The sequence below is a fragment of the Pseudomonas sp. 382 genome (assembly GCF_002759075.1).
Lineage (GTDB): Bacteria > Pseudomonadota > Gammaproteobacteria > Pseudomonadales > Pseudomonadaceae > Aquipseudomonas > Aquipseudomonas vlassakiae.
The window spans coordinates 57,462-104,504 of record NZ_PEMX01000018.1 but is presented as its reverse complement, the minus strand read 5'-3'; the positions used below and the strand labels follow the sequence as shown (position 1 = coordinate 104,504).

Below are 47,043 nucleotides of genomic sequence, written 5' to 3'. Positions count from 1 at the left end.
ATCGGCGCTTTGGTGGAAGGGGTGGGGCGATGTCTCCCACGGTCTGTACTGCTGCTAACAGTCAGAATCGGGCATTTAGTCCCACCACCCCTTCAAGTCTAACCATACAAGCGGGCGTGCCCGCGAACACGGGCGCAGCCCGTGCCATACATCGTGTTGTCTACTTCGCGGGCAAGCCCGCTCCCAAAGGGTTGTGTGCAGGCATAAAAAAACCGACTTATTCACATAAGTCGGCTTTCAATCGAAACAGCTGTGTATAACTCAGCTTTTCTTGATCTTCTCCGGGCGCTTCCAGCCCGCGATATTGCGCTGGCGCGCACGGGCCACCGCCAAGTCACCTGCTTCGACAGCCTGAGTGATGGTCGAACCGGCCGCCGTGGTGGCACCGGCCTTGATTTCCACAGGCGCCACTAGCGAGTTGTTGGAGCCGATGAACACGTCCTCCCCCATCACGGTCTTGAACTTGTTGGCGCCATCGTAGTTGCAGGTAATGGTACCGGCGCCGATGTTGGTACGCGCACCGATCTCGGCGTCTCCCAGGTAGGTCAGATGGCCAGCCTTGGCGCCTTCCCCCAAATGGGCGTTTTTCAGTTCGACGAAGTTACCCACATGGGCCTTGGCTTCCAGCACGCTGCCCGGGCGCAGGCGGGCGAACGGCCCGGCATCGCTGCCCTCGCCCATCACCGCGCCGTCGAGATGCGTGTTGGCCTTGATGACTGCCCCCTTGCGCAGGGTGCTGTCCTTGATCACACAGTTCGGGCCGATCTGCACGTCGTCCTCGATGACTACCTTGCCTTCCAGGATGACGTTGATGTCGATCAGCACGTCGCGACCCACAGTCACTTCGCCACGCACATCGAAACGGGCCGGGTCGCGCAAGGTGACACCCTGGGCCATCAGGCGGCGGCCTTCACGCAGCTGGTAATGGCGCTCGAGTTCCGAGAGCTGGCGACGGTCATTGGCGCCCTGTACTTCCATCGGGTCATGGGGCTGTTCGGTGGCGACCACCAGGCCATCAGCCACCGCCATGGCAATGACATCAGTGAGGTAGTACTCACCCTGGGCATTGTTGTTCGACAGGCGGCCCATCCAGTCGGCCAGGCGCGCGGCAGGCATGGCCAGAATACCGGTATTGCCTTCCTTGATCGCCTTTTGCGCTTCGCTGGCGTCCTTGTGCTCGACAATAGCGATCACTTGGCCTTCGCCATCACGCACGATGCGGCCATAACCGGTCGGGTCTTGCAAGGTGACGGTGAGCAGGCCGAGCTGCGTGTCGTTAACCTTCGCCAGCAACCGCTGCAGGGTTTCCACTTCGATTAGCGGCACATCGCCGTACAGCACCAGCACGGTATCGGCAGTGATCGCTGGCAAGGCCTGCGCAACGGCGTGACCCGTGCCCAGCTGCTTGTCTTGCATGACGAAATTCAGGTCGTCGGCTGCCAGGCGCTCACGCACCAGCTCGGCGCCGTGACCGATGACCACATGAATGCCCTGTGGCTGGAGCTGGCGCGCGCTGTGGATAACGTGACCGAGCATGGAGTTGCCGGCTACCGGGTGGAGTACCTTTGGCAGCGCCGAACGCATGCGTGTACCTTGGCCTGCGGCGAGAATGACGATATCGAGGGACATTGACTGGCTACCAATCCTGGGTGGTCAGGGATGACCGAAGAGGGAATTCAGAAAAAGAAAAAGGGTAGCCGAGGCTACCCTTTAACTCAATCGCAACGGAAGTATGCGGCAAAAGCCGGATTACTTGCCCTTGCGCATTTGCTGGACAGTACGCAGCTGAGCTGCTGCTTCGGCCAGACGTGCGGCAGCAGCACCGTAGTCGAAGTCCGAGCTTTTCGCGTTCAGGGCGTTCTCAGCAGCCTTGAGGGCTTCCTGAGCCTGAGCTTCGTCCAGGTCGGCAGCGCGCTGCACGGTGTCGGCAAGAACCTTCACCATGTTCGGCTGCACTTCGAGGAAGCCACCGGAGATGTAGAACACCTCACGATCGCCACCTTGCTTGGTCAGCGTGATCGGACCAGGCTTGAGATTGGTGATCAGCGGGGCGTGGCCTGGAGCGATACCAAGATCGCCCAGGTTGCCGTGCGCTACTACCATCTCGACCAGGCCGGAGAAGATTTCTCCTTCCGCGCTGACGATATCGCAATGGACTGTCATAGCCATCTGCTTGCCTCAACCTGATTAGCGCCCCTTGCGGGGCGCCGGGATTACAGTTTCTTGGCTTTCTCGATCGCTTCGTCGATGCTGCCGACCATGTAGAACGCTTGTTCTGGCAGGTGGTCGTAGTCACCTTTGAGGATGCCGCTGAAGCCAGCGATGGTGTCTTTCAGGGGAACGTACTTGCCTGGCGAACCGGTGAAGACTTCGGCCACGAAGAACGGCTGCGACAGGAAGCGCTGGATCTTACGAGCGCGGGCTACCAGTTGCTTGTCGCTTTCGGACAGTTCGTCCATACCCAGGATCGCGATGATGTCCTTCAGCTCTTTGTAGCGCTGCAGAACATACTGAACGCCACGAGCGGTCTCGTAGTGTTCGTTGCCGATCACGTTCGGATCCAGCTGGCGCGAAGTCGAGTCCAGTGGGTCAACCGCTGGGTAGATACCCAGGGAAGCGATGTCACGGGACAGAACGACGGTGGCGTCCAGGTGAGCGAAGGTGGTCGCTGGCGACGGGTCGGTCAGGTCGTCCGCAGGTACGTATACGGCCTGAACGGAGGTGATCGAACCTTCTTTGGTCGAAGTGATACGCTCTTGCAGAACGCCCATCTCTTCGGCCAGGGTCGGCTGGTAACCTACTGCCGAAGGCATACGGCCCAGCAGTGCAGATACTTCGGTACCGGCCAGGGTGTAACGATAGATGTTGTCGACGAACAGCAGAACGTCGTTACCTTCGTCACGGAACTTCTCAGCCATGGTCAGGCCGGTCAGCGCTACGCGCAGACGGTTTCCTGGTGGCTCGTTCATCTGACCGTAGACCAGCGCTACCTTGTCGAGAACGTTGGAGTCCTTCATCTCGTGGTAGAAGTCGTTACCCTCACGAGTACGCTCACCCACACCAGCGAACACGGAGTAACCGCTGTGTTCCATGGCGATGTTACGGATCAGTTCCATCATGTTTACGGTCTTGCCGACGCCGGCGCCACCGAACAGACCAACCTTACCACCCTTGGCGAACGGGCAGACCAGGTCGATAACCTTGATGCCGGTTTCCAGCAGGTCGTTGCCGCCTGCCTGGTCAGCGAACGAAGGCGCTGGCTGGTGGATACCGCGACGCTCTTCTTCGCCGATCGGGCCGGCTTCGTCGATCGGGTTGCCAAGTACGTCCATGATACGGCCCAGGGTGGCCTTACCAACTGGAACGGAGATGGCAGCGCCGGTGTCGACGACATCCAGACCGCGCTTCAGGCCTTCGGTCGAGCCCATCGCAATGGTACGAACCACGCCGTCGCCCAGCTGCTGCTGAACTTCGAGGGTGGTTTCCGCGCCTTGAACTTTCAGCGCGTTGTAAACACTCGGTACGACGTCACGTGGGAATTCCACGTCGATGACGGCGCCGATGATTTGAACGATACGTCCGCTACTCATAGCTGGATCCTCTGAATTTTTGAACCGTTAAACCGCGGCAGCGCCGCCGACGATTTCCGAGATCTCCTGGGTGATCGCAGCCTGACGCGCCTTGTTGTAGATCAACTGCAGCTCTTTGATCAAATCACCGGCGTTGTCTGTGGCGTTCTTCATGGCGATCATCCGGGCTGCCTGTTCAGCAGCGTTGTTCTCGACCACCGCCTGGTATACCTGCGACTCCACGTAACGCACCATCAAGCCGTCCAGCAGCTCTTTTGCGTCAGGTTCGTACAGATAATCCCAGTGATGCTTGAGATCCTGATCCGGGGTTGCCACCAACGGTACCAATTGCTCGACCGTCGGTTTTTGGGTCATGGTGTTGATGAACTTGTTCGAAACCACCGAAAGGCGATCGATACGGCCGTCCAGGTAGGCGTCCAGCATCACTTTGACGGAGCCGATCAGATCGTTGATCGATGGCTCTTCGCCCAGGTGGCTGATCGCGGCTACCACGTTGCCGCCAAAGATGCGGAAGAAAGTCGCACCCTTGCTGCCGATCACGCACAGGTCGATTTCAACGCCCTGTTCGCGGTTTTCGTTCATGTCCTTGACCAGGGCCTTGAACAGGTTGGTGTTCAAGCCGCCGCACAGACCACGGTCACTGCTCACCACGATATAACCGGCGCGCTTTACAGGGCGCTCGATCATGAACGGGTGGCGGTATTCCGGGTTGGCGTTGGCCAGATGACCGATCACCTGGCGGATACGCTCCGCGTAAGGACGGCTAGCAGCCATGCGCATTTGTGCCTTGCGCATCTTGCTGACCGCCACTTTCTCCATGGCGCTGGTAATTTTTTGCGTGCTTTTGATGCTCGCAATCTTACTGCGAATCTCTTTTGCGCCTGCCATGTATCACCTATCAGGTTAGCAAGCGGGGGCCGGAGCCCCCGCTGCGGCTTACCAGGTCTGGGTGGCCTTGAACTTCTCGATACCGGCTTTCATGCCAGCGTCGATTTCGTCGTTGAAGTCACCCTTCACGTTGATCTTCGCCATCAGTTCGGCGTGATCACGGTTGAAGTAGGCGATCAGCGCTTGCTCGAAGCTACCGACCTTGGAGACTTCCACGTCAGTCAGGAAACCACGCTCAGCGGCGTACAGCGACAGGGCCATGTCCGCGATGGACATTGGCGCGTACTGCTTCTGCTTCATCAGCTCGGTTACGCGCTGACCATGCTCCAGCTGCTTGCGGGTCGCTTCGTCCAGATCGGAAGCGAACTGGGCGAATGCAGCCAGTTCACGGTACTGAGCCAGAGCGGTACGAATACCACCGGACAGCTTCTTGATGATCTTGGTCTGAGCGGCACCACCTACGCGGGATACCGAAACACCGGCGTTCACTGCAGGGCGGATGCCCGAGTTGAACATGGCCGATTCCAGGAAGATCTGACCGTCGGTGATGGAAATCACGTTGGTCGGAACGAACGCGGAAACGTCGCCAGCCTGGGTTTCGATGATCGGCAGGGCGGTCAGGGAACCGGTCTTGCCAGTGACTGCGCCGTTGGTGAACTTCTCGACGTACTCTTCCGAAACGCGCGATGCACGCTCCAGCAGACGGGAGTGGAGATAGAACACGTCACCTGGGTACGCTTCACGTCCTGGTGGACGGCGCAGCAGCAGGGAAATCTGACGGTAGGCAACGGCCTGCTTGGACAGGTCATCGTAAACGATCAGGGCGTCTTCACCGCGGTCACGGAAGAACTCGCCCATGGTGCAGCCGGCGTAAGGAGCCAGGAACTGCAGTGCGGCGGATTCCGAAGCACTGGCAACGACCACGATGGTGTTGGCCAGGGCGCCGGTTTCTTCCAGCTTGCGAACGATGTTGGCAACGGTGGAACGCTTTTGGCCGACTGCAACATACACACAGAAAATACCGGAGTCTTTCTGGTTGATGATGGCGTCGATGGCCATGGCGGTCTTGCCGATCTGGCGGTCACCGATGATCAGCTCGCGCTGGCCACGGCCGACAGGAATCATGGCGTCGACGGACTTGTAGCCAGTCTGTACAGGCTGGTCTACCGACTTACGCCAGATCACGCCCGGAGCCACTTTCTCGACCGCGTCGGTCTGGGTGTTGCCCAGAGGACCCTTGCCGTCGATCGGGTTGCCCAGTGCGTCAACGACGCGACCCAGCAGTTCCTTACCAACCGGAACTTCCAGGATGCGGCCGGTGCACTTGGCGCTCATGCCTTCGGCGAGGGTGTCATAGGCACCCAGGATCACCGCACCTACGGAGTCTTGCTCCAGGTTCAGGGCCATGCCGAATACGCTGCCAGGGAACTCGATCATTTCGCCGTACATGACGTCGGCCAGACCGTGGATCCGCACGATACCGTCGGATACCGAAACAACGGTACCTTCGTTACGGGCTTGGGAGCTCACATCGAGGTTGTCGATGCGGCCCTTGATGATTTCACTAATTTCGGAAGGATTGAGTTGCTGCATTGCTCTGCTGCCCCTTCAAACTCAAGATTTCAATGCTTCGGCCAGTTTCGCGATCTTGCCGCGAACAGAGCCATCGATTACCAGGTCACCAGCGCGGATGACGACGCCGCCAATCAGGCTGGCATCCTCCGACGCGTGCAGGCGAACTTCCTGGCCTAGCCGTGCACTGAGAACCTTGGCGAGTTTGTCTTGCTGTTCTTGGTTCAACGCGAAGGCACTGGTGACTTCCACGTCCACGGATTTCTCTTGCTCGGCCTTGTACAGGTCGAACAGAGCGGCAATCTCCGGCAAAAGCAGGAGACGGTCATTTTCCGCGGCAACATGAATGAAATTCTGTGCCTGTGCATTGAACTTGTCACCGCACACGTCAATGAACGTGGCGGCCTTTTCTGCGCTCGTCAGTCGCGGGGCCTTGAGCAGGCGCTGCATGGTGTCGTCTTGAGACACCGCAGCAGCCAGGCCGAGCATGGCTGACCAATTGGCCAGTTGCTGATGGGCCTGGGCATGCTCAAAGGCAGCCTTAGCGTAAGGTCGGGCCAACGTGGTCAGTTCTGCCATGATCGCCCTCGCTTAAATTTCAGCGGCCAGTTTGTTAACCAGCTCCGCATGCGCGTTTTGATCGATTGTGGCGCCAAGGATCTTTTCAGCACCGCCAACAGCCAGGGCACCCACTTGGGCACGCAGGGCGTCTTTCGCGCTGTTCAGTTCCTGTTCGATCTCGGCCAGAGCCTGAGCCTTCACACGGTCAGCTTCGACGCGGGCCTGGTCACGGGCTTCCTCGACAAGCTGAGCAGCGCGCTTCTTGCTTTGCTCAATGATTTCGGCTGCCTGTGCTTTAGCTTCACGCAGTTGCTGACCCACTTTTTCTTGGGCCAGCTCCAGGTCGCGAGCTGCGCGGTTGGCAGCGTCCAAGCCGTCGGCAATCTTCTTTTGACGCTCCTGCAGAGCAGTGATGACCGGAGGCCATACGTACTTCATGCAGAAGAGTACAAAAATCAGGAAGGCAACGGATTGGCCAATCAGGGTTGCATTAATGTTCACGCCAACACCTCGCTCGGTCTTAATTCATCACAGCCATCAACTCGTGGTTACGAGTGATTAGCCGGCGATCTGACCAACGAACGGATTCGCGAAGGTGAAGAACAGAGCGATACCAACACCGATCATGGTTACGGCGTCGAGCAGACCGGCAACGATGAACATTTTCACCTGCAGCATCGGAACCATTTCTGGTTGACGAGCAGCGCCTTCCAGGAATTTGCCGCCCAGCAGGCCGAAACCAATGGCGGTACCCAGAGCACCCAGGCCGATCAGCAGAGCAACAGCGATAGCGGTCAGACCAACTACAGTTTCCATCTTTCCTCCCGACTTTTACGTCGTATTGGTTAGGTTTTTAAGTTGAAGCGGTAAAACAAATCGTTTGGTACAGCTGCCCTTGCGGACTTTTAAAGCCTTCCCCCCAAACGAGCGGGGAAGGCTACAAGACACGCCAGGCGGTCTTAATGGTTATCTTCATGAGCCATCGACAGGTAGACGATGGTCAGCATCATGAAGATGAAAGCTTGCAGCGTGATGATCAGGATGTGGAATACAGCCCATGCCCACTGCAGCACGACACCCAGGCCGCTCAGCCAGAGGATGCCGGCGCCGAACATCACGGCGATGAGGATGAACACCAGTTCGCCAGCGTACATGTTGCCGAAAAGACGCAGTGCCAGGGAGATCGGCTTGGCGATCAGGGTGACGAATTCGAGCAGGAAGTTCACCGGGATCAGCAGGATCTGAACGAAGATGTTCTTGCTGCCGAACGGGTGCAGGGTGAGCTCACCGATGAAGCCGCCCAGGCCCTTGACCTTGATGCTGTAGAAGATGATCAGGGCGAACACGCAGAAGGCCATGGCCAGGGTCGCGTTCGGGTCGGTGGTCGACACTGCACGGAACGGAATGTGCGGATCACCGGAGATCAGCATGGCCAGCTGAGGAATCCAGTCGACCGGTACCAGGTCGATGGCGTTCATCAGGAATACCCAGACGAAGATGGTCAGCGCCAGCGGGGCGATTACCGGGCTACGGCCGTGGAAGGAGTCCTTCACGCTGCCATGGACGAAGTCCACCATCACTTCCACGAAGTTCTGCAGGCCGCCTGGTTGACCAGAAGTCGCCTTCTTGGCCGCCATGCGGAAGATGAACAGGAAGATCAGACCCAGCGCGACGGACCAACCCAGGGTGTCCAGGTGGAACGCCCAGAAGCCCATTGCCTTGGCTTCTGCAGCCGAATGGGCAAAGCCCCAGCTGCCGTCTGGTAGTTGACCGTAGGTCAGGTTCTGCAAGTGGTGCTGGATATAGCCCGAAGCGGTTTCTGCTGCCATGGTTGCCTCAAACGCCCTAAGGTCTCGAAAGTCTTTTATTCATCAGCAGGGGCGCGAACCAGCTGACCAAAAGGGTCAACACGAAGACGCCGAAGACTGCTAACGGCGCCAGTGGCTTCACTCCTGCGAAGGTCAGTGCAAATAGCACTGCCGTCAAAATCATCTTGCCTGCCTCGCCAGCGTAAAACGACTTGACGATGGCTTGTGCCGCCCGAGCTCCGCTGAAGCGAAAAGCCTTCCAGGCGAAATACACATTGGGCAGCCAGGCAATCAAACCTCCGCAAAGGCCTGAATATCCACTGACCGCCCCTTTCCACTGCCACAACACGAAGGTTGCCAGCAGCAGTACGACGAATTGAGCCAGCAGTACCGGAAAAACCGCCCAGCGATGGAAAGGCAGGCGGTTTGGCGTGCGGATTTCCATCACAACTGCTCCTCGGAAGTCGACCAACAAGTCAGTTATGACTTGGCATAATTTGTGCCGACAAAATGCGCGCAGAGTATAGGGGTGGATTAACCCCTATTCAACTCTTCGGTAGTGATTTCCGACTGCTCGCTACAACGGGAATTGTTTCAGCGGATGTGAGCAAGCACGCCTTGCAACTCGTCAAGCGAGTTGTAGCGGATAACCAACTGGCCTTTGCCCTTGTTGCCGTGGCGTATCTGCACGGCGGAGCCAAGGCGCTCTGCGAGCCGCTGTTCAAGGCGTGCAATGTCCGGATCAGGTTTGCTCGGTTCGACCGGATCAGGCTTGCCGTTGAGCCATTGACGGACCAGTGCCTCAGTTTGGCGCACGGTCAGGCCACGTGCGACAACATGACGCGCCCCCTCTTCCTGACGTTCTTCCTCGAGGCCGAGCAATGCGCGGGCGTGGCCCATCTCCAGGTCGCCGTGGGCGAGCATGGTCTTGATTGCCTCGGGCAGCGAAATCAGGCGCAACAGGTTGGCCACGGTCACCCGCGACTTGCCCACGGCATCGGCCACCTGTTGCTGGGTCAGCTCGAACTCTTGCTGCAGGCGCTGCAGGGCCAGGGCTTCTTCCAGCGGGTTGAGGTCCTCGCGCTGAATGTTCTCGATCAGCGCCATGGCGATGGCGGCTTCATCCGGCACTTCGCGCACCATCGCCGGGATGGTGTCGAGACCGGCTTGCTGGGTGGCGCGCCAGCGGCGCTCACCGGCAATGATCTCATAGCGGCTACCGTCGATCGGGCGGACCACGATCGGTTGCATCACCCCATGGTTGCGAATCGAGTGTGCGAGTTCTTCCAGTGCCTCGGGGTCCATGTCGCGGCGCGGCTGGTATTTGCCGCGCTGGATCAGTTCGACGGGCAGGTGTTGCAGTTCTTTCTGGTCGATCTTCACAGCCTGCTCTTCGAGCGCGCTGACGGAAGGACCACTTAGCAGTGCATCCAACCCACGTCCGAGACCCCGTTTCTTAACGGCCATGCGGATTCCTTAAGTTGTCTGTGCAGTGCGTGATTGACGGCGTTGACGGCGTACCAGTTCACCGGCCAAGGCCAGATAAGCCAGAGCGCCACGCGATTGCTTGTCGTAGGCCAGCGCCGGCATGCCGAAGCTCGGAGCCTCGGCCAGGCGGATGTTGCGCGGAATGACCGTGTCGTACAGCTGCTCGCCGAAATGCTCCTTGAGCTGCGCCGAAACATCATTGTTCAGGCTCAGGCGCGGGTCATACATGGTCCGCAGCAGGCCTTCGATCTTGAGCTCCGGGTTCAACCGGGCAGCGATGCGCTTGATGTTATCCACAAGGTCGCTGAGCCCTTCCAGTGCGTAGTACTCACACTGCATCGGGATGATGACGCCATCGGAGGCGACCAGCGCATTGAGCGTCAGCATCGACAGCGACGGCGGGCAGTCGATGAGGATGAAATCGTAATTTTCGCGGATCGGCGCCAGCGCGTTGCGCAGGCGGCTTTCCTTGACCTGCATTTCCAGCAGCACCACTTCCGCGGCGGTCAGGTCGCGGTTAGCCGGCAGCAGCTGGAAGCCGCCGTGCTCGGAGTAGTGCATGGCCTGGGCAAGGTCGCATTCCCCGATCAGCAGGTCATAGACCGAATGCTCGAGTTCGTGTTTGTCCACACCGCTACCCATGGTCGCGTTGCCCTGGGGATCGAGGTCGATCAGCAGCACACGACGCTTGGTCGCGGCCAGCGATGCTGCGAGGTTGATACAGGTAGTGGTCTTGCCGACACCACCTTTCTGGTTCGCGATTGCGAATACCTTAGCCATTGTTGCGTGTGTTCCCAATCAAGCCTTGCGGCGCAGTATCAGCAGATGGCGCTGGCCCTGGCAACCCGGAACGGTCAGGGCCTGCTCGCTTTCCACTGTGAAGTCTGCGGGCAATGCTACCAGTTCATCGGCAGGATGCAGCCCCTTCATTGCAAGCCATTGCGTCCCGGTGTCGCCCAGATGGCGTGTCCAGTTGGTGAAGTTCTCCATGCTGCTGAAGGCGCGGGAGATGATGCCGCTGAACGGTTGCGACGGCTGGAAGGCTTCGACCCGGCTGTGGATAACCGTGAGGTTGTCCAGCTTCAGCTCCATCTTCACCTGGGTCAGGAAGCGCGTCTTCTTGCCATTGGCGTCCAGCACCGTCACCTGCTTGTGCGGATGCAGGATAGCCAAAGGAATGCCGGGCATGCCACCGCCGCTGCCAACATCCAGCCAGTTGTCACGCTCGCTGTGGATAAACGACATGACGCTGAGGCTGTCGAGCAGATGGCGGGAAACCATCTCGTCCGGGTTGCGCACGGCAGTGAGGTTGTAGGCTTTGTTCCATTTGATCAACAGGGCCAGGTAGCCCAGCAGCTTCTCGTGCTGCTCGGCGCTCAGCTCGACACCAAGCTGGCGCGCACCTGTGGACAACTCTTCGGCGTGTTGCGGGGTGACCAGGGAACTCAAGCGCTTTGCTCCAATTCGCGGCCTGCGCCGCGTTTTTTCAGATGAATCAACAACAGGGATATGGCTGCCGGGGTAACGCCTGGAATACGCGAAGCCTGGCCCAGTGTCTCTGGACGGGTCTGGCCGAGCTTGCCCTGGATCTCCTTCGACAGCCCGGAAATCGTGGTGTAGTCGATATCCACAGGCAGCCGGGTGTCTTCGCTGGCTCGCAGGCGGGCGATCTCGTCCTGTTGGCGATCGATGTATCCGGCGTACTTGGTCTTGATCTCGACCTGCTCGGCGACCTGTGGATCGATTTCTGCACCGCCGGTCGCTTCGATCAGCCCGGCATAGTCGATCTCTGGACGGGCCAGCAGGTTGAGCAGGCTGTACTCGTGGGCCAGCGGGGTACCGAACTTATCCACAATGGCTTGGCCTTGTTCGGTGTTCGGACGCACCCAGGTAGACTTCAGTCGCTGCTCTTCCCGCTCGATGCCGTCGCGCTTGGCGCAGAACGCGGCCCAGCGATCGTCGTCGATCAGGCCGAGCTCGCGGCCTTTCTCGGTCAGGCGCAGGTCGGCGTTGTCTTCACGCAGGATCAGCCGGTATTCAGCGCGCGAAGTGAACATGCGATACGGCTCCTGGGTACCCAGGGTAATCAGGTCGTCGACCAGTACGCCGATGTACGCCTCGTCGCGGCGCGGGCACCAGCTTTCGCGGCCTTGCGCACGCAACGCGGCGTTGGTCCCGGCCAGCAGCCCCTGGGCGCCGGCTTCTTCGTAGCCGGTGGTGCCGTTGATCTGGCCGGCGAAGAACAGGCCACCGATGACTTTGGTCTCGAGGCTGTACTTCAGGTCACGCGGGTCGAAGTAGTCGTACTCGATGGCGTAGCCCGGGCGAACGATATGGGCGTTTTCCATACCGCGGATCGAGCGCACCAGCTCCAGCTGCACATCGAACGGCAGCGAAGTGGAAATACCGTTGGGGTAAAGCTCGTGGGTGGTCAGGCCTTCCGGCTCGATGAACACCTGGTGGCTTTCCTTGTCGGCGAAGCGGTGGATCTTGTCTTCGATCGACGGGCAATAGCGCGGGCCAACACCCTCGATCACACCGGAGTACATCGGTGAACGGTCCAGGTTCGAAGCAATGATCTCGTGGGTGCGGGCGTTGGTGTGGGTAATCCAGCAGCTCACCTGGCGTGGGTGCATGTTGGCGTTGCCCATGAACGACATCACCGGGATCGGCGTGTCGCCAGGTTGCTCGGTCATGACCGAGAAATCCACGGAACGGCCATCGATACGCGGCGGAGTACCGGTTTTCAGGCGGCCAACGCGCAGCGGCAGTTCGCGCATGCGGTGAGCCAGGGCGATTGACGGCGGATCACCGGCACGACCGCCGGAATGATTCTGCAGGCCGATGTGGATAAGCCCGCCGAGGAAAGTACCGGTGGTCAGTACCACCGATTCAGCGAAGAACCGCAGCCCCATCTGGGTTACCACGCCTTTGACCTGGTCCTGTTCGACGATCAGGTCGTCACACGACTGCTGGAATATCCACAGGTTCGGCTGGTTTTCCAGGATTTCGCGTACCACAGCCTTGTAGATGGCGCGGTCGGCCTGGGCGCGGGTGGCGCGTACGGCCGGGCCCTTGCGGTTGTTCAGGATGCGGAACTGAATGCCGCTCTTGTCGGTGGCCAGCGCCATGGCGCCGCCGAGTGCATCGATCTCTTTGACCAGATGGCTCTTGCCGATGCCACCAATCGCCGGGTTGCAGCTCATGTGACCGAGGGTTTCCACGTTATGGGTCAACAGCAGGGTTTTCACACCCATGCGTGCTGACGCAAGCGCAGCCTCGGTACCGGCATGGCCGCCGCCGATGACGATCACTTCAAAACGGGAAGGGAAATCCACCACGCACCTCGTGCCTGTTTTTGCGAATAGAGAAGGTAAGCGGACAAGTATAGGGACTTCACCCCCTGCAAAGGAACCGTCTGAGCAAATTTTGACCAGTCTGTGGATGAATGGCAGACAACAGAAATCAAAGAAGAAAACTTTATAAAAGCTTTGTTTTTATGTTTATTCTTATGCACAGCCTCTCCTGTGGATAAGCTGCTGTAGCCCTTTCACCGTCTAATTTTCAGGGAAACTGAACCCTGTGGCTTACCGACCATGAGGGGTATGGATAACGTCTTTAAGCCTGTGGATTAAATGAACGTTTACCCACAGGCGGATTTTTCCTCAGCAAAATGGCCTGCTTATCAAGAGGGCTAAGGGCCAGTTTTCCACAGGGCTCCTGAACAGAAAAACGAGACTGTGGATGATTTTGTTAGGCCTGATCTGGCGTTTCACGGCTCAAGCCGCTCCCACAGGGGCCGGTATGGGCTTCGAAAGATCCGACGAATGGAAATCGCAGGCAAAAAAAAGCCGCTCCCAACGGAGCGGCCTTGGATTTGCCTGGTTGTGGACTACTTGCCGATGCAGAAACTGGAGAAAATCCGCCCCAGCAGGTCATCGGAACTGAACGCGCCGGTGATTTCACCCAGGGCCTGCTGTGCCTGCCGCAAGTCTTCGGCCAACAATTCACCCGCACCAGCCAGGGTCAGTTGGGCGCGGCCATGCTCCAGGTGCGAACTGGCCTGGCGCAAGGCATCCAGGTGGCGCCGGCGGGCGCTGAAACCGCTCTCGGCGGTCTGTTCGTAACCCATGCAGGCCTTCAGGTGATCGCGCAGCAACTGCAGCCCCTGGATGTCACCTTTGGCACTGAGGGTGATGGTTACATGGCCGTCTTCGCACAACTCCAGCCCTACCCGCTCACCGCTGAGGTCCGCTTTGTTGCGAATCAGCGTGACCTTCGCCGGATCTGGACGCTGGTCAAGAAACTCGGGCCACAAGGCGAACGGGTCACTGGCCTCGGGTGCGGTGGAATCGACTACGAGAAGTACCCGGTCGGCCTCGCCGATAGCCTTGAGCGCGCGTTCCACGCCGATCTTTTCCACATGGTCGTCGGTATCTCGCAGGCCGGCCGTATCGACGACGTGCAGGGGCATGCCGTCGATGTGGATATGTTCACGCAGAATATCCCGGGTGGTGCCGGCGATGTCGGTGACGATGGCCGCCTCACGCCCCGCCAACTGGTTCAGCAAGCTCGACTTGCCGGCGTTTGGCCGGCCGGCAATGACCACCGTCATTCCGTCACGCAGCAAGGCGCCCTGCCCGGCCTCGCGCTGTACAGTGGATAACGCGGCGCGGACGGCATCAAGCATCGACAACACATGGCCATCGGCGAGGAAGTCGATCTCCTCTTCCGGGAAGTCGATCGCGGCCTCGACATAAATGCGCAGGGCAATCAGCGCCTCTGTCAGGCTATGCACACGCTTGGAGAATTCGCCCTGCAGCGAGCGCAAGGCATTACGTGCAGCCTGGCTGGAGCTCGCCTCGATCAGGTCAGCGATGGCTTCGGCCTGGGCCAGATCAAGCTTGTCGTTGAGGAACGCCCGCTCGCTGAACTCGCCCGGGCGCGCCAGACGGCAACCGACTTGCACACAGCGCTGCAGCAGCATATCCAGGACAACCGGGCCGCCATGTCCCTGCAACTCAAGTACATCCTCGCCGGTGAACGAGTTCGGCCCAGGGAAGTACAACGCAATGCCTTCATCCAGCACCAGGCCATCCTCATCGCGGAATGGCCCGTAGTGGGCATGGCGTGGCTTCAGCGTCCGGCCGGTGATCAACTGGCCAGCCTTGCTTGCCAATGGCCCGGACAGCCTGACGATACCGACGCCACCGCGGCCTTGGGCGGTGGCGATGGCAGCGATGGTTTCACGCACAGTGTTCATGCTCGAAAGCCTCTACGACAAAACGACAGATAGCAAAAACGCCCCCGAAGGGGCGTTTTTATTCACAGGCTAGCGCAGTAGCCCGTCAAGCAGCAGCTTTTTTGGTGGCTGCTTCGATACGGCGGGTGATGTACCACTGCTGAGTGATCGACAGGCAGTTGTTCACAACCCAGTACAGCACCAGACCAGCCGGGAACCACAGGAAGAAGAAGGTGAAGATGATCGGCATCATTTTCATCACCTTGGCCTGCATCGGATCCGGTGGCGTTGGGTTAAGACGCTGCTGGATGAACATGGTGGCGCCCATGATGATCGGCAGGATGAAGAACGGATCCTTGATCGACAGGTCGGTAATCCACAGCATCCATGGGGCTTGGCGCATCTCGACGCTTTCCAGCAGTACCCAGTACAGCGACAGGAACACCGGCATCTGTACCAGGATCGGCAGGCAGCCGCCCAGCGGGTTGATCTTCTCTTTCTTGTACAGCTCCATCATCGCCTGGGACATCTTCTGGCGATCGTCACCGAAGCGTTCCTTCAGCGCGGCAAGCTTCGGCGCCACGGCCCGCATGCGCGCCATCGAGCGATAGCTGGCAGCCGAGAGCGGGAAGAACAGGCCCTTGATGAGCATGGTCAACACGATGATCGACCAACCCCAGTTACCCAGCAGGCTGTGGATATGTTGCAGCAACCAGAAGATTGGCTGGGCAATGAACCACAGGAAGCCGTAGTCGACAGTCAGCTCCAGACCTGGGGACAGTTCTTTCAGCTTCGACTGAATCTTCGGGCCGGCATACAGCATGGCGCTGGTTTCAGCCTTGCCGCCAGCCGGAACGCTGAGCACAGGGCCGGTGTAGCCGATGATGTAGTTGCCTTGGCTGTCCTTGCGGGTCTGGACGACATTGTTGTCCGACTTGGCCGGAATCCAGGCGGTCACGAAGTAGTGCTGCAGCCAGGCAACCCAGCCGCCCGACACATTTTCTTTCAAACTACCTTTGTCGATGTCCTTCATCGAGACCTTTTTGTAAGGCTCGGAAGCAGTCCACATGGCGGCGCCCAAGTAGGTGGCGGTGCCGGTGGCGGTGCTCGACGATGGGTCGGAACTGGCGTCACGCTTGAGCTGGGCAAACATGTTGCCGTTCCAGGTCTGGCCGCTCTGGTTGTCGATCAGGTAGCTGACATTCAGGTCGTACTCGCCGCGCTTGAAGCTGAAGCGCTTGATGTAGTTGACGCCGTTATCGCTGAACTTGAGGTCGATGACCAATTGGTCCTGGCCATCAGCCAGCTGGTAGCTCTTCTGTTCGGCAGCGTACAGCGGACGACCCGACGAACGGGCATCCGGACCGTTGGCGCCGGTCAGGCCGCTTTGCGCGAGGTAGACGCGCTCGCCACCGTTGTCGAACAGCTGGAACGGAATGTCCGGATGGTCCTGACGGCGTGGGTATTTCGGCAGGTTCAGCTGGACGATGTCACCACCAACCGGATCGATAGCCAGGTCCAGGACATCGGTCTTGATCCGGATCAGGTCCTTGCTGACTGCAGCGGGAGCCAGTTCGGCAGGGCTGGATTCGGCATTGGCGCTCGGCACATCGGCGCTGGCGGTACCGGCCGGCACACCGTCGGGCAAGGCCGGGGCAGCAGTGCTGGCAGCAGTATTCTGAGTCGGCAGGGCAGCCTGGCCGTAGTCCTCGTTCCACTTGAGGACCATGACGTAGGACACGATTGCCAGGGCGACGATCAGGATCGTGCGTTTAATATCCATGATTACTCGGCTATCGAAGAAGTTCGGGAGGAAGGAGCGGGGGGAACGGGATCGAAACCGCCGTCGTTCCACGGATGACAACGCCCCAGGCGACGAACGGCTAGCCACCCGCCACGCAAGAGGCCATGGTTTTCAATGGCTTCAAGAGCGTAACAGGAGCAACTGGGGTAGAAACGACAGTGATTGGCCATCAGGGGACTGATGGCGTAACGGTAAAACTGGATCGGAACGAGGGCCAGTTTACGCATTTTGACTGTCTACCCCTGCGGAATCGGCGTTTGCCGCTGGAGTTGGCCGGCTGCGCGCCAGGCGTTTCCAGAGCTTGCCAAAGTGTTGGTGCAATTCCGGGTTTTCTATCTCACCCAATCCCTTGCGCGCGACGATCACTATATCCAGGCCACCCAGCAATTGCTGATTGAGCCTGAAGGAATCGCGCATCAAGCGCTTGAGGCGGTTGCGTTGAACGGCGAGCTTGACGCTCTTCTTGCCGATCACCAGGCCAAGCCTTGGATGATCCAGGCCGTTCTCGCGAGCAAGGATCAGCAGGTTTTTCCCTGGAACCTTGCCGGTTGGGGAGTCGAAGACCGCTTTGAAGTGCCGGGGTGTAAGCAGACGCTTTTCCCGACTGAAGTCCTGACTCACCACCTGTGCCGAAAAATCAAATGGCCAGACGCTTACGGCCTTTGGCACGACGACGCGACAGAACAGCGCGGCCGTTCTTGGTAGCCATACGGGCACGGAAGCCGTGGGTGCGAGCGCGCTTGATGGTGCTTGGTTGGAAAGTACGTTTCATGGCGTTGTTACCTGGTTTGTCGACTACGGGCCGGAATGGCCCCCTTTTTAAGAGATCGGCGATTCTAGAGAAAGCAAGCCCATAGGTCAATTTCCAACCAGTCTTTCCTTATAGAAGGCGTCCTGATAGCTGCTGGGCCAGGAAGGGTTGATCAGTCACGCAGACGGACGACAAAATGAAAAAAAGAAGAGACATATAAAAAGCTTTTCTGAAGAACTTATAGATCTTAAGTGGATAACCTTCTGTGGATAACCCACTGAAGCCCTTTAATCACAAGGCCTACAGAAATCCGAAACCTTGTCGGTAACAAGTGCTGCGCTTGTGATGGAGCTGCTGAAAGGCTGTGGATAGAAAAGGTCGTTATCCACAGCAGAGTTATCAACAGGCTGCAACCCTGGGTTGTGCATAGCCTTCATAGGCGGTTATCCACAGGGCTTATTCACAGTCGCTGAGAGACGTTTTGGCCGCTAAATGGCTGTTTTGTCATGGCTCAGAATGTTTCCACATGTGGATAACTGATCGCTCGACCGGTACAATGGCGGTTTGTTTTTGCCTCATCCGGCTTTCAACTCAGGGGATATCCGTGTCAGTGGAACTTTGGCAGCAGTGCGTGGAGCTTCTGCGCGATGAACTGCCTGCCCAGCAATTCAACACCTGGATCCGTCCGCTACAGGTCGAAGCCGAAGGCGACGAGTTGCGCGTCTATGCGCCGAACCGTTTCGTGCTCGACTGGGTGAATGAAAAGTACCTCGGCCGTCTGCTCGAACTGTTGGGTGAAAACGGCGATGGCATTGCGCCCGCCCTTTCCTTGTTAATAGGTAGTCGTCGCAGCTCTGCCCCTCGTGCTGCACCTAATGCACCCGTCAGTGCCGCGGTGGCTGCCACACTTGCGCAAAGCCAGACGCAACAGGCCGCTGCGCCTGCGATTACCACTGTTGCCGAACCGGCGCAGGCTCCAGCAACAGAGGCGACGCAAGCGAACGAGGTCGTTGAACAGGCTTCGAGTGACAGCTTCGACAGCATGGGGGACAGCCCTTCGGCAACGGCTGCTGGCAGCCGTACCGAACAGCGCACTGTTCAGGTGGAAGGCGCGCTCAAGCACACCAGTTATCTGAACCGAACGTTCACCTTCGAGACCTTTGTAGAAGGTAAGTCGAACCAGTTGGCCCGCGCTGCTGCCTGGCAGGTCGCCGACAATCCCAAGCATGGCTACAATCCGCTGTTCCTCTATGGCGGCGTCGGCCTGGGTAAGACCCACCTGATGCATGCCGTGGGTAACCACCTGCTGAAGAAAAATCCGAATGCGAAGGTGGTGTACCTGCATTCCGAGCGCTTCGTCGCGGATATGGTCAAGGCGCTGCAGCTGAACGCGATCAACGAATTCAAGCGTTTTTACCGTTCGGTCGATGCGCTGCTGATCGACGATATCCAGTTCTTCGCCCGTAAAGAGCGTTCCCAGGAAGAGTTTTTCCACACCTTTAATGCGTTGCTCGAGGGTGGCCAGCAGGTGATTCTCACCAGCGACCGGTACCCGAAGGAAATCGAAGGCTTGGAAGAGCGCCTGAAGTCGCGCTTCGGCTGGGGCCTGACGGTTGCCGTCGAGCCGCCTGAACTGGAAACACGTGTGGCGATCTTGATGAAGAAGGCCGACCAGGCCAAGGTCGAGCTGCCGCATGATGCCGCGTTCTTCATCGCTCAGCGTATTCGCTCGAACGTACGTGAACTTGAAGGCGCCCTGAAGCGGGTGATCGCTCACTCGCACTTCATGGGTCGTGACATCACGATCGAGCTGATTCGCGAGTCGTTGAAAGACTTGCTGGCGCTGCAGGACAAGCTGGTGAGTGTGGATAACATCCAGCGTACCGTGGCCGAGTACTACAAGATCAAGATTGCCGATCTGTTGTCCAAACGCCGCTCGCGCTCCGTTGCGCGCCCCCGTCAGGTTGCCATGGCACTGTCGAAGGAGCTGACCAACCACAGTCTGCCGGAGATCGGCGACATGTTTGGCGGTCGCGATCACACGACGGTGCTGCACGCCTGCCGCAAGATCAATGAATTGAAGGAATCCGACGCGGACATCCGCGAGGACTACAAGAACCTGCTGCGGACGCTGACGACGTGATGATCGCCAGCGCAGCTAATTGAAGGCAAGGGACTAGACCATGCATTTCACCATTCAACGCGAGGCCCTGTTGAAACCCCTGCAACTGGTCGCCGGTGTCGTCGAGCGCCGCCAGACCTTGCCGGTGCTGTCCAACGTCCTGCTGGTCGTGCAAGGCCAGCAGCTGTCGTTGACCGGTACCGATCTGGAAGTCGAACTGGTTGGCCGCGTGCAACTGGAAGAGCCGGCTGAGCCAGGCGAGATCACTGTCCCGGCGCGCAAGCTGATGGACATCTGCAAGAGTCTGCCCAACGATGTACTGATCGACATCAAGGTGGACGAGCAGAAGCTGCTGGTCAAAGCCGGCCGTAGCCGCTTCACCTTGTCGACTCTGCCTGCCAACGATTTCCCCACTGTGGAAGAAGGCCCGGGCTCGCTGACCTGTAACCTGGAGCAAAGCAAACTGCGCCGTCTGATCGAGCGCACCAGCTTCGCCATGGCCCAGCAGGACGTGCGTTACTACCTCAATGGCATGCTGCTGGAAGTGTCGCGCAACACCCTGCGTGCGGTTTCCACCGACGGTCACCGCCTGGCACTGTGCTCGATGAGCGCACCGATCGAACAGGATGATCGCCATCAGGTCATCGTTCCACGCAAGGGTATCCTTGAACTGGCGCGCCTGCTCACCGATCCGGAAGGCATGGTCAGCATCGTTCTCGGCCAGCATCACATCCGTGCGACCACCGGTGAGTTCACCTTCACCTCGAAACTGGTCGACGGCAAGTTCCCTGACTATGAGCGCGTACTGCCGAAGGGGGGGGACAAGCTGGTGGTGGGTGACCGTCAAGCGCTGCGTGAAGCGTTCAGCCGTACCGCTATTCTCTCCAATGAAAAGTACCGTGGCATTCGCCTGCAGCTGGCTGCCGGCCAACTGAAAATTCAGGCCAATAACCCTGAGCAGGAAGAAGCAGAAGAAGAGATCGGTGTGGACTACGAAGGTAGCTCGCTGGAGATCGGCTTCAACGTCAGTTACCTGCTTGACGTGCTGGGCGTTATGACTACCGAGCAAGTTCGTCTGATTCTGTCTGATTCCAACAGCAGTGCTTTGCTGCAGGAAGCTGGCAACGACGATTCCTCCTACGTTGTCATGCCGATGCGTCTGTAACTCGTAGCAGACGAAATGTCCCTTCGACGTATCATGGTCACCGCGGTGCGTAATCTGCACCCGGTGACTCTCTCACCGTCCCCCCGCATCAATATCCTTTACGGCGCCAATGGCAGCGGCAAGACCAGTGTGCTCGAAGCCGTGCACCTGCTTGGCCTTGCCCGGTCATTTCGCAGTACCCGGTTGAACCCGGTCATTCAGTACGAACAGCCTGCCTGTACAGTATTTGGCGAAGTGCAGTTGGCTGAAGGTGTCACCAGCAACCTGGGTGTTTCACGGGAGCGGGCGGGCGAATTCACTATCCGCATTGACGGGCAGAATGCCAGGAGCGCCGCTCAACTGGCTGAACTGTTGCCGCTGCAACTGATCAACCCGGACAGTTTTCGGTTGCTGGAAGGTGCACCGAAAATCCGCCGACAGTTTCTCGATTGGGGAGTGTTCCACGTGGAACCTCGTTTTCTGCCCGCCTGGCAGCGCTTGCAGAAGGCGCTGCGGCAGCGGAACTCATGGTTGCGGCATGGTACACTTGACGCTGCTTCGCAAGCCGCCTGGGACAGAGAGTTATGCCTGGCCAGCGCGGAAATAGATGAATACCGTCGCAACTACATCAAGGCCTTGAAGCCCGTCTTCGAGCGAACCCTGAGCGAACTGGTCGAGCTGGACGGGTTGACCCTGAGCTACTACCGAGGCTGGGACAAGGACCGGGAACTGCAAGAAGTGCTCGCCTCCTCTGTCCTTCGCGATCAGCAGATGGGTCATACCCAGGCCGGCCCGCAGCGTGCGGATCTGCGTCTTCGTCTGGCTGCCAATAATGCAGCCGACATCCTGTCGCGTGGTCAGCAAAAGCTGGTGGTGTGCGCACTGCGCATCGCACAGGGCCATCTCGTCAGTCAGGCTCGTCGCGGCCACTGTATTTATCTCGTTGACGACCTGCCGTCCGAGCTGGATGACCAGCATCGACGCGCACTGTGCCGCTTGCTAGAAGAATTACGCTGCCAGGTGTTTATCACCTGTGTAGATCACGAATTACTGAGGGAAGGCTGGCAAACGGAAACGCCAGTTGCCTTGTTCCACGTGGAACATGGCCGTATCACCCAGACCCACGACCATCGGGAGTGAAGGCATGAGCGAAAATCAAACGTACGACTCCTCCAGCATCAAGGTGCTGAAAGGTTTGGATGCCGTACGCAAGCGTCCCGGCATGTACATTGGCGACACCGATGATGGTAGCGGCCTGCACCACATGGTCTTCGAAGTGGTCGACAACTCGATCGACGAAGCCCTCGCCGGTCACTGCGATGACATCACGGTGATCATCCACACGGACGAATCCATCAGTGTGCGCGACAACGGTCGCGGCATTCCGGTTGACGTGCATAAAGAAGAAGGCGTTTCGGCAGCCGAAGTCATCATGACTGTGTTGCACGCCGGCGGTAAGTTCGACGACAACTCGTACAAGGTATCCGGCGGTCTGCACGGTGTAGGTGTATCGGTCGTGAACGCCCTGTCCGAGAAGCTGGTGCTGACTGTTCGCCGCAGTGGCAAGATCTGGGAGCAGACCTACGTTCACGGGGTCCCGCAGGCTCCGATGGCCGTTGTTGGTGACAGCGAAACTACCGGTACCCACATCCACTTCAAGCCGTCGGCTGAAACCTTCAAGAACATTCACTTCAGCTGGGACATACTGGCCAAGCGGATTCGCGAACTGTCGTTCCTCAACTCGGGTGTTGGTATCCTGTTGAAGGACGAGCGCTCGGGCAAGGAAGAGTTCTTCAAGTATGAAGGTGGTTTGAAGGCCTTCGTTGAATACCTCAACACCAACAAGACCCCGGTCAACTCGCAGGTCTTCCACTTCAACGTCCAGCGTGACGATGGCGTGGGTGTCGAGATTGCCCTGCAGTGGAACGACAGCTTCAACGAAAACCTGCTGTGTTTCACCAACAACATTCCGCAGCGTGACGGCGGTACGCACCTGGTCGGTTTCCGCTCCTCGCTGACCCGTAGCCTGAACAGCTACATCGAGCAGGAAGGCCTGGCCAAGAAGAACAAAGTTGCCACCACCGGTGACGACGCCCGTGAAGGCCTGACCGCGATCATTTCGGTGAAAGTGCCGGATCCGAAGTTCAGCTCGCAGACCAAGGACAAGCTGGTCTCCTCGGAGGTGAAAACCGCCGTGGAACAAGAGATGAACAAGTACTTCGCCGACTTCCTGCTGGAAAACCCGAACGAAGCCAAGGCGGTTGTCGGCAAGATGATCGACGCTGCCCGTGCCCGTGAGGCGGCGCGTAAAGCCCGCGAAATGACTCGCCGTAAAGGCGCACTGGATATCGCCGGCCTGCCGGGCAAACTGGCGGACTGCCAAGAGAAGGACCCTGCCCTCTCCGAACTGTACCTGGTGGAGGGTGACTCCGCAGGCGGTTCGGCCAAGCAAGGCCGTAATCGTCGCACCCAGGCGATCCTGCCGCTGAAGGGCAAGATCCTCAACGTCGAGAAAGCACGCTTCGACAAGATGATCTCGTCCCAGGAAGTAGGCACGCTCATCACCGCATTGGGCTGTGGTATCGGCCGCGAAGAGTACAACATCGACAAGCTGCGTTATCACAACATCATCATCATGACCGATGCTGACGTCGACGGTTCGCACATCCGTACCCTGCTGCTGACCTTCTTTTTCCGTCAGTTGCCGGAGCTGGTCGAGCGCGGCTACATCTATATTGCGCAGCCGCCGCTGTACAAGGTCAAGAAAGGCAAGCAGGAGCAGTACATCAAGGACGACGAGGCCATGGAAGAATACATGACCCAATCGGCCCTTGAAGATGCCAGCTTGCATCTGGACGAATCGGCGCCAGCCGTTTCCGGTGTACAACTGGAAACGCTAGTGAACGAATTCCGCGCGGTGATGAAGACCCTCAAGCGCCTGTCGCGGCTGTACCCGGAAGACATCACCGAGCACTTCATTTACCTGCCGGAAATCACCTTGGAACAGTTGGCCGATCACGCCGTGATGCAAGCGTGGCTGGTGAAGTTCCAGGAGCGTTTGAACAGCAGCCAGAAGTCGGGCCTGGCCTATCAGGCCAGCCTGCGCGAAGACAAGGAACGCAATGTCTGGCTGCCGGAAGTAGAAGTCACTTCCCACGGTCTTGCCAGCTACGTCACCTTCAACCGCGACTTCTTCGGCAGCAACGACTACCGCTCGGTGGTCACCGTAGGGGCCAAGCTGTCTACCCTGCTCGGCGAGGGTGCTTACGTGCAGCGCGGCGAACGTCGCAAGGCAGTCACCGAGTTCAAGGAAGCGCTCGACTGGCTGATGAACGAAAGCACCAAGCGCCACACCATTCAGCGATACAAGGGTCTGGGCGAGATGAACCCGGAGCAGCTGTGGGAAACCACCATGGACCCAACCGTCCGCCGCATGCTCAAGGTCACCATCGAAGACGCGATTGCCGCCGATCAGATCTTCAACACCCTGATGGGCGACGCGGTGGAGCCACGCCGTGACTTCATCGAAAGCAATGCGCTGTCGGTGTCGAACCTGGACTTCTGATCCGGTGTAGGTTCACAGAAAAGCTGCACGCTTTCACAAATAGATGACCGGCCGGGCTTCAACCATGGCCCCTGTCGGTCACCATCAAGCCCGCCTTCGCGGGCTTTTTTTTGCCTGGAATTCCTGCCGGGGCGCCCTACTCCGCTCATTGGAAAATGATGCAGATGGGGGGATTTGAGGAAGTGATTTGATGGGGCGCTGGAAGTGCTGAGAGGGTCGGCGGGCGGATCTGAGCAGCAGAGAGATTGAGAGGACTTTAAAACTAATATTTGAACACCTTAATAGTTAATTAAGCGTACGTGTTAAGTATTAATTTGAACAATTTAGTATGGAAATGGAATTTGGTGGAAGTTGCCATTTTGGATTTTTTGTAGATTTCGAAGGGATGTTGGAATAAGATCTATGACCAACTTTTCCGCTTTGCACTGAAGATTTTCAGCCAAATCAGCTGTTTGAAGCGAGAGCTTCAGACCTGATCCAAATTGCTCCAGCGATCACGAAGTGGCCGTTTAGAAATAAAGAGAGCAAGCCGATTGCTTTAGATTCTGATCAGTCATGAGAGTCATGACCAATGAGAGAAAAGGAGACCTGAAAATGTAGAAAAACGCGATCAATCCCGAGAGGACTGACCGCGCTTAGCGAAGCAGACTTGCGTCCTCAGAACCCGCAATGTCTGCTTTTTCGAAGCGACTGTCAATCCTCTCCCATTTTTTCGACCTTAGCGAGGTTACTCGACGGCACAGTGTTGCCTGTCGAAAGGCCTCACTTCGCCCGCCCTGCGCCTTGATTTTTTGGCGCAGCGTCGGCGCTCGTTTCGAGATTTTCGGAGGTGTTTCATGACAGTACGAAAGGTGGTCACGCGGCGGTCCAACCATTACCGCGGCTACTTCCCATCGCTCAAAAATAAAAAGCCTGTGCCCTGGGAGTCCCAGCTCGAAGGCGCTCTTTTTCGGCTTCTTGAGCTGTCTCCTGCGGTCATCGGCTACGTCCCGCAGCCCAGTGAGGAACGTGTTCCATCGCTCCAGGGCTACTTCAAATATTACCCAGACGTACAGGTTTTCCTCGCGGATGGGCGCGAGTGGTGGTTTGAAGTGAAGCCTCACGACCGACTGAAGATTGCCAGCGTCAGGCAGCGACTGGATGCCGCTGAGCGCTACTTCAACGCCACTGCCCGTAACTTTTCGGTGATCACTGAAAAGTTAATTGAAGCTGAACCCCTGGCTACCAATCTTAGAAGGCTGATGTATCACCGGCGCGGTCCAGAGCTTTCGCATCAGGCGTTGGAGGAGGTAATGGCGACCTTCAACGAATGGCCGCCTATGACCGTTGCAGATCTGCTCTACGTGGTTGGTGAGGGGAAAGCCTGGCGCTTGTTAGGCCTTGGGGTGGTGGGCATTGACCTTGATAGGTCAATTGACACTGACTCCCCGGTCTTCCTGCAAGGGGGGCACCGTCATGCAAACCTTTTCCCTTAGGGTGAAATTGGTCGTCATCGTTCGTGGCGTACTGATGGTGCTTGAGAAGAGGCTTATTGACCGGAAGCTGCTCTTTTTCGATGAGCTTGGTGAGCCCACGAAGCTATCCGAGAAGGAGTTCTATGAGGCCTACGAGAAGCGCGAGATCGAGATCTCCGCTGATCAGCCATACCTTGGGAGGGTTCCGTATGTGCGGAACGTCCCTCCAGATATTTCATGCTTCCCCAAAAAACATGGAGATGAGGCATTGCGTCGACGCAAGTATCTGGACGACCTAACTAAGCGCGGTAAATACAAGCTACCGGGTGACGAAGACATGATCAAGAAGCTTAGAGATATCGCCAAAAAGATTGGGGATGCGTGCGCACCCTCGGTTTCCACTATTCGACGTTGGGCAGCCAAATACATTGGCCAGAACGTAGTAAAGCTTATCCCTCAGCATGCCAAAAAGGGTCGGGCTGCCGCGATACAGGGAGAGCTCGAAGTTATTCTTGAAGGGGTGATTAATAAAACCTACCTGCAGGATACGATTCCAGCGGTCAGCGTGGTCGTTTCAGAATTCGAGGATCAGATAAAAGAGAGGAACAAAAGTCGTTTGCCTTCGGATCAGCTCAAGATCCCAAGCGGAATGACTGTCCGAAGGTACATCGCCAAGCTGGATCCGTACCTTGTGGATAAGGAGAGGCTCGGAAAACACGCAGCAGACAAGAAGCACCGTGTTGCGGCGGGTGTCCTACGTGTCCATGAGATTTTGGAACGTTGGGAAATTGATCACACCTTGTTGGACGTCCAGCTTGTGGATGAAACCTCGGGGCTGTGCATTGGGCGCCCCTATCTGACGATCGTCCTCGACCGCTTCTCTCGAATGGTGATGGGATATTTGCTCCACCTGTCGGCGCCAAATACGGAAACCGTGCTTCGTGTGATCGAACGCTCAATCCGTCCAAAAGCCGAATTGCTGAAGCGCTTTCCGAAAGTGAGAAATGAATGGTGGGCACGTGGGCTGCCGGCTCGAATAGTCCCAGACAACGCAGCGGAATTTCACGCGGGCGATCTCATCATGGGATTCAACGAGTTGGGTATCGAGATCATGTATCCCGCTTCAAGGGCCCCTCAAAGGAAAGGTGCCGTCGAACGCTTTTTCAGCACACAGAACCTGGGGCTTATCCACAACCTCCCGGGTACCACCTTCTCGAATATCCAGCAGCGTGGCGATTACGACTCGGAGAAGAATGCATGTTTCACGCTCCCTCAATTGGAGGCGGTGGTAGTGAAATGGATCGTCGATGGTTACCACCAGACTCCTCATCGGGGGCTGGACAACAGAACACCGGCTCAAGTCTGGGGGACTAGCGAGGCGAACCATGTCATCAGCCTTCCCGTCGACCTGGACTCGTTGGAGTGCATTCTGGCCAAGCGGGCCTCGGTGAAGGTTCACCATTACGGCATCGAGGTTGCCAAAGTGGGCTACCACTCTACGGAACTTGCTGAGCTCCGTATGCGTTTGGCAGACGGAGAAAAGGTAAACGTCCGCTATCGAGACGAAGCCGGGCACGTTTGGGTTCACGACCGCTTCAGAAACTTGTTCTTCAAAGTGCCCGCCAAAGATGAGCGAATGGCCGGTAAGAGCAGGGAGGTGTGGAAGGCTGCCGAGAAAGCGCTGCGAGAAAAATATAATGAGCAGCCTAGCTTCGAGGCTACGCACAGGTGCTACCAGGAAATTATGGAAGATGCAGACGAGGCCCGCCGTTCGCAGACGCTCAGAAAACGACGCGCAGCTGCCATAGCGAAAATCGACAAGGAGGGTCGAGTGACCGAAAGCACGCCTCCACCCAAGGTACTCGCTGAAGTGGAATGGACCGGTGACTCTATTCCTAACATTCCGCCAGCAGCCTTCAAGGTCTCGGTTCGTCGCCCTGCTGGGAGTTCTAAGCCATGAACGCCATCAATCTGTACGAATGCTACGAGCATGGTGAATACAGCTTTACGCTCCGCGATCGTTTTATTCACAGCCCTCAAGTCGAGCGAGCGTTGACGCGACTAGGCGATATCCACGGCGATAGTCGGCGTACCAGAGCAAGTAAAGGGTTGCTGATCCAAGGTCCAAGCGGAGTGGGCAAGAGCACATTGGTCAAGGAGTACATTCGGTCATTGGAGGAATTGGAGAGCCATGACCCACAGAAGCGGACAGTTCTGTTCGTCGAGATGCCTTCGTCTCCAACCAAAAAGAACCTGGCAGCAGCCATTTTGGCAGAGCTGAAGGATCCCTTCGCAGAGGCACGAGGACATTCGGCAGAGGTTAAATTTGCGCGAGTAGTCCTGCTGCTGAAGAACCTTGGCGTGGAGATGTTGGTCCTCGATGAGGCGCAGCACCTGGTCGATTATCGTCGTAATGGTGCGTATGAGGCAGCAGACTGGATCAAGAGTCTGATGAATGAAACCAGTATCGCGTTTGTTCTGATTGGGCTGAAGCGCACCGAAAATCTCCTGCTAGCAAACGAGCAACTGCGACGCAGGTTTTCGGCCACGGTGGCATACGATCGCTTCACCTTCTCCGCTAATACGTCTCTTCATTTCGTGATGTTGTTGCAGGCAATCGAGGGCGAACTGCCTGTTCAAACCATCAGTTTTGTAGAGCCAGCGATGATTAAACGCTTCTACCTGGCTTCCTATGGATTGATCGACTACCTCATCAAGATTGTGGACAGGGCTGTTTGGCTGGTTCAAGTCCAGGACCTTGTCGGGATTGAACTTCCTGTGCTGGCCCAGGCTTTTGAAGACGAGGTTTGGAGCTACGCCACCGAGGATCGAAACCCCTTCAGTGCGAGCTTCAATTTCCAGCCTCTGTTCGGGAAGCGGGAGCCGTTTGAGACGTTCGAAGAGAGCAGTACCTGACGGCCAAGGGCCGGGCTTATCGGCCCGGCTCTACTCCCCTGATTTTTATGTCTTCGATTTCATGGATGTGTAGGAATGTTTGGTCTTTTAATCAACCCACGACCACACCAAGACGAAAGTCTTTTGGGGTACCTGCAGCGCCTGGCGAAAGCCAACGGATTACCCAGAAAGGAACTGCTCACCGCCTTTGCACGAGCCGACGAGACCGATGTTGCGGACTGGCTGCAGATGATGGAAGGACCACTGAGCTGGCCTGCGGTATCTGCTGAGTTTCGTGATCCAAGGCCCAAGGGGGTCAAGTTATGGACGACTCATCACGCTCGTTACTGTCCGATCTGTTTGGGCGAAGCCGGTTATTGGAGAGAAAGCTGGGGCTTGACCCTGGTTACGACGTGTTCTGTCCACGGCACTGAACTCCACGGGCGGTGCCCCAACTGTCTGAAGGAAACCGATCCAAGCGCAATGAGTGCGAATAGTTGCCAAGCGTGTGGCACCTCATTGAGTGGGACCAATTTTGAGATCGCGCCGGCGAGTGATACGGCCGCCTGGCTCACCTCTGGCTTTGAAGATAGGTTTTACGCCGACTCGTTGCCAGCTGACGCGGGATTGGCGGCCCTCACCTACGAACAGTTTCACGAGTTGTCATCGCGTCTCGCTGTCAGAAGTTTGCCTACGGAAAGAACCCAGCCGCTGAAGGTTGCTGATTCGGGTTCGCTAGAGATATCGCGGCTTATGGCAAACGCGGCGGGCGTGGTTCTCATGAACTGGCCTCTCGCATTCAGAGAACTGCTGAGTGGCCTCAAGGCAGTCCATTCCGATAACGAACATTGGACGCTCAGCAGATCGTTCGGCCCGATATACCACGACATCCACCGTGATCTGGATGACTCTTGTTTTGACTTTCTTCGTCGAGAGTTCGAATCATTTCTGCAGCATGCGTGGGAAGCACCGTTAGCGAAGCGAAATCGCAATTTGAGTGAGGAGACGATTGAGAGACATCGTTGGGTGTCGTTCGATTCTGCTGCTGAAGCTTGTGGTCTCGGGGTATCAGTCATAAAACGCCTTCATCAGGAGGGACAAATCGCCTATCGGGAGAAGGTCCATGAAGATCGAGTCTTTACGGTCGTGGACCTGGATCATTTGAAGGCAATCTCGCAGCATCTCCAGGGCGTGGCTGATATGAAAGAAACCTCGACTTTGCTAAGCCTCTGTCGCAATCGGGTTAGGCAGCTGCTAGCTGGTGGTACCCTCCAGTTCTTTGGTGGAGAACCGCGCCCAGGCGAAAGGTGGCTGATTGACTGCCGCTCGATCAACGAATTGATTGATGAGAAGCTGCCTACCAGCTCTGACCAGAGCCTGGTGTCGATCAACTACTTGGCCAAGCATTCTCTGCCCAAGGGGGGTGGGTTGGTCGAGTTGGTTCAGGCAATACGTGCAGGTGAACTTCGCGCTTACGGCCCAGCTGAGAATGGCTCGGTTGCGGTAGGGGCGTGGTTACTCAAGCCGCAAGATTTTGCAGCGTGGCAACAAGCCCGAGCTGAGAACAAGAGTCCGGTCTTTCCCGGCCTGTCGGTAGTCAAGGCTGCTGCGCTGTTAGGCGTCAAAGAACAATGCGCATACGCGTTCGTTCGACTGGGTCTGCTATGGAGCACTGCTGTCGAACGAGGCCGGCGTACGCAATTGATGGTTAAGCCTCAAGCCATCGACAGATTCAGGCGTGGCTATATCTTGGGACCGGAGATTGCGGTGTATTTGGGGAAGTCGACCAGGGAGGCGTTCAAGCACCTTTGGGAGGCCAGGTTTCGCCCCGTTGCGGGGCCATCCATTCCAAACGCGGCTTGCCGGCAGTACGTTTGGGTAAGAAGCAAAAAGCTGATCGATTACCTCGCAAGTGAAGCCGCCCAGATCGACGATCCTGAAGCCATCACGTTTTTATCCACACCGATCGCTCAGCCTCGTGATTGCCGATTCAGGCATGTGGGATCAAGATAGTTAGCACGCTTTCTTTCTTGATTGCTAAAATCATCGAACCCATTTTGGAGAATCTTATGTCCCGTCTCGCTGAATTCCGCCTGCTCGAACAACAGCTCGCAGCCCAACTGGCGGAGCTGGAAGCGCTGAAAAATGACTCTGCCCTGAAGCAGGAAATGGAATTTGAAACGAAGCTGCGCAGTTTGCTCAACGAGTATGGCTACGGCCTGCGCCAAGTGGTGCTGATCCTCGATCCGCAAGCGGTGGCTTCCACTGATATGGCCCCAAAAACCTCTCGGAAACCACGCGAAGTGAAGGTCTACAAGAATCCACACAGCGGAGAGGTTGTTGAGACCAAGGGTGGTAATCAGCGTACGCTTAAGGCCTGGAAAAACGAGTATGGCGCTGAGGTAGTCGAGTCTTGGCTCGCCAATTGATTGCACTGCAGGCGGCTTCTGGCACGAGATGAATCGTGGTGCGCCCCGAATGCAAATTCCCATTCTGGGGCGTGACGAAATTTTCTGCGGGTGGTGGATTTAGAGAATTAAAACTGTCGCTAGAGGGTCCCGTCTTTCGCGGCCTGCAGCCATTTGGAGAGGAAACGCAAAACTGTCGCAATCACCCAAAACGCCGGTTCAGACTGATTCGCTAGAGAATTAAAACTGTCGCAGCCTGAAACGACGCGGCTTTCACGTGTATTCAGAGCCATCATTATCGATAGCCTGCTTACAAACATGTAATTCCTGGATCACGTGGATGACAGCTCCCAGTCGGTAAGCTTCACTCATGTCTTCATGGAGTAACAGAAATGAACACCGCTAAAAGCATTGCCGCCCTCATGCTCGTAATCGCCTCCTCATCCGCTTTAGCTGAAGGAGGATCTGATCGCTTACACGGAAAGATGATTCAGGCAAATGAGCAAGCAATGCGTGCCTACGCCGCTGCCAATGGAAAAAAACCACCTGAAGTGATCCATTATCGCTACGGAATGAAACTGGATGTGGCGAGAGTTATCAGTATGACTTCGCTCAAAGGTAGCTGCGACGTGATGCCGACACAGATGAATTACGAGGACTCAACAGGTGAGTTGAAAATCCTCGAATATCGCTCTGCTGGAATTAACTGTAGAGGTCAAAACTGACCGAAGGGACAGGGTAAGTCTTGGAGTAAGCTGACCACGACCAGCGCTGCAGCTGGTCGGCTGGCCGGCAGAAGCCCTTCCCCCGGGGCATCTTGCATTACGTGTCAGGATAACTGGCAACTACTTGATCGTCCCCACTCTTGGTGAGGCCGATGACTTGATAGGCGTGTTTCATGCCATCAACCTCCATACCTGGTGAGCCAGCGGGCATGCCAGGTACCGCGACGCCTGCCAGGTCGTTGCGCTTTATGAGCTCCTGCACCTGGGCTGCGGGGACGTGACCTTCCACAAACTTGCCATCGATAACCGCGGTGTGACACGAAGCCAGCCTCGGAGCTACTCCTAGCTCTTGCTTCACCGCCCTCATGTCCGTTTCAACGTGGTCGACGACCTTGAAGCCGTTTGCCTCCAAGTGCGCTATCCATTTCTTACAGCAACCGCAATTAGCGTCCCGGTGCACATCGATAGTCAGGGGCTCCGCAGCAAAGGCGGCTGAGGCGATTAGAAGTGACGCTGCGGTACTTAAACCGAGGAAGCGGCGCTTACTTGTCATGAGTGTGCTCCTTCCCGTCTTTGTGCACATGGGTTTTGGGAGTAGAACCTGTGTGGTGGTCCGAGTGCGCCTCGCCGGACTCGTGTTCACCGTGGTGCTCCGCTACTGATGAAGACTCCGAATGCGAACTGCCATGATCATGACTTTCCTCAGCCACGCCGTTTGCTGCGGAATCATCATGATTTCCATGACCTGATTTCGCACCACCGTGTTGGCCTTCATGGTTATGCATATCGCTTTCGCCACCGCCATGTTGGTGACCACCACTGGAAGCGACCATCATCTGGTACTGCTCAGCATTGAGTTGCGGTAGCTGGTCCAGGAACGCGACGATTCCCCAGATGTACTGGTCGTCCATGCTCTTACCCCAGGCTGGCATGCCTGTCGCTTTGATACCGTGCTTGATGGTCCAAAACGCAGCAGCAGGGTCACCGCTTACACCTATCTCGGTGAGGTTTGGTGGGGATGGGTATAGGGCTTGGCTGAGTTCAGTTTTCTCCACCCCTGGCGCGAGGTGGCAACCGATACACATGGCGTTGTAGTTGCCTGCCCCTGCTTGGATGAGAGCAGGATCTTTAAGGTTTGGCACCTCAATGTCGCTTGCTCGGACTTCAATCGAGCGATCCCGCGCCATGGCCAAAAACGCATGCACAGCGGGGAAGTGTGGGTCGTCCGCACCAACGTTCACGAGACCGAAGTAAGCAGCACCTAGCACTGCTGCGCTAGTAACAGCACCTGCCGCCACCAGCGTTGTAATTGTTTTTTTCATGTTGAGTTCTCAAAACCACATCCGAATACCGGCCACAAAACGAGCTTCGTCCACGTCCCCGCCTTCATCCCGAATGAAATCGGCGGTTTTGCCGTAGGAACGGCTCCAGGTGACACCTATGTATGGCGCGAACTGGCGAACAATCTCGTACCGTAACCGCAGCCCGACTTCGGTGTTTGCCAGGCCAGAGCCGACGCCGCGTTCCGGGTCGTTCTTGCCATAAAAGTTGGCCTCAGCGGTTGGCTGAAGAATTAAACGATTGGTTAGCAAGATGTCGTACTCGCCCTCCAGACGGGCAGCGGTTTGACCGTTCTCGCCGATAAAGGCGGTGGCTTCAGCTTCGAAGTCATACAGGGCCAGGCCCTGAATACCGAACGCAGCCCAGGTCTGCGGATCCTCCGGTTTGAAATCCTGCCGGACGCCGGCGACAACATCCCACCACGGGCTTACCGAGCGGCCATAGAGGAGCTGCAGCTCAGCATCTTCAGTCACACCATTGGTTCGTTCACCTTCCGAGCGAATCCAGAGCCTATTGATATCGCCGCCCACCCAGCCGGATGCATCCCAAGCAAGCGTGCTACCTTCATCGGCATCTTGGTATTCCAGTTGGTCTAGCAAGAAAAAGCTGTTGAACCCGCTGTCATCCATTTTGTGCCCGTCAAGCGGGGGGAAGGCAGCCTGCCGGTCGGCATCAGTCAGCACCGGGATTGGCGTACGGCTGGTCGGGGTCGGCGAATCAGCGTTCCCGTTTCCCATCGTGGAATGACCCATCGCGCCATGATCCATGCCTTCCATGGACCCGTGATCCATGCCTTTCATGCTTCCATGGTCCATCTTGCTGTGGTCCATCGAGGCGGGTTTCGCTTTGGGCTGGCCATGGCCCATTTTGCTGTGATCAACGGGTGCAGGTTGCGTGGGTTGCTTGCTCGCGCCCATCTGGCTGTGGTCCATGCCCGTCATCGCAGCCTGTGATGAGGCGTGGTCCATCTGCATGGCACCGTGGCCCATTGCCGAGTGGTCCATTCCGGAATGATCCATTTCAGCGGCGAAGCTGGGCGAAACGCCCAGCACACCTAAAGAAACGGCGAATGCCAGCAGCGATGGTCGTGCAACGCTATTGGCCATTTTTCCCTGCCTTAGCTTTGTCGCTGCCATGCGATTCCATCATTTTGCTGTGATCCATTCCTTCCATGGAACCATGATCCATGCCCTCCATAGAGCCATGATCCATGCCTTTCATGGAGCCGTGATCCATGCCTTCATGGTTCATGCCCTGGGCTTGCTTGCTCTTCGAGCCGTTCGATTGCGCCGCGTTGGACGACTTTTGAGAGTGCTGATCATGGTTGTCACTGGACCAGGAAGACGGGGCGTACACCGCGAGCAGGCCAACCATCGCGGCAGAGAGGAAAAAGGCGCTTCGTTTCATTGGTTTGCTCATCTCGTATCTCCAGTTCATTCGTCCACGCGGACTTCTCGGAACATGCCCATCTCCATGTGGTACATGAGGTGACAGTGATAGGCCCAGCGCCCGAGTGCATCTGCGGTTACGCGATAGCTTCGTTTCGAGCCAGGCGGCATATCGATCGTGTGTTTTCGCACCATGAAATTGCCGTCCTCATCCTCCAGGTCACTCCACATGCCGTGCAGATGGATGGGGTGAGTCATCATGGTGTCGTTGACCAAGGTAATACGCAGGCGCTCGCCGTACTTGAGCCGCAGCGGCTCTGCGTCAGAAAACTTGATCCCATCGAAGGACCAAGCGAACTTTTCCATATGCCCGGTAAGGTGCAGTTCGATTGTCCGGCCAGGTTCCCGGCCGTCAGGGTCGATGAAGGTGCTACGCAAATCCGAATACGTGAGAACCCGACGCCCGTTATCGCGAAGCCCGATCCCCGGATCGCTCAGCTTTGGCGTAGGGGTCATGGTCTGCATATCGACCAGAGGGTTGTTTGTTTCGGAGGCGGGATGGTTCTGCATGGCACCGCTGGCGGCCATATTGCTTTGGTCCATACCGGTCATGTTGCCGTGGTCCATGCCAGCCATCTTGCTATGGTCCATACCGGCCATGCTGCCGTGGTCCATGCCAGCCATCTTGCTATGGTCCATACCGGCCATGCTGCCGTGGTCCATGCCAGCCATCTTGCTATGGTCCATACCGGCCATGCTGCCGTGGTCCATGCCAGCCATCTTGCTATGGTCCATACCGGCCATGCTGCCGTGGTCCATGCCAGCCATCTTGCTGTGGTCCATACCGGCCATGCTGCCGTGATCCATGCCACCCATGCTGCCGTGGTCCATCCCCATATCACTCATGGAGATGAGAGGCCTTGGATCTACAGCCGGCACCGGTGCCTGCAGGCCCTCACGGACAGCCAAGGTACCCCTTGAATAGCCGGTGCGATCCATGGATTGAGCAAAGATGGTGTAAGCCTGCTCGTTTTCAGGCTCGACAATGACATCGTAGGTTTCAGCAACGGCAATCCGGAATTCATCGATCGACACTGGCTTAACGTACTGACCGTCGGCTGCGACAACCGTCATTTTCAAGCCGGGGATCCGCACGTCGAAATAGGTCATCGCCGAGCCATTGATAAAGCGAAGCCGGATTTTCTCCCCTGGCTTGAAGATTCCCGTCCAGTTCCCATTTGGCGCCTGGCCGTTCATGAGGTAGGTGTAGGTGTGCCCGCTCACGTCAGCGAGATCGGTTGGGCTCATCTTCATCTCGGCCCACATCTTTCGATCGGCCACAGCAGCAGACCAACCTTTCTCGCTCACGTCGTCGACGAAGTCGCCAACGGTGCGCTTGTGGAAGTTGTAATAGTCCGACTGTTTTTTGAGCTTGGACATAACCCGCGCCGGGTCTTCGTCGGTCCAATCACTCAGCATGACGACATAGTCACGATCGTAGGTGAAAGGCTCTGGATCCTTGGCATCAATCACCAGCGCACCGTAAACACCGACCTGCTCCTGGAAGCCCGAATGGCTGTGGTACCAGTAGGTGCCGTTCTGGTGGACCTTGAACTTGTACTCGTACATGCCGTCGGGAGCGATGCCATGGAAGCTTAGACCCGGCACGCCGTCCATATTCGCCGGCAGGATGATGCCGTGCCAGTGGATGGACGTGTCCTGCTTCAAGCGGTTGCGAACCCGTAGCGTGACCGTGTCGCCTTCGCGCCAACGGAGTATTGGTCCTGGCAGCGAACCGTTGATGGCCATCGCCGTTCGAGCTGCCCCGGTAATGTTCACCGGGAGCTCCCCGATGTACAGGTCAAAATCGGTGCCGGTCAGTACGTTAGGCTGGCCAGGGCTGGTTACGGCCCAGACCGGCGCGCGCCACATGCCCAGCCCACCCAGTAGTCCGGTAGCAGCCAGGCCTTTGACGAATGAACGTCTCGTGGTTTTGCTTTGCATGCCGTTGCGTCCAATCAGGTAGATCGCTGATATCCAGACTGCGGGATCCGCAGCCATCTGGTTTCAATTGAGCTCCCCCAAGCCTCGTAGACTTTCGCCAAAGCACAAGGATTGCGGGAGGCAATACCCCGAAAGCTGACATAGTTCAGATTCCGGGGTGATTACATTTCTGTAAGCTAAGCTCAGCAGCTCTCGTGGCCGGGGTGCTTTTGGCTTTGGGCGGTAACAGGAGCCTCTGCTTTTTTCTCCTGAGCAACCTGGTAAGCCTGCATGGAAGATGCACGTGCAGCTTCCATCCTGGCGAAGGTGCGATCCGCGCCGCCTTCAGCCAGGGCGAGGCTCGCCATGCCGAAGGTGACTACCATCACAATCGCTTTGATCATGTTCATTTGCGTTTCCTCTAAGGGTCAGTTTCGCCTGATTGGCGCCGTTCACAGTGCTCAAGCTAGCTACCCGGCACTGTCAGCAAGCTGAGCCCGACATTACTTTTCCGTCAGCTTCTGGTTGGGTGCCTTTTTTGCTGCACACTGAAGGGCATCCAAGGGGGCGCAGCAGATGAAATTACTCGTAGCCGAAGATGAGCCAAAAATCGGGGCCTACCTGCAGCAAGGGCTGACGGAGGCAGGCTTTACCGTCGATCGTGTGGTCACAGGGACCGACGCGCTGCAATACGCTTTGAGCGAGGCGTATGACCTGCTGATTCTTGATGTAATGATGCCGGGGCTAGACGGCTGGGAGGTGCTGCGGATGGTACGTGCGGCAGGGAAAGAGGTCCCAGTCTTGTTTTTGACGGCCCGTGATGGCGTGGACGATCGCGTGAAAGGGTTAGAACTCGGGGCTGACGATTACCTGGTCAAACCCTTTGCATTCTCGGAACTGCTAGCGCGTGTGCGCACTTTGCTGCGAAGAGGCAGCAGTGGCTATGCTCAGACCACTATGAAGATGGCTGACCTGGAGGTAGACCTGCTTAAGCGCCGGGCCACCCGAAATGGCAAGCGGATCGACCTCACAGCCAAGGAGTTCTCCTTACTGGAACTACTCATGCGCCGACGCGGCGAGGTACTGCCGAAGTCCCTGATCGCATCGCAGGTGTGGGATATGAACTTCGACAGCGACACTAACGTGATCGAGGTTGCTGTTCGTAGGTTGCGGGCCAAGATTGATGACGATTTCGCCCCCAAGCTCATACATACAGTTCGTGGCATGGGCTATCTGATGGATGTTCCCGAGTAATGCGCGCCCAATCGTCGCTCGTTAAACGCCTTACCCTCATGTTCATGTTCGCGGTCATCGCCGTATTGGTCGTTGCCGGCGTGAGCTTCTACATGCTCAGTCAGCACCATTTCCAGATGCTGGATGAGCAAGCCCTGGCCGAGAAACTCGAATCCACCCGGCACATCCTTTCACTTTCAGCAGCACGTGATGAACTTGAGGATCAGGAGCCTCAACTGCGTGCTTTGTTGGGGGCTCATCAGGACCTTTCTGCGGAGATTCTTGATGCTGACGGTACTGTCCTGTTCTCGGACTCCAAGGCATCCCGCATCCCTGAGCGCTTTAAGCAGGCCTCTTCTGGCGCCGTTTGGGACTGGCAAATCGACTCGCGGAACTTCCGGGGGATTACCTCTCAACTGGCTATAGCGCAGGCGCAGGCGCCGGTAACAGTCATGTTGATGCTGGATGTCACCAGCCATGCCCACTTTTTCAAGACGCTGCAATGGTGGTTCGGCATTGGCTTGGTCATCAGCGCTCTGGTTAGTGCAGGATTGGGGTGGATCGTGGCCAAGAGCGGTCTTCGGCCGGTTGGGCAGATCACCAAGGTGGCGACATCCATGTCTGCCCGGTCCCTTCGCGAGCGAATTCCATTGGAGCCCGTGCCGCTTGAATTGCAGGAGCTGATCCTCTCCTTCAACGGAATGCTTGCACGCCTGGAAGACGCGTTCGTCCGGCTATCAAACTTCTCAGCCGACATCGCACATGAGCTGCGGACTCCGGTAAGTAATCTTCTGACGCATACCGAAGTCGTTCTGACCAAAAAACGCGACCTCGATGCCTACGAAGACAACCTCTACTCCAATCTTGAAGACCTCAAGCGCATGTCGCGCATGATCGATGACATGCTGTTCCTGGCAAAAGCTGATAACGGCTTGATCATCCCCGAGCAGGTTGATATCGATCTGGTCGGGCTAGTGTCCAGACTGATTGAGTACTACCAGCTTGCAGCCGAAGACCGAAGCATTCGGCTTGCCCTTCAAGGCGAAGGTACGATCCGTGGTGACCGGCTAATGATTGACCGGGCGGTTTCCAACATTCTATCCAACGCTTTGCGCTATACCCCCGAAGGCCACGATATCGCCGTCCGGATTGTCGAGGCGGCTGATCAAGTGAACCTGTCCGTCCAGAACAATGGGGCCACGATTGATCCGGAACATATCAACAAAATCTTCGACCGGTTCTATCGCGCTGACCCTGCAAGGCGGGAAGGAAGCCCAAGCAACGCCGGCTTGGGTCTGGCCATAACGCGTTCGATCATCGAGGCTCATGGTGGGCGAATTTGGTGTACCTCCGCTGACGGCGTGACGAGTTTTCACATCGCTCTGCCGCACGCCAAACAATCCACTTCCAAGCCTCAAACGGCTTAATGCTCATTTCATGCGTGTAACCTATACTCGGCCATCATGAACCGGCTCCTACGACTGTTCACCATCCTGCTTCTAATCGCATCGCTTCCTCTCAACGGCATGGCGGGAGTCGACTCAGCCATTGAACCATGCCCCATGCAAACCATGGGGATGGAGATGATGGCGGGGATGGATCACGATTGTTGCCAGGATACTGATCCAGGATCAGCTGCCGACCACTCCAAAGCCTGCAAAGTGGGCCAGGAGTGTAGAACCGCGAGCACAGTTCAGGTCGAAATAATTAACCCCACGCTCACCTATTCTGCGCCTAGGCCAGTAGATACCTATGCGGTGAGCCTCGTAAACAGGGCGCCTCCTGACCCTTGGCGGCCACCCCGCGCCTGATTACCTCTTAAATTCACCCCATCGTCCTGTTTTGCAGCCGGATGATGGCATGCGCTTGCGCGCTGATTTTTTGAGGAATCATTTCCATGACTCCCCCACGTTACCGATTAGGGATGGCATGTCTGGCCGCTCTGATCAGCCTGTTGTCGACGTTACCGGCTCAGGCTACACCGTTGTCTCTGGAGGAAGCGCTTCAACTTGCCGAACGCAATGCCCCCATCCTCCAGGCCAGGCAAGAGCAAATGACGGCCGCTCGACACGCTGTGATCCCAGCAGGCGAGCTGCCTGATCCACGTCTCAACCTAGGAGTGCAGAACCTTCCTGTTGACGGCAGTGATCGTTGGAGCATGAACCGCGATTTCATGACGATGCAGGTTGTCGGCCTCTCCCAGGAAGTACCAAACCGGGACAAGCGGGAGGCACGAGTTGAGACGGCACGAGCGAGCGTTGAGCGAGCCGATGCAGAGGCGGTGTTCGAGCGCTTAAAAGTGCGTGCTGCCACAGCCCAAGCTTGGGTCGCGGCGTACACCGTTCAACGGAAACTGCAGCAGTTTGAGGACTTCTACAAAGAAAACCGTCTGTTGGCCGCAGCAATCCGCGCACGCCTGGCCGGCGGTACCGGCGCGACGGCCGACGCACTTGCTCCTGACCAGGAAGCTGCGCAACTCGATGAGCAAAAAGATGTTCTGCTCACACAGGCCGCTCAGGCACGGGCTGCACTCAAGCGATGGATTGGAGAGGATGCTGATCCGCAAGCTCAAGCATTTCCGCGCTGGCCAGTGAGCGCGCCGGACTATCTACACGCTATACATGCACATCCAGAATTGGCGACCTACAACGCCCTTACGCGGGAAGCACAAGCTCAAGTGCACCAAGCCTTGGCAGAAAAGAAGTCGGACTGGGGGTGGCAGGTGGATTACCAGCGGCGCGGGCCTGAATTCAGCAATATGGTGAGCCTGCAGGTAAGTTTCCAACTGCCCTTGTTCGCTGGCTCACGGCAGGACCCGATGATCGCGGCACGTCGCGCACAAGTCCGGCAACTGGAGGACGAACAGGAAGCGGCATTGCGTGAGCATAAAGCGCAGCTGGAGACAGATCTTGCGGATTACCAGCGATTGCAGCGAGCAGTGCAGCGCAGCCGTGAAACATTGTTACCGCTAGCGGAGGATCGAGTCCGCCTCGCCCTTGCTGACTATCGAGCCGGTAAATCACCCTTAAGTGAGGTTCTCACCGCTCGACGTCAGCGGGTTGAAACACGACTGCAAGACATCGATCTGCAAGGACAGTTGGCCGCGACAGCTGCACGGCTGCACTTCGCGTATGGAGAGGTGCGCGCATGAGAAATTCAACTATCAGCCTTGTGGTATTGGCCGCGTTGGCTATCGGCGGTGGCGTTGGCTATCAGCTAGCAAAGCGTGGGCAGGTGTCCACTGCCTCCCCTGAAACGCTACAGAAGGTGCTGTATTGGTATGACCCGATGTACCCCCAGCAGCACTTTCCAGCACCGGGCAAGTCGCCCTTCATGGACATGCCACTGGTGCCGAAGTACCAGGAAAGCACCGCTGCTGAGGTGAGCCCCGCAGTTCAAGTTTCACAGGGGCTCCAACAAAACCTGGGGGTCCGTCTGGCTACCGTAGCGAAAGGGCAGCTTGCTCGAACCCTCCAGGTGAGCGGCGTGCTTACCTTCGATGAGCGGGATTTTAGCGTTCTGCAGGCTCGTACCGGTGGCTACGTCGAACGCACCTATGGCCGCGCTACAGGCGACGTGGTTGCCAAGGGCGCCCCATTGGCAGATGTGTTGACGCCTGAATGGGCGGGCTTGCAGGAAGAGTACCTGGCGCTTCAGCGATCTGGGGACAATGAATTGCGCGCTGCAGCTCGGCAACGACTACTGCTGGCGGGTATGCCTGCCGATCTTATCAACCGGATTGACCGTACGGGAAGGGTCCAGAATTCGGTAACGCTCTTGGCCCCAACAGCAGGCGTCCTTCAGGCTCTGGAATTGCGGCCAGGCATGACAATGACACCGGGTGCAACGTTGGCGAAGATCAATGGTATCGCGAACGTCTGGCTTGAGGCCGCAGTACCTGAAGCGCAAGCCCAAGGCCTACAGGAAGGACAGGCAGTGCAGGCGAATCTGGCAGCGTTCCCAGGCGAACCTGTTCCCGGCAAGCTGACCGCATTGCTGGCTGATGCGGATCTGCAAAGCCGCACCTTGCGGCTTCGTATAGAACTGCCCAACCCCGGCGGCCGGTTGCGCCCAGGCATGACCGCGCAGGTTTCCCTCCATCCGTCCGGGCAACAGGATGACAGCCTACTGGTGCCAGCCGAGGCGATCATTCGGACGGGGAAACGCGATCTCGTAATGGTGTCAGAAGACGGAGGTCGATTCCGGCCGGTGGAAGTAGTGCTCGGCCAGGAAAGTGCTGGCCAGGTGGTCGTGCTGCGAGGCCTTCAGGCGGGCCAGCGCGTTGTGGCGTCCGGGCAGTTTCTGCTGGACTCCGAAGCGAGCTTGAAAGGTATCGAGGCCGTTACTGCTGGCGATGCTCCACTTGCGCAACCTGTACAGCCGGCTCTACATCAGGCCAATGGGCGCATCGTTCAAATAGAAGGTAATCAGCTGACCATCGCTCATGGACCGTTCGTGACGCTGGGCATGCCTGGTATGACGATGACTTTCCCTGTGGCAGATCCCCGCTTGATTGCCGGACTCAAGGTTGGCGAACGCATCCGGTTTGGAGTGCGCGAGCGCGATGAAGGCATGGTCATCGAGCAAATAACCCAGCAGGAGAACCAGCCATGATCGCGAACCTGATTCGTTGGTCGGTTGGCAACCGCGTCCTGGTCCTGCTGGCAACACTGTTTGCCGTAGCTTGGGGCGTTTTCTCTCTGCGCAGTTTGCCGATCGACGCGTTGCCTGACCTGTCAGATGTGCAGGTGATTATCCGCACCTCCTACCCAGGGCAGGCACCGCAGATCGTGGAAAATCAGGTGACATATCCCCTGACCACCACAATGCTTTCCGTACCCGGAGCCAAGACAGTGCGGGGCTTTTCAGCATTTGGAGACAGCTTCGTATATGTGTTGTTTGAGGACGGCACAGATCTCTATTGGGCGCGGTCCAGGGTGCTCGAATACCTAAGCCAGGTTCAGTCTCGATTACCGGCGTCCGCTAAGCCAGTGCTCGGACCCGATGCCACTGGTGTAGGCTGGATCTACCAGTATGCGCTGGTGGACCGCAGTGGTACCCATGACCTGGCACAGCTGCGCAGCCTTCAGGACTGGTTCCTGCGCTTCGAGTTGAAAACTCTTCCGGACGTTGCCGAAGTGGCGACGATAGGCGGGATGGTCAAGCAGTACCAGGTAGTGCTCGATCCGCTGCGCATGGCCAGCTTGGGAATCACTCAAGTTGAGGTTTCGGACGCCATCGCCAAGGCCAATCAGGAAACCGGTGGCGGCGTGCTCGAACAAGGCGAAGCTGAGTTCATGGTAAGGGCTTCCGGCTATCTGAAGTCACTCGATGATTTCCGAGCCATTCCCCTGCGCCTGGCTGCGAAGGGTATACCCGTAACACTGGGCGATGTAGCCACTGTACAGCTGGGCCCTGAGGCACGTCGCGGCATCGGCGAGCTTGATGGACAGGGCGAAGCGGTGGGCGGCGTAGTAATTCTGCGCAGTGGCAAGAATGCGAAAGATGCCATCGCTCACGTCAAATCCAAGCTTGAATCGCTGGAAAAAAGCCTGCCTGCCGGGGTCGAGCTGGTCACTACCTACGACCGTAGCCAGTTGATCGATCGTGCTGTGGAAAATCTGAGCCAGAAGCTGATTGAAGAGTTCATCGTGGTCGCACTGGTGTGCGCTGCATTTCTTTGGCATCTGCGCTCATCGTTGGTCGCCATCGTCTCGCTTCCGGTTGGTGTCCTCATTGCCCTGATCGTCATGCGCCACCAGGGCATCAACGCCAACATCATGTCGCTTGGGGGCATAGCCATTGCAATCGGTGCGATGGTGGACGCCGCTGTGGTGATGATTGAGAACGCGCACAAACGGGTTGAGGCTTGGCATACGTGGCACCCTGGAAAGTCGTTGCGTGGCGAAGATCATTGGAAAGTGATGACTGAGGCAGCAGTCGAGGTCGGGCCTGCGCTGTTCTTCAGCCTCATGATCATTACGCTGTCCTTCATACCGGTATTCACCTTGCAGGCTCAGGAGGGAAGGCTGTTTGCGCCCCTCGCATTCACCAAGACTTATGCAATGGCAGCAGCAGCGGGCCTTTCGGTTACCCTGGTACCCGTGCTGATGGGGTACTGGATTCGGGGTCGTTTACCGGCAGAAGAGCGCAACCCACTCAATCGAACCCTGATACGGCTCTATCGCCCAGCATTGGAGATCGTTCTACGCCGGCCAAAGCTCACGTTGGCGGGTGCACTGTTGATTTTGCTCAGCAGTGTCTGGCCCCTGAGCCAGCTCGGCGGCGAATTCTTGCCGCCACTGGATGAAGGCGATTTGCTGTACATGCCGACTGCCCTGCCAGGTCTTTCGGCGCAGAAAGCCTCTGAGCTTTTGCAACGTACGGACCGGCTGATCCGAACGGTACCGGAGGTCGCCAGTGTCTTCGGTAAAGCGGGCCGGGCTGAATCAGCGACCGACCCGGCCCCGCTGGAGATGTTCGAGACGACTGTCCGACTTAAACCGAAGGATCAGTGGCGAGCAGGGATGACCACTGAGAAGCTGATCGAAGAGCTGGACCGTACCGTGCAGGTACCTGGGCTAACCAATATCTGGATCCCACCGATTCGAAACCGTATCGACATGCTCGCAACCGGTATCAAAAGCCCGATCGGCGTAAAGGTTGCCGGCAGCAATTTGAATGAGATCGACCGGGTGACTCTGGCTATCGAGAAGGTGGCCAAAACGGTTCCAGGGGTGACTTCCGCCCTCGCCGAGCGATTAACCGGTGGACGCTACATCGATCTGGATATCGACCGCCAATTCGCAGCGCGTTACGGCCTGAACATTGCTGATGTCCAAGCGATTGTTGCCGGCGCCGTTGGGGGCGAAAACATCGGCGAAACCGTAGAAGGCCTGGCGCGATATCCCATCAGTGTTCGGTACCCACGGGAGTGGCGTGACTCTGTTGATGCCCTGCGGCAGCTACCGATTTACACCAGCCAAGGGGGGCGAATCACACTGGGAACCGTGGCACGGGTGCGTATTGCGGACGGTCCACCCATGCTCAAGAGTGAAAACGCGCGCCCCTCGGGCTGGGTGTATATCGACGTGCGGAGACGGGACCTGTCCTCCGTCGTTGCCGACCTGCGCCGGCTAGTCGATCAGCAGGTGAAGCTCGATCCTGGCATAAGCTTGAGCTATTCCGGGCAGTTCGAATACCTGGAGCGCGCCAATGCGCGCTTAGCATGGGTAGTACCGGCGACGCTGGCCATTATTTTCGTCCTTCTCTACCTCACGTTTGGCCGCCTCGGTGAAGCGCTGCTGATCATGGCTACCTTGCCATTTGCGCTAACCGGCGGCGTATGGCTGCTGTACATGATGGGCTACAACCTGTCAGTGGCCACGGGTGTCGGTTTTATCGCCTTGGCTGGGGTCGCAGCAGAGTTTGGAGTCATCATGCTGATCTACCTCAACAATGCCTGGACTGAACGAAACGGCAACGGTACGCAGGGGCAACCTGCGCTTCTGGATGCTATCCGCGAAGGGGCCGTGCAGCGCATCCGCCCCAAAGCCATGACCGTAGCAGTGATCGTCGCAGGCTTGATGCCAATCCTCTGGAGTAGCGGTACCGGCAGCGAAGTCATGAGCCGGATCGCTGTACCCATGGTCGGCGGCATGCTCACCGCGCCTTTGCTCTCACTATTTGTAATCCCTGCGGCTTACTGGCTCGTCAGGCGCCGCGGACTCGCTGTACACGATAACCCCCAAACAGGAGTAACCCGATGAAGAAGCTACTGATCAGCGCTGGCCTGGTGTTCGCCGTTGCGGCGGCGGTGCAGGCCCAAGACATGTATGGCACGGATATGAAGAATATGCCCATGGAAGGCAACGAGACCCAAGGCAGCCAGGCGGCTCCGACTGCATCGGCTGAGGGAACCATCAAAGCTTTGGAACCAGGTAAAGTTACCTTGGCGCATGGACCAGTATCAGCCCTGAAATGGCCGGCAATGACCATGGGCTTCAGCGCTACCGAGCAGCAACTCAAGGGACTCAAGGTAGGCGACAAGGTCAGCTTCGATTTCCGAATGAATGGGGGCACAGCGACGATCGTAGGCATTCGCAAGCAGTGACGGATTGACTTCTAACCCTGCCTATTAGAGCTGATAGGCAGGGTCATTTAGCCAAACTTTGGAAAAAGTGCTGCCGCAATTCCTGACCGCGCCGCCTTCAGCTCTGTGCCTCGGGACGCTAGTTGGTCTTTGCGCTCTGTAGCCGGGATGCATTCAGATCAGAGTAGTAGCTGACGTTTGAGCAGAGATCTTCGTGCATCACGATCTATATGGGTCGAAAGCGGACAGGGCATCGCAAAGTCATCCAACTGCCTGAGTTATCCGAACGCCAACAAGGATTCCACCGAGCTTGTCGACAAGAAAACCCGCGACAACTCAGAGTGTTATCCGAGCAAACAGACTTTGGATACCCTATTCCCGCTAGAAACACTGCCGCTGAAACCCTCCTGGCATGTAGCTCCTTCGTCCTACGCTTCAGCCTCTATGACCCCCACCCAACCTTTCGCGCAGGTGCGGAACGAACCTAGGCGTAACGCGGGTATAAGCTTCGTAGGCAGCGCCAAACTGCTTGTGCATTTCCCGCTCTTCGGAAACCGCCAAACGCCCGTACATCACCAGCAACACCGGGAACATTGCCAGCGTCAGCAGCGTCGGCCACTGAAGGAGAAAGCCCAGAAGAATCAGCACAAATGCCACGTACTGCGGATGTCTGATCCAGCCATAGGGCCCGACCGTTGCAAGTGAACGGCGGCGTTGCGCGTGATATAGCACGTTCCAGGCGGCAGAAAGCAAATAGAAGCCGAAACCCAGGAATAGGTAACTGGCAATGTGCAAAACACTGAAGTGTGGGTTGCCCTGGTCACCGAGCAACGTCGACCACAGATGGCCGGATTCGTGGGAAAGCAGATCGAGGTTGGGGAACCTGGCCTGCAACCAGCCTGACAACAGATAGATCGTCAGGGGGAAGCCATACATTTCCACAAACAGGGCAACGATGAAGGCCGAGAATGCACCGAAGCTCCTCCAGT

42 protein-coding genes (1 of these 42 cut by a window edge) are annotated in these 47,043 nt (G+C 57.4%); 16 read left to right on the top strand and 26 right to left on the bottom strand.

What is annotated here, in order from left to right:
• Positions 1 to 261: 261 nt before the first annotated feature.
• From glmU to rpmH, 19 genes are all read right to left on the bottom strand, one after another.
• A complete protein-coding gene (gene glmU / locus CQW31_RS19840) occupies positions 262 to 1,629 on the bottom strand; it encodes a bifunctional UDP-N-acetylglucosamine diphosphorylase/glucosamine-1-phosphate N-acetyltransferase GlmU (protein WP_099815206.1) in 1,368 nt (455 codons plus the stop codon).
• 120 nt (positions 1,630 to 1,749) lie between these two features.
• Positions 1,750 to 2,169, bottom strand: a complete 420-nt coding sequence (locus CQW31_RS19835; protein ID WP_033695933.1) for a F0F1 ATP synthase subunit epsilon — start codon at positions 2,167 to 2,169, stop codon at positions 1,750 to 1,752.
• 44 nt (positions 2,170 to 2,213) lie between these two features.
• The gene (gene atpD, locus CQW31_RS19830; protein WP_054884840.1) at positions 2,214 to 3,590 is read right to left on the bottom strand and encodes a F0F1 ATP synthase subunit beta; all 1,377 of its coding nucleotides are present in this window, start codon (positions 3,588 to 3,590) and stop codon (positions 2,214 to 2,216) included.
• A gap of 27 nt (positions 3,591 to 3,617) precedes the next feature.
• Positions 3,618 to 4,478 carry a F0F1 ATP synthase subunit gamma gene (atpG, locus tag CQW31_RS19825; RefSeq protein WP_013974905.1) on the bottom strand — a complete coding sequence of 287 codons (861 nt, stop codon included), beginning with the start codon at positions 4,476 to 4,478 and terminating at the stop codon, positions 3,618 to 3,620.
• Between the two features lie 48 nt (positions 4,479 to 4,526).
• Complete coding sequence (gene atpA / locus CQW31_RS19820) at positions 4,527 to 6,071, bottom strand: F0F1 ATP synthase subunit alpha (protein ID WP_054884841.1); 1,545 nt, start codon at positions 6,069 to 6,071, stop codon at positions 4,527 to 4,529.
• 21 nt (positions 6,072 to 6,092) lie between these two features.
• Positions 6,093 to 6,629 carry a F0F1 ATP synthase subunit delta gene (locus CQW31_RS19815; protein ID WP_003253191.1) on the bottom strand — a complete coding sequence of 179 codons (537 nt, stop codon included), beginning with the start codon at positions 6,627 to 6,629 and terminating at the stop codon, positions 6,093 to 6,095.
• 12 nt (positions 6,630 to 6,641) lie between these two features.
• Complete coding sequence (locus tag CQW31_RS19810) at positions 6,642 to 7,112, bottom strand: F0F1 ATP synthase subunit B (protein ID WP_027917106.1); 471 nt, start codon at positions 7,110 to 7,112, stop codon at positions 6,642 to 6,644.
• A gap of 57 nt (positions 7,113 to 7,169) precedes the next feature.
• The gene (gene atpE, locus CQW31_RS19805; RefSeq protein ID WP_003097235.1) at positions 7,170 to 7,427 is read right to left on the bottom strand and encodes a F0F1 ATP synthase subunit C; all 258 of its coding nucleotides are present in this window, start codon (positions 7,425 to 7,427) and stop codon (positions 7,170 to 7,172) included.
• Positions 7,428 to 7,570: 143 nt separating this feature from the next.
• Entirely contained in the window at positions 7,571 to 8,440 is an 870-nt protein-coding gene (gene atpB, locus CQW31_RS19800; protein WP_054884842.1) for a F0F1 ATP synthase subunit A, read from the bottom strand.
• Between the two features lie 16 nt (positions 8,441 to 8,456).
• Positions 8,457 to 8,864, bottom strand: coding sequence for a F0F1 ATP synthase subunit I (locus CQW31_RS19795; RefSeq protein ID WP_054884843.1), 408 nt, complete (start codon positions 8,862 to 8,864; stop codon positions 8,457 to 8,459).
• Positions 8,865 to 9,013: 149 nt separating this feature from the next.
• A complete protein-coding gene (locus CQW31_RS19790) occupies positions 9,014 to 9,886 on the bottom strand; it encodes a ParB/RepB/Spo0J family partition protein (RefSeq protein ID WP_054884844.1) in 873 nt (290 codons plus the stop codon).
• Between the two features lie 9 nt (positions 9,887 to 9,895).
• A complete protein-coding gene (locus tag CQW31_RS19785) occupies positions 9,896 to 10,687 on the bottom strand; it encodes a ParA family protein (RefSeq protein WP_012316952.1) in 792 nt (263 codons plus the stop codon).
• Positions 10,688 to 10,705: 18 nt separating this feature from the next.
• Positions 10,706 to 11,356 carry a 16S rRNA (guanine(527)-N(7))-methyltransferase RsmG gene (gene rsmG, locus CQW31_RS19780; RefSeq protein WP_054884845.1) on the bottom strand — a complete coding sequence of 217 codons (651 nt, stop codon included), beginning with the start codon at positions 11,354 to 11,356 and terminating at the stop codon, positions 10,706 to 10,708.
• Complete coding sequence (gene mnmG, locus CQW31_RS19775; RefSeq protein WP_099815205.1) at positions 11,353 to 13,245, bottom strand: tRNA uridine-5-carboxymethylaminomethyl(34) synthesis enzyme MnmG; 1,893 nt, start codon at positions 13,243 to 13,245, stop codon at positions 11,353 to 11,355. The genes rsmG and mnmG overlap by 4 nt, the downstream gene beginning before the upstream one ends.
• A gap of 554 nt (positions 13,246 to 13,799) precedes the next feature.
• Positions 13,800 to 15,170 carry a tRNA uridine-5-carboxymethylaminomethyl(34) synthesis GTPase MnmE gene (gene mnmE / locus CQW31_RS19770; RefSeq protein ID WP_099815204.1) on the bottom strand — a complete coding sequence of 457 codons (1,371 nt, stop codon included), beginning with the start codon at positions 15,168 to 15,170 and terminating at the stop codon, positions 13,800 to 13,802.
• A gap of 85 nt (positions 15,171 to 15,255) precedes the next feature.
• Positions 15,256 to 16,932 (bottom strand): membrane protein insertase YidC, encoded by a 1,677-nt coding sequence (gene yidC, locus CQW31_RS19765; RefSeq protein WP_099815203.1) that lies wholly within the window; start codon positions 16,930 to 16,932, stop codon positions 15,256 to 15,258.
• Positions 16,933 to 16,934: 2 nt separating this feature from the next.
• Complete coding sequence (gene yidD / locus CQW31_RS19760) at positions 16,935 to 17,180, bottom strand: membrane protein insertion efficiency factor YidD (protein WP_079230263.1); 246 nt, start codon at positions 17,178 to 17,180, stop codon at positions 16,935 to 16,937.
• Complete coding sequence (gene rnpA, locus CQW31_RS19755; protein WP_082433472.1) at positions 17,173 to 17,577, bottom strand: ribonuclease P protein component; 405 nt, start codon at positions 17,575 to 17,577, stop codon at positions 17,173 to 17,175. The genes yidD and rnpA overlap by 8 nt, the downstream gene beginning before the upstream one ends.
• A 13-nt stretch (positions 17,578 to 17,590) precedes the next feature.
• Positions 17,591 to 17,725: a 50S ribosomal protein L34 gene (rpmH, locus tag CQW31_RS19750; protein WP_003253163.1), complete on the bottom strand. Its 135-nt coding sequence runs from the start codon at positions 17,723 to 17,725 to the stop codon at positions 17,591 to 17,593.
• Between the two features lie 583 nt (positions 17,726 to 18,308).
• Between rpmH and dnaA the strand changes: the two genes are divergently transcribed.
• The 10 genes from dnaA to CQW31_RS19700 all read left to right on the top strand — a co-directional run bounded on the left by dnaA (position 18,309) and on the right by CQW31_RS19700 (position 32,017).
• Positions 18,309 to 19,847, top strand: coding sequence for a chromosomal replication initiator protein DnaA (gene dnaA, locus CQW31_RS19745; RefSeq protein ID WP_054884437.1), 1,539 nt, complete (start codon positions 18,309 to 18,311; stop codon positions 19,845 to 19,847).
• Between the two features lie 40 nt (positions 19,848 to 19,887).
• Complete coding sequence (dnaN, locus tag CQW31_RS19740; RefSeq protein ID WP_054884436.1) at positions 19,888 to 20,991, top strand: DNA polymerase III subunit beta; 1,104 nt, start codon at positions 19,888 to 19,890, stop codon at positions 20,989 to 20,991.
• Between the two features lie 15 nt (positions 20,992 to 21,006).
• Positions 21,007 to 22,110 (top strand): DNA replication/repair protein RecF, encoded by a 1,104-nt coding sequence (gene recF, locus CQW31_RS19735; protein WP_054884435.1) that lies wholly within the window; start codon positions 21,007 to 21,009, stop codon positions 22,108 to 22,110.
• 4 nt (positions 22,111 to 22,114) lie between these two features.
• Entirely contained in the window at positions 22,115 to 24,535 is a 2,421-nt protein-coding gene (gene gyrB / locus CQW31_RS19730) for a DNA topoisomerase (ATP-hydrolyzing) subunit B (protein ID WP_099815202.1), read from the top strand.
• An 836-nt stretch (positions 24,536 to 25,371) separates the two neighbouring features.
• On the top strand, positions 25,372 to 26,010 hold the full coding sequence (locus tag CQW31_RS19725) for a TnsA endonuclease N-terminal domain-containing protein (RefSeq protein WP_011953077.1): 639 nt from the start codon (positions 25,372 to 25,374) through the stop codon (positions 26,008 to 26,010).
• Complete coding sequence (locus CQW31_RS19720; RefSeq protein ID WP_011953078.1) at positions 25,991 to 27,949, top strand: DDE-type integrase/transposase/recombinase; 1,959 nt, start codon at positions 25,991 to 25,993, stop codon at positions 27,947 to 27,949. The genes CQW31_RS19725 and CQW31_RS19720 overlap by 20 nt, the downstream gene beginning before the upstream one ends.
• Positions 27,946 to 28,905 carry a TniB family NTP-binding protein gene (locus tag CQW31_RS19715; RefSeq protein WP_010951429.1) on the top strand — a complete coding sequence of 320 codons (960 nt, stop codon included), beginning with the start codon at positions 27,946 to 27,948 and terminating at the stop codon, positions 28,903 to 28,905. The genes CQW31_RS19720 and CQW31_RS19715 overlap by 4 nt, the downstream gene beginning before the upstream one ends.
• Positions 28,906 to 28,980: 75 nt before the next feature.
• Positions 28,981 to 30,897: a TniQ family protein gene (locus CQW31_RS19710; RefSeq protein ID WP_010951430.1), complete on the top strand. Its 1,917-nt coding sequence runs from the start codon at positions 28,981 to 28,983 to the stop codon at positions 30,895 to 30,897.
• A gap of 56 nt (positions 30,898 to 30,953) precedes the next feature.
• Positions 30,954 to 31,313, top strand: coding sequence for a histone-like nucleoid-structuring protein, MvaT/MvaU family (locus tag CQW31_RS19705; protein ID WP_010951431.1), 360 nt, complete (start codon positions 30,954 to 30,956; stop codon positions 31,311 to 31,313).
• Positions 31,314 to 31,684: 371 nt separating this feature from the next.
• Complete coding sequence (locus CQW31_RS19700; protein ID WP_011953079.1) at positions 31,685 to 32,017, top strand: DUF2790 domain-containing protein; 333 nt, start codon at positions 31,685 to 31,687, stop codon at positions 32,015 to 32,017.
• Between the two features lie 97 nt (positions 32,018 to 32,114).
• Here the strand turns inward: CQW31_RS19700 and CQW31_RS19695 are convergent, their stop codons facing one another.
• The 6 genes from CQW31_RS19695 to CQW31_RS19670 all read right to left on the bottom strand — a co-directional run bounded on the left by CQW31_RS19695 (position 32,115) and on the right by CQW31_RS19670 (position 37,139).
• Complete coding sequence (locus tag CQW31_RS19695; protein WP_011953080.1) at positions 32,115 to 32,570, bottom strand: DUF411 domain-containing protein; 456 nt, start codon at positions 32,568 to 32,570, stop codon at positions 32,115 to 32,117.
• Positions 32,560 to 33,339 (bottom strand): cytochrome c, encoded by a 780-nt coding sequence (locus tag CQW31_RS19690; protein ID WP_011953081.1) that lies wholly within the window; start codon positions 33,337 to 33,339, stop codon positions 32,560 to 32,562. The genes CQW31_RS19695 and CQW31_RS19690 overlap by 11 nt, the downstream gene beginning before the upstream one ends.
• 9 nt (positions 33,340 to 33,348) lie before the next feature.
• A complete protein-coding gene (locus tag CQW31_RS19685) occupies positions 33,349 to 34,464 on the bottom strand; it encodes a copper resistance protein B (RefSeq protein ID WP_099815201.1) in 1,116 nt (371 codons plus the stop codon).
• Positions 34,454 to 34,777 carry a hypothetical protein gene (locus tag CQW31_RS19680; protein WP_012269845.1) on the bottom strand — a complete coding sequence of 108 codons (324 nt, stop codon included), beginning with the start codon at positions 34,775 to 34,777 and terminating at the stop codon, positions 34,454 to 34,456. Before CQW31_RS19680 ends, CQW31_RS19685 begins: the two co-directional genes overlap by 11 nt.
• 14 nt (positions 34,778 to 34,791) lie before the next feature.
• On the bottom strand, positions 34,792 to 36,750 hold the full coding sequence (locus tag CQW31_RS19675) for a copper resistance system multicopper oxidase (protein WP_012269846.1): 1,959 nt from the start codon (positions 36,748 to 36,750) through the stop codon (positions 34,792 to 34,794).
• 182 nt (positions 36,751 to 36,932) lie between these two features.
• Positions 36,933 to 37,139, bottom strand: coding sequence for a co-regulatory protein PtrA N-terminal domain-containing protein (locus tag CQW31_RS19670; RefSeq protein ID WP_011953085.1), 207 nt, complete (start codon positions 37,137 to 37,139; stop codon positions 36,933 to 36,935).
• A gap of 166 nt (positions 37,140 to 37,305) precedes the next feature.
• On the opposite strand from CQW31_RS19670, the gene CQW31_RS19665 reads away from it, so the two are divergent.
• From CQW31_RS19665 to CQW31_RS19635, 6 genes are all read left to right on the top strand, one after another.
• Entirely contained in the window at positions 37,306 to 37,983 is a 678-nt protein-coding gene (locus CQW31_RS19665; RefSeq protein WP_011953086.1) for a heavy metal response regulator transcription factor, read from the top strand.
• Positions 37,983 to 39,389 carry a heavy metal sensor histidine kinase gene (locus CQW31_RS19660; protein ID WP_011953087.1) on the top strand — a complete coding sequence of 469 codons (1,407 nt, stop codon included), beginning with the start codon at positions 37,983 to 37,985 and terminating at the stop codon, positions 39,387 to 39,389. The genes CQW31_RS19665 and CQW31_RS19660 overlap by 1 nt, the downstream gene beginning before the upstream one ends.
• 470 nt (positions 39,390 to 39,859) lie before the next feature.
• Complete coding sequence (locus CQW31_RS19650) at positions 39,860 to 41,113, top strand: TolC family protein (RefSeq protein ID WP_011953089.1); 1,254 nt, start codon at positions 39,860 to 39,862, stop codon at positions 41,111 to 41,113.
• Positions 41,110 to 42,576: an efflux RND transporter periplasmic adaptor subunit gene (locus CQW31_RS19645; RefSeq protein ID WP_011953090.1), complete on the top strand. Its 1,467-nt coding sequence runs from the start codon at positions 41,110 to 41,112 to the stop codon at positions 42,574 to 42,576. The genes CQW31_RS19650 and CQW31_RS19645 overlap by 4 nt, the downstream gene beginning before the upstream one ends.
• On the top strand, positions 42,573 to 45,731 hold the full coding sequence (locus CQW31_RS19640; protein WP_011953091.1) for an efflux RND transporter permease subunit: 3,159 nt from the start codon (positions 42,573 to 42,575) through the stop codon (positions 45,729 to 45,731). The genes CQW31_RS19645 and CQW31_RS19640 overlap by 4 nt, the downstream gene beginning before the upstream one ends.
• Positions 45,728 to 46,075: a copper-binding protein gene (locus tag CQW31_RS19635; RefSeq protein ID WP_011953092.1), complete on the top strand. Its 348-nt coding sequence runs from the start codon at positions 45,728 to 45,730 to the stop codon at positions 46,073 to 46,075. The genes CQW31_RS19640 and CQW31_RS19635 overlap by 4 nt, the downstream gene beginning before the upstream one ends.
• A gap of 414 nt (positions 46,076 to 46,489) precedes the next feature.
• Here the strand turns inward: CQW31_RS19635 and CQW31_RS19625 are convergent, their stop codons facing one another.
• Positions 46,490 to 47,043, bottom strand: the 3' portion of a protein-coding gene (locus tag CQW31_RS19625; RefSeq protein WP_011953093.1) for an isoprenylcysteine carboxylmethyltransferase family protein. Its footprint extends 106 nt past the window's final position; 554 of the gene's 660 nt are visible here — the last part of the coding sequence; its start codon lies beyond the right edge, outside the window; it ends in the stop codon at positions 46,490 to 46,492.

What these genes read in the sequence shown, in the direction of transcription:
- glmU (WP_099815206.1), bottom strand. Translation starts at nt 1,629, where the DNA reads ATGTCCCTCGATATCGTCATTCTCGCCGCAGGCCAAGGTACACGCATG.
- CQW31_RS19835 (WP_033695933.1), bottom strand. Translation starts at nt 2,169, where the DNA reads ATGGCTATGACAGTCCATTGCGATATCGTCAGCGCGGAAGGAGAAATC.
- atpD (WP_054884840.1), bottom strand. Translation starts at nt 3,590, where the DNA reads ATGAGTAGCGGACGTATCGTTCAAATCATCGGCGCCGTCATCGACGTG.
- atpG (WP_013974905.1), bottom strand. Translation starts at nt 4,478, where the DNA reads ATGGCAGGCGCAAAAGAGATTCGCAGTAAGATTGCGAGCATCAAAAGC.
- atpA (WP_054884841.1), bottom strand. Translation starts at nt 6,071, where the DNA reads ATGCAGCAACTCAATCCTTCCGAAATTAGTGAAATCATCAAGGGCCGC.
- CQW31_RS19815 (WP_003253191.1), bottom strand. Translation starts at nt 6,629, where the DNA reads ATGGCAGAACTGACCACGTTGGCCCGACCTTACGCTAAGGCTGCCTTT.
- atpE (WP_003097235.1), bottom strand. Translation starts at nt 7,427, where the DNA reads ATGGAAACTGTAGTTGGTCTGACCGCTATCGCTGTTGCTCTGCTGATC.
- atpB (WP_054884842.1), bottom strand. Translation starts at nt 8,440, where the DNA reads ATGGCAGCAGAAACCGCTTCGGGCTATATCCAGCACCACTTGCAGAAC.
- CQW31_RS19795 (WP_054884843.1), bottom strand. Translation starts at nt 8,864, where the DNA reads ATGGAAATCCGCACGCCAAACCGCCTGCCTTTCCATCGCTGGGCGGTT.
- CQW31_RS19790 (WP_054884844.1), bottom strand. Translation starts at nt 9,886, where the DNA reads ATGGCCGTTAAGAAACGGGGTCTCGGACGTGGGTTGGATGCACTGCTA.
- CQW31_RS19785 (WP_012316952.1), bottom strand. Translation starts at nt 10,687, where the DNA reads ATGGCTAAGGTATTCGCAATCGCGAACCAGAAAGGTGGTGTCGGCAAG.
- mnmE (WP_099815204.1), bottom strand. Translation starts at nt 15,170, where the DNA reads ATGAACACTGTGCGTGAAACCATCGCTGCCATCGCCACCGCCCAAGGC.
- yidC (WP_099815203.1), bottom strand. Translation starts at nt 16,932, where the DNA reads ATGGATATTAAACGCACGATCCTGATCGTCGCCCTGGCAATCGTGTCC.
- yidD (WP_079230263.1), bottom strand. Translation starts at nt 17,180, where the DNA reads ATGCGTAAACTGGCCCTCGTTCCGATCCAGTTTTACCGTTACGCCATC.
- rpmH (WP_003253163.1), bottom strand. Translation starts at nt 17,725, where the DNA reads ATGAAACGTACTTTCCAACCAAGCACCATCAAGCGCGCTCGCACCCAC.
- dnaN (WP_054884436.1), top strand. Translation starts at nt 19,888, where the DNA reads ATGCATTTCACCATTCAACGCGAGGCCCTGTTGAAACCCCTGCAACTG.
- recF (WP_054884435.1), top strand. Translation starts at nt 21,007, where the DNA reads ATGTCCCTTCGACGTATCATGGTCACCGCGGTGCGTAATCTGCACCCG.
- gyrB (WP_099815202.1), top strand. Translation starts at nt 22,115, where the DNA reads ATGAGCGAAAATCAAACGTACGACTCCTCCAGCATCAAGGTGCTGAAA.
- CQW31_RS19725 (WP_011953077.1), top strand. Translation starts at nt 25,372, where the DNA reads ATGACAGTACGAAAGGTGGTCACGCGGCGGTCCAACCATTACCGCGGC.
- CQW31_RS19720 (WP_011953078.1), top strand. Translation starts at nt 25,991, where the DNA reads ATGCAAACCTTTTCCCTTAGGGTGAAATTGGTCGTCATCGTTCGTGGC.
- CQW31_RS19715 (WP_010951429.1), top strand. Translation starts at nt 27,946, where the DNA reads ATGAACGCCATCAATCTGTACGAATGCTACGAGCATGGTGAATACAGC.
- CQW31_RS19710 (WP_010951430.1), top strand. Translation starts at nt 28,981, where the DNA reads ATGTTTGGTCTTTTAATCAACCCACGACCACACCAAGACGAAAGTCTT.
- CQW31_RS19705 (WP_010951431.1), top strand. Translation starts at nt 30,954, where the DNA reads ATGTCCCGTCTCGCTGAATTCCGCCTGCTCGAACAACAGCTCGCAGCC.
- CQW31_RS19700 (WP_011953079.1), top strand. Translation starts at nt 31,685, where the DNA reads ATGAACACCGCTAAAAGCATTGCCGCCCTCATGCTCGTAATCGCCTCC.
- CQW31_RS19695 (WP_011953080.1), bottom strand. Translation starts at nt 32,570, where the DNA reads ATGACAAGTAAGCGCCGCTTCCTCGGTTTAAGTACCGCAGCGTCACTT.
- CQW31_RS19690 (WP_011953081.1), bottom strand. Translation starts at nt 33,339, where the DNA reads ATGAAAAAAACAATTACAACGCTGGTGGCGGCAGGTGCTGTTACTAGC.
- CQW31_RS19685 (WP_099815201.1), bottom strand. Translation starts at nt 34,464, where the DNA reads ATGGCCAATAGCGTTGCACGACCATCGCTGCTGGCATTCGCCGTTTCT.
- CQW31_RS19680 (WP_012269845.1), bottom strand. Translation starts at nt 34,777, where the DNA reads ATGAGCAAACCAATGAAACGAAGCGCCTTTTTCCTCTCTGCCGCGATG.
- CQW31_RS19675 (WP_012269846.1), bottom strand. Translation starts at nt 36,750, where the DNA reads ATGCAAAGCAAAACCACGAGACGTTCATTCGTCAAAGGCCTGGCTGCT.
- CQW31_RS19670 (WP_011953085.1), bottom strand. Translation starts at nt 37,139, where the DNA reads ATGAACATGATCAAAGCGATTGTGATGGTAGTCACCTTCGGCATGGCG.
- CQW31_RS19665 (WP_011953086.1), top strand. Translation starts at nt 37,306, where the DNA reads ATGAAATTACTCGTAGCCGAAGATGAGCCAAAAATCGGGGCCTACCTG.
- CQW31_RS19660 (WP_011953087.1), top strand. Translation starts at nt 37,983, where the DNA reads ATGCGCGCCCAATCGTCGCTCGTTAAACGCCTTACCCTCATGTTCATG.
- CQW31_RS19650 (WP_011953089.1), top strand. Translation starts at nt 39,860, where the DNA reads ATGACTCCCCCACGTTACCGATTAGGGATGGCATGTCTGGCCGCTCTG.
- CQW31_RS19645 (WP_011953090.1), top strand. Translation starts at nt 41,110, where the DNA reads ATGAGAAATTCAACTATCAGCCTTGTGGTATTGGCCGCGTTGGCTATC.
- CQW31_RS19640 (WP_011953091.1), top strand. Translation starts at nt 42,573, where the DNA reads ATGATCGCGAACCTGATTCGTTGGTCGGTTGGCAACCGCGTCCTGGTC.
- CQW31_RS19635 (WP_011953092.1), top strand. Translation starts at nt 45,728, where the DNA reads ATGAAGAAGCTACTGATCAGCGCTGGCCTGGTGTTCGCCGTTGCGGCG.